At 62.5% G+C, this 57671-nt stretch carries 48 protein-coding genes (2 of these 48 only partly in view); 25 read left to right on the top strand and 23 right to left on the bottom strand.

What is annotated here, in order from left to right:
* Window positions 1–90 carry the start of a winged helix-turn-helix transcriptional regulator gene (locus AC4D6D_RS20000; protein ID WP_491327281.1) on the bottom strand. Its footprint begins 216 nt before the window's first position, so the window shows 90 of its 306 coding nt (coding positions 1–90); its start codon is at window positions 88–90; its stop codon lies off the left edge, out of view.
* Window positions 91–259: 169 nt separating this feature from the next.
* Between AC4D6D_RS20000 and AC4D6D_RS19995 the strand changes: the two genes are divergently transcribed.
* From AC4D6D_RS19995 to AC4D6D_RS19940, 12 genes are all read left to right on the top strand, one after another.
* Window positions 260–2581, top strand: a complete 2322-nt coding sequence (locus AC4D6D_RS19995; RefSeq protein WP_491327280.1) for a TonB-dependent receptor — start codon at window positions 260–262, stop codon at window positions 2579–2581.
* Between the two features lie 99 nt (window positions 2582–2680).
* On the top strand, window positions 2681–3682 hold the full coding sequence (locus tag AC4D6D_RS19990; protein WP_491327279.1) for a sugar phosphate isomerase/epimerase family protein: 1002 nt from the start codon (window positions 2681–2683) through the stop codon (window positions 3680–3682).
* A complete protein-coding gene (locus tag AC4D6D_RS19985; protein WP_491327278.1) occupies window positions 3679–4065 on the top strand; it encodes a C-glycoside deglycosidase beta subunit domain-containing protein in 387 nt (128 codons plus the stop codon). Before AC4D6D_RS19990 ends, AC4D6D_RS19985 begins: the two co-directional genes overlap by 4 nt.
* Window positions 4066–4215: 150 nt before the next feature.
* Entirely contained in the window at window positions 4216–4542 is a 327-nt protein-coding gene (locus AC4D6D_RS19980) for a hypothetical protein (RefSeq protein ID WP_491327277.1), read from the top strand.
* A gap of 57 nt (window positions 4543–4599) precedes the next feature.
* The gene (locus tag AC4D6D_RS19975; RefSeq protein WP_491327276.1) at window positions 4600–5802 is read left to right on the top strand and encodes an MFS transporter; all 1203 of its coding nucleotides are present in this window, start codon (window positions 4600–4602) and stop codon (window positions 5800–5802) included.
* On the top strand, window positions 5799–7430 hold the full coding sequence (locus AC4D6D_RS19970) for a GMC family oxidoreductase (RefSeq protein WP_491327275.1): 1632 nt from the start codon (window positions 5799–5801) through the stop codon (window positions 7428–7430). Before AC4D6D_RS19975 ends, AC4D6D_RS19970 begins: the two co-directional genes overlap by 4 nt.
* A 96-nt stretch (window positions 7431–7526) precedes the next feature.
* Window positions 7527–8435 (top strand): LysR family transcriptional regulator, encoded by a 909-nt coding sequence (locus tag AC4D6D_RS19965; RefSeq protein WP_491327274.1) that lies wholly within the window; start codon window positions 7527–7529, stop codon window positions 8433–8435.
* A gap of 95 nt (window positions 8436–8530) precedes the next feature.
* Window positions 8531–9646, top strand: coding sequence for an FAD-dependent oxidoreductase (locus AC4D6D_RS19960; protein ID WP_491327273.1), 1116 nt, complete (start codon window positions 8531–8533; stop codon window positions 9644–9646).
* 18 nt (window positions 9647–9664) lie between these two features.
* Window positions 9665–10567: a VOC family protein gene (locus AC4D6D_RS19955; protein WP_491327272.1), complete on the top strand. Its 903-nt coding sequence runs from the start codon at window positions 9665–9667 to the stop codon at window positions 10565–10567.
* Between the two features lie 3 nt (window positions 10568–10570).
* Entirely contained in the window at window positions 10571–11728 is a 1158-nt protein-coding gene (locus tag AC4D6D_RS19950; RefSeq protein WP_491328718.1) for an alpha/beta hydrolase family protein, read from the top strand.
* A gap of 103 nt (window positions 11729–11831) precedes the next feature.
* Window positions 11832–12623: a cyclase family protein gene (locus tag AC4D6D_RS19945; protein WP_334185825.1), complete on the top strand. Its 792-nt coding sequence runs from the start codon at window positions 11832–11834 to the stop codon at window positions 12621–12623.
* 4 nt (window positions 12624–12627) lie between these two features.
* Complete coding sequence (locus AC4D6D_RS19940; RefSeq protein ID WP_491328749.1) at window positions 12628–13593, top strand: fumarylacetoacetate hydrolase family protein; 966 nt, start codon at window positions 12628–12630, stop codon at window positions 13591–13593.
* Between the two features lie 422 nt (window positions 13594–14015).
* Here AC4D6D_RS19940 and AC4D6D_RS19935 read toward each other — a convergent pair whose 3' ends face one another.
* The 3 genes from AC4D6D_RS19935 to AC4D6D_RS19925 all read right to left on the bottom strand — a co-directional run bounded on the left by AC4D6D_RS19935 (window position 14016) and on the right by AC4D6D_RS19925 (window position 18845).
* Window positions 14016–16442 carry a PAS domain-containing protein gene (locus AC4D6D_RS19935; RefSeq protein ID WP_491328748.1) on the bottom strand — a complete coding sequence of 809 codons (2427 nt, stop codon included), beginning with the start codon at window positions 16440–16442 and terminating at the stop codon, window positions 14016–14018.
* A gap of 226 nt (window positions 16443–16668) precedes the next feature.
* The gene (locus AC4D6D_RS19930; protein WP_491327331.1) at window positions 16669–17925 is read right to left on the bottom strand and encodes an IS701 family transposase; all 1257 of its coding nucleotides are present in this window, start codon (window positions 17923–17925) and stop codon (window positions 16669–16671) included.
* 185 nt (window positions 17926–18110) lie between these two features.
* Window positions 18111–18845, bottom strand: coding sequence for an AraC family transcriptional regulator (locus AC4D6D_RS19925; protein ID WP_491328747.1), 735 nt, complete (start codon window positions 18843–18845; stop codon window positions 18111–18113).
* Window positions 18846–19079: 234 nt separating this feature from the next.
* On the opposite strand from AC4D6D_RS19925, the gene AC4D6D_RS19920 reads away from it, so the two are divergent.
* The gene (locus tag AC4D6D_RS19920; protein WP_491328746.1) at window positions 19080–21344 is read left to right on the top strand and encodes a TonB-dependent siderophore receptor; all 2265 of its coding nucleotides are present in this window, start codon (window positions 19080–19082) and stop codon (window positions 21342–21344) included.
* 300 nt (window positions 21345–21644) lie between these two features.
* Here AC4D6D_RS19920 and AC4D6D_RS19915 read toward each other — a convergent pair whose 3' ends face one another.
* The 3 genes from AC4D6D_RS19915 to AC4D6D_RS19905 are packed head-to-tail and all read right to left on the bottom strand — an operon-like array spanning window position 21645 to window position 23319.
* A complete protein-coding gene (locus tag AC4D6D_RS19915; protein WP_491328745.1) occupies window positions 21645–22229 on the bottom strand; it encodes an OsmC family protein in 585 nt (194 codons plus the stop codon).
* Window positions 22230–22258: 29 nt separating this feature from the next.
* The gene (locus AC4D6D_RS19910; protein WP_491328744.1) at window positions 22259–23164 is read right to left on the bottom strand and encodes a hypothetical protein; all 906 of its coding nucleotides are present in this window, start codon (window positions 23162–23164) and stop codon (window positions 22259–22261) included.
* 32 nt (window positions 23165–23196) lie between these two features.
* On the bottom strand, window positions 23197–23319 hold the full coding sequence (locus AC4D6D_RS19905) for a hypothetical protein (protein ID WP_491328743.1): 123 nt from the start codon (window positions 23317–23319) through the stop codon (window positions 23197–23199).
* A 169-nt stretch (window positions 23320–23488) separates the two neighbouring features.
* Between AC4D6D_RS19905 and AC4D6D_RS19900 the strand changes: the two genes are divergently transcribed.
* The gene (locus AC4D6D_RS19900) at window positions 23489–25111 is read left to right on the top strand and encodes a bifunctional AfsR/SARP family transcriptional regulator/alpha/beta hydrolase (protein ID WP_491328742.1); all 1623 of its coding nucleotides are present in this window, start codon (window positions 23489–23491) and stop codon (window positions 25109–25111) included.
* A 51-nt stretch (window positions 25112–25162) separates the two neighbouring features.
* Here the strand turns inward: AC4D6D_RS19900 and AC4D6D_RS19895 are convergent, their stop codons facing one another.
* From AC4D6D_RS19895 to AC4D6D_RS19865, 7 genes are all read right to left on the bottom strand, one after another.
* Entirely contained in the window at window positions 25163–26296 is a 1134-nt protein-coding gene (locus AC4D6D_RS19895) for a PepSY-associated TM helix domain-containing protein (RefSeq protein WP_491328779.1), read from the bottom strand.
* 71 nt (window positions 26297–26367) lie between these two features.
* A complete protein-coding gene (locus AC4D6D_RS19890; RefSeq protein ID WP_491328741.1) occupies window positions 26368–28737 on the bottom strand; it encodes a TonB-dependent siderophore receptor in 2370 nt (789 codons plus the stop codon).
* A gap of 75 nt (window positions 28738–28812) precedes the next feature.
* A complete protein-coding gene (locus AC4D6D_RS19885; protein WP_491328740.1) occupies window positions 28813–29745 on the bottom strand; it encodes a FecR family protein in 933 nt (310 codons plus the stop codon).
* A gap of 19 nt (window positions 29746–29764) precedes the next feature.
* Entirely contained in the window at window positions 29765–30274 is a 510-nt protein-coding gene (locus AC4D6D_RS19880; RefSeq protein WP_491328739.1) for a sigma-70 family RNA polymerase sigma factor, read from the bottom strand.
* Between the two features lie 199 nt (window positions 30275–30473).
* Window positions 30474–31286, bottom strand: coding sequence for a hypothetical protein (locus AC4D6D_RS19875; protein ID WP_491328738.1), 813 nt, complete (start codon window positions 31284–31286; stop codon window positions 30474–30476).
* Between the two features lie 56 nt (window positions 31287–31342).
* Complete coding sequence (locus tag AC4D6D_RS19870) at window positions 31343–33628, bottom strand: TonB-dependent receptor (RefSeq protein ID WP_491328737.1); 2286 nt, start codon at window positions 33626–33628, stop codon at window positions 31343–31345.
* Between the two features lie 127 nt (window positions 33629–33755).
* Window positions 33756–35000, bottom strand: coding sequence for a TetR family transcriptional regulator (locus tag AC4D6D_RS19865; protein WP_491328736.1), 1245 nt, complete (start codon window positions 34998–35000; stop codon window positions 33756–33758).
* Between the two features lie 337 nt (window positions 35001–35337).
* Here AC4D6D_RS19865 and AC4D6D_RS19860 point away from each other — a divergent pair, with 337 nt between their 5' ends.
* The 6 genes from AC4D6D_RS19860 (at window position 35338) to alsS (ending at window position 44100) form a co-directional block, all read left to right on the top strand.
* Window positions 35338–35907 (top strand): RNA polymerase sigma factor, encoded by a 570-nt coding sequence (locus AC4D6D_RS19860; protein WP_491328735.1) that lies wholly within the window; start codon window positions 35338–35340, stop codon window positions 35905–35907.
* A 100-nt stretch (window positions 35908–36007) separates the two neighbouring features.
* Entirely contained in the window at window positions 36008–36931 is a 924-nt protein-coding gene (locus AC4D6D_RS19855; RefSeq protein WP_491328734.1) for a FecR family protein, read from the top strand.
* Between the two features lie 139 nt (window positions 36932–37070).
* Window positions 37071–39578: a TonB-dependent receptor gene (locus AC4D6D_RS19850; RefSeq protein ID WP_491328733.1), complete on the top strand. Its 2508-nt coding sequence runs from the start codon at window positions 37071–37073 to the stop codon at window positions 39576–39578.
* A gap of 56 nt (window positions 39579–39634) precedes the next feature.
* Window positions 39635–41203 (top strand): alkaline phosphatase D family protein, encoded by a 1569-nt coding sequence (locus tag AC4D6D_RS19845; RefSeq protein WP_491328732.1) that lies wholly within the window; start codon window positions 39635–39637, stop codon window positions 41201–41203.
* A 408-nt stretch (window positions 41204–41611) separates the two neighbouring features.
* Window positions 41612–42421: an acetolactate decarboxylase gene (gene budA, locus AC4D6D_RS19840; RefSeq protein ID WP_491328731.1), complete on the top strand. Its 810-nt coding sequence runs from the start codon at window positions 41612–41614 to the stop codon at window positions 42419–42421.
* A 5-nt stretch (window positions 42422–42426) separates the two neighbouring features.
* Window positions 42427–44100 (top strand): acetolactate synthase AlsS, encoded by a 1674-nt coding sequence (gene alsS, locus AC4D6D_RS19835; protein ID WP_491328730.1) that lies wholly within the window; start codon window positions 42427–42429, stop codon window positions 44098–44100.
* A 216-nt stretch (window positions 44101–44316) separates the two neighbouring features.
* Here the strand turns inward: alsS and AC4D6D_RS19830 are convergent, their stop codons facing one another.
* The 4 genes from AC4D6D_RS19830 to AC4D6D_RS19815 form a co-directional block, all read right to left on the bottom strand.
* Window positions 44317–45762, bottom strand: coding sequence for a CehA/McbA family metallohydrolase domain-containing protein (locus AC4D6D_RS19830; protein WP_491328729.1), 1446 nt, complete (start codon window positions 45760–45762; stop codon window positions 44317–44319).
* A gap of 75 nt (window positions 45763–45837) precedes the next feature.
* Window positions 45838–48738 carry a TonB-dependent receptor gene (locus tag AC4D6D_RS19825; protein ID WP_491328728.1) on the bottom strand — a complete coding sequence of 967 codons (2901 nt, stop codon included), beginning with the start codon at window positions 48736–48738 and terminating at the stop codon, window positions 45838–45840.
* Between the two features lie 219 nt (window positions 48739–48957).
* Window positions 48958–49887 carry a FecR family protein gene (locus tag AC4D6D_RS19820; RefSeq protein ID WP_491328727.1) on the bottom strand — a complete coding sequence of 310 codons (930 nt, stop codon included), beginning with the start codon at window positions 49885–49887 and terminating at the stop codon, window positions 48958–48960.
* Window position 49888: 1 nt separating this feature from the next.
* On the bottom strand, window positions 49889–50311 hold the full coding sequence (locus AC4D6D_RS19815) for an RNA polymerase sigma factor (RefSeq protein ID WP_491328726.1): 423 nt from the start codon (window positions 50309–50311) through the stop codon (window positions 49889–49891).
* A gap of 496 nt (window positions 50312–50807) precedes the next feature.
* On the opposite strand from AC4D6D_RS19815, the gene rsgA reads away from it, so the two are divergent.
* The gene (gene rsgA, locus AC4D6D_RS19810; protein ID WP_491328725.1) at window positions 50808–51854 is read left to right on the top strand and encodes a ribosome small subunit-dependent GTPase A; all 1047 of its coding nucleotides are present in this window, start codon (window positions 50808–50810) and stop codon (window positions 51852–51854) included.
* On the top strand, window positions 51847–52002 hold the full coding sequence (locus AC4D6D_RS19805) for a hypothetical protein (protein ID WP_491328724.1): 156 nt from the start codon (window positions 51847–51849) through the stop codon (window positions 52000–52002). Before rsgA ends, AC4D6D_RS19805 begins: the two co-directional genes overlap by 8 nt.
* Window positions 52003–52228: 226 nt before the next feature.
* Here AC4D6D_RS19805 and AC4D6D_RS19800 read toward each other — a convergent pair whose 3' ends face one another.
* Entirely contained in the window at window positions 52229–52426 is a 198-nt protein-coding gene (locus AC4D6D_RS19800) for a hypothetical protein (protein ID WP_491328723.1), read from the bottom strand.
* Window positions 52427–52710: 284 nt separating this feature from the next.
* Here AC4D6D_RS19800 and AC4D6D_RS19795 point away from each other — a divergent pair, with 284 nt between their 5' ends.
* The 3 genes from AC4D6D_RS19795 (at window position 52711) to AC4D6D_RS19785 (ending at window position 54400) form a co-directional block, all read left to right on the top strand.
* Entirely contained in the window at window positions 52711–53061 is a 351-nt protein-coding gene (locus tag AC4D6D_RS19795) for a hypothetical protein (protein WP_491328722.1), read from the top strand.
* A 353-nt stretch (window positions 53062–53414) separates the two neighbouring features.
* Window positions 53415–53765 (top strand): HdeA/HdeB family chaperone, encoded by a 351-nt coding sequence (locus AC4D6D_RS19790; protein WP_491328721.1) that lies wholly within the window; start codon window positions 53415–53417, stop codon window positions 53763–53765.
* Between the two features lie 59 nt (window positions 53766–53824).
* Window positions 53825–54400, top strand: coding sequence for an HdeD family acid-resistance protein (locus AC4D6D_RS19785; RefSeq protein WP_491328720.1), 576 nt, complete (start codon window positions 53825–53827; stop codon window positions 54398–54400).
* 33 nt (window positions 54401–54433) lie between these two features.
* Here the strand turns inward: AC4D6D_RS19785 and AC4D6D_RS19780 are convergent, their stop codons facing one another.
* The 4 genes from AC4D6D_RS19780 to AC4D6D_RS19765 form a co-directional block, all read right to left on the bottom strand.
* The gene (locus AC4D6D_RS19780) at window positions 54434–55393 is read right to left on the bottom strand and encodes a fumarylacetoacetate hydrolase family protein (RefSeq protein ID WP_491328719.1); all 960 of its coding nucleotides are present in this window, start codon (window positions 55391–55393) and stop codon (window positions 54434–54436) included.
* Window positions 55394–55397: 4 nt separating this feature from the next.
* On the bottom strand, window positions 55398–56189 hold the full coding sequence (locus AC4D6D_RS19775) for a cyclase family protein (protein WP_334185825.1): 792 nt from the start codon (window positions 56187–56189) through the stop codon (window positions 55398–55400).
* Window positions 56190–56292: 103 nt separating this feature from the next.
* Window positions 56293–57450, bottom strand: coding sequence for an alpha/beta hydrolase family protein (locus tag AC4D6D_RS19770; RefSeq protein ID WP_491328718.1), 1158 nt, complete (start codon window positions 57448–57450; stop codon window positions 56293–56295).
* Window positions 57451–57453: 3 nt separating this feature from the next.
* Window positions 57454–57671 carry the 3' end of a VOC family protein gene (locus AC4D6D_RS19765; protein ID WP_491327272.1) on the bottom strand. It continues 685 nt past the right edge of the window, so only the last 218 of its 903 coding nucleotides appear in the window; its start codon lies beyond the right edge, outside the window; the stop codon is at window positions 57454–57456.

The raw sequence follows: 57671 nt of genomic DNA, 5'->3' as shown, positions 1-57671 counted from the left end.
TTCACCGGAGCGGCGCCGCAACGCGTTGAAACGCACCGGGCCGTCCTGAAGATGATAGGGGATTACTGCTTTCCACTTGCGCTGCGCCAACGGCTACCCCGGTGGACTCACAGTGAGCTCCACCATTAAGCCTCGCTATCAATCACTATCGCAAATGGTTTTTGATAGATACTATAGATTTGCAATATGCTCCTCTCCCGACCACTGAAGAATCAACGCCATTCAAAATGGCAGATCAAATTGTGATGGGAGGGAATACGTGAAAAAAGCCGTGATGGTGATCCTGATGGGTTCTGCTGCGATGACGGTATCGCCTGCTCAGGCTCAGCAGTCTGGTGCTGGCGAAGAGCAGTCCGGTGACATCGTCGTTACAGCGCAGCGCCGCTCCGAGCGTCTGCAAGATGTTCCCGTCAGCGTTCAGGCGATCACTGCCGATACCTTGCAGGCCGCAGGGGTGAACGACCAGCGCCAGCTCGCTCTCATCGCACCCAGCCTTCAGGTGCAACAGGACAACAATTACGCCGTGCGCGGCGTGGGTACGCAGAGCTTCGCCAACACCATCGAATCGAGCGTCGCCACCGCGATCGACGACGTGACGCTGGGCAACCGCGTGCTGAACGGCAACCCGTTCCTTGACCTGGCGCAGGTCGAAGTGCTGAATGGGCCTCAGGGGTTGCTGTTCGGCAAGAACGCGTCGGCGGGCCTCGTCAATATCACCACCAAGCGCCCCGAACTGGGCGTCTACGGTGCCAGCTTCGATGCAGAGGGCGTATCGCGTGCCCGCCCGGGTTCGGACGGCAACGGCGTCGTCGCACGCGCTACGATCAACGTTCCGCTGGGTGCAAACACCGCGCTGCGCGTCAACGGAATCTATCGCTATGACCAACCGGTCGTGCGGAACATCCGCGAGAATGCCTATGGCCGTTTCGACGAGAACTTCCGCCAGTACGGCGCGCGCGCCAAGCTCCTGATCGAGCCGACCGACCAGTTTTCGATCTATCTGCTGGGTGAATACTTCCAGCAGCGCGGCGTCGGCACGATTTTCGACAGTTCGTTCCGTTCGCTCGCGCCCAATAGCATCAGCGAACCCTATCTTTCGAATGCCGGGATCACCGCCGGTCCGCGCAACCTCGACATGCTGACCGATGCGCCGCAGTTCCGTGACCTGAACACCGGCGGCGCCCAGGCGAACCTGTCCTACGAGTTCGACAACGGCTGGTCGCTCAGCAACGTCTTCGCCTGGAAGACCTACTCGCTCGATCAGCAGGTGGACGGCGACACCGTATCCGCCGACGGCGCGAACGTGAATGCCCAGAAGGCCAAGTACAACCAGTATAGCAACGAACTGCGCCTCGCGCTTCCTGCGGGTAACCCGCTGTCGGGCCAGGTCGGTCTCTACTATTTCAAGTCGACACTGGATCAGCAGAGCCAGATCGCAGGCAGCAACCTGGTCCCCTCGTTCCTGTTGCCTTCTTATCCGTTCTGCGTCGGCGCCGCGGTATCGCAGCCATCGCCTCCGGGCTGCTCGACCAGCAACAGCTACTTCCTGGGCCAGGACAAGGACTATCGTCTCGACAACGAGAGCTACGCCGCTTTCGGCCAGTTCACTTATGCCGTCACCGACGACCTGAAGCTGATCGCCGGCGCGCGTGTCACACGTGACAAGGTGGCGATCGATCTGGCCCAGAACTTCGACGATTACTTCGTGGTGCTGGGCGTTCCGCGCTCCACTTACGATCAGAGCTACAGCGCGACCAAGTTCAGCTATCGCCTGGGCGCACAGTACAATTTCAACCGCGACGTCATGGTCTATGCCACTTACGGCCGCGGCTGGAAGGGACCGGGCATGAACGATACGGGCGCCAGCCTCGACGCCGTGCTGCGCGTGTTGCCAGAGCGTGCCGACACCGCCGAAGTGGGCATCAAGTCCACCCTGTTCGATCGCCTGCTGACCTTCAATGCCTCGCTGTTCCACACCAAGTTCAGCAACCTTCAGGCACAGACCTTCGACACCGAACTGCGCGCCTTCGTGATCGGCAATGCCGGCAAGGCGACCAGCAAAGGCGCTGAGGCCAGTTTGACCCTGCGGCCGTTCAAGGGCTTCTCCCTTGGCGCAAACGCGTCCTATGTGGATGCAAAGTATGACAGCTTCATCGGTGCTCAGTGCTATCCGAACCAGCCGAACTGCGGCACCAACGGCACCTTCGACGCATCGGGCAACCGCCTGACCTTTGCGCCGAAGTTCACCTCGACGATCTCGGCTTCCTATGAGGCACCGGTCAGCGATGCGTCTTCGCTGCTGTTCGATGTGGGATACTATCACCGCAGCAGCTTGGAATCGATCGTCAGCGCGCCTCCGGGTTCGAAAATCGACGGGATCGACATTCTCAACGCCAGCATCGGCCTGCGCTCCGGACCGTTTACCGCTGCGCTGTTCTGCAAGAACTGCACGAACAAGGTCTATGCACTTCAGACCGCGATCGAGGCGGGCGACAGCAATGCCGGCAACCTGACCATCTACCAGCGCATGGGTCTCGACTCGGTCCGGGCGATCGGCCTGCGCTTCGGCTTCACTTACTGAGGCATACTTGGCGTGTGAACTTTCCCGTCATGGAAAGCGCGGCACGCCAAGCATGCTATTTCCTAATCACAATGCCGCTTGGCTTTCGCGAGGGATTTAATGTCCAGTACTATCAAACGTGGCGTTAGCCTCTATTCCTTCCAGGAAGAACTGTTCCTGGGCCGCATGTCGGTGGAGGACTGTGTTGCCTTCGCGGCTTCGATCGGCGCGAACGGCATCGAAATCCTGCCGGAACAGAATATTCCTTCGTTCCCGGAAGTAAGCGATTCCGAAGTCGGCGCCCTTCGCGACATGGTTGCCCGCCATGGCTGCGAGTTCACGTGCTACGACATGTTTCTCGACACCAAGCTGCGCCGCGATCGTCTAATGTCGGACGAAGAACAGATCGCCTCGATCCGTCGCGACCTGAAACTGTGCAATCGCCTGGGTATCCGCAACATGCGCGTGCTCATTTTCGTGCGTCCCGACATCCTCGAAAAATGCGTGCCTTATGCCGAGGAATTGGACGTGCACATGGGCGTGGAAGTCCACGCACCCTGGCATATGGATCACGCCTGGATTCTACGCACGATCGAGGTAGCCGATCGCCTGGGCACGAAGCATCTCGGCCTGTTGCCCGACATGGGCATCTTCATGAAGCACTACCCGCCGGCATTTCGCGCCCGTTTCGAGCGGGAAGGGGCGCGTCCGGAAGTGGCGCAGTTCATCGTCGATCAGCACGAACAGAAGATCATGTGCGAATACACGATCTACGAAGTCGCGGTAAAGATGAAGGGCAACCCGGCAGAAATCCGCATGGCCGAGACCTTGCGCCACGCGCCATATTCCAACCCGAAACGGGTGCGCGATTACATCCCTTACTTCCACCACATCCAGGCAAAGTTCTATGAGATGACGCCGGATGGGCACGATCCCTCACTCGCCTACGACGAAGTGATCCCGGAACTGGTCGCCGGTGGCTGGAACGGGTATCTGTCCAGCGAGTACGAAGGCAACCGCTGGGTCCAGGACGTCGAGGAAGTCGACAGCCGCGAGCAGGTTCGCCGCCAGCATATGATGTTCCAGCGACTGCTGTCGCAGGCCGGTCAGGAGACCGCATGATGTTCGACAAATATCTCATCAACGCGCAGAGCATTCGCAACACCGGTCCCGCCGATTTGCCTGATGGCTTCGCATTCGAAGCCAAGCTCGGCTATTATCGCGGCCTTGGTTTATCCATGATCGAAGAACTCGCGGTGTCGGTGGATGGCAAGGAGCTTGCCCGCGAAGCCGTGCGCTTCGACGAAGGCAATGGCCCGCTGACGCTCGACGAAATGGAAACCGCTTTCGACCGGCGCTGGGCCTTCGGCACCGAGGCAACGATTCTGGTCGCGCTGCCGGGCGGCCTCAAGGGAGAGCACGAGGTTGCGCTGCGCCAGAAGCTGCGCGTCTCCTACCTGCCATTCCCGTCCTTCAACAACGACCGGAAGACGGTGGCCCTGTGAAGCCGACTGCCTCGATCACCGGGATCACTCTTACCCTCATCTTTTCCGCAAGTGCTGCTTCCGGTGATTGAGGCACCCGCTTTCCGCGACCTAAATCACAACGGCAGGCTCGACCCTTACGAGGATAGGCGACTGCCGGAAGCGGCGCGGGTGGCTGACCTGATCGGCCGCATGACGCTGGAAGAAAAGGTCGGCACGCTGCTGCACGGCACGTTGCCGGCCATCGGCAATCCGTTCGGCGCGTACGACAAGGGCTATGACCTACCATCGCCGAACGCCCCTATCCCGATTCCGGCACGATGCTTCGCAAGGATGCCGAGCGGGCGGACAGTATCGATTTCGTGGCCGTGGCAACGCCGGACTTCCATCACCTGCGCGCCGTGCAGGCAGCCCTCAAACATCCAGAAGCGGGCGCCCCAGAGGGCAGCCGTTCATTGCCAAACATATCATCACGGTGACAGACAAGGCTTTCGATAATTTTGCCGATAGCGGCAGCGATCGTGCAATCAATGCACGTCTCATGGGGATAGGTTAATGTCGAAGTCAGCGACAGCAGGCGTGGGAACGCCGGCGAAGGGTATCACCCTCATATACGCACAGATCCTGCCGGTCATGGCGATCGTGTCACTGTTCCCCGCGATACCCAAACTCTTTGCGCAGTTCGGGCATATTCCAGCAGCCGGGTTCCTGATCCCGGCGATCGTGACCGTTCCATCGCTGTGCGCAGCCCTGTTCGCTCCGATCGCGGGCATCATCGCCGATCGATATGGCCGTCGCCTCAGCTTCATCGGCGGCATGGTGCTCTATGTCGCGGCGGGCGTGGTGCCGTTGTTCGCCAGCGATCTGGTGGTCATCATGGTCAGCCGGGCCTTCCTGGGCATCGCCGAGGCATTCGCGATCACGATTTCAAGCGCCCTGATCGGAGACTATTTCGGCGAGAAGCGTCACCGCTGGGTGGCATGGGTCGGCGTTGCCACCTCGATCGCCGGAACCGGCCTGATCGCCGTGGGCGGCGCCCTGGCCGACGTCAGCTGGCGGGGGCCCTTCGGCATCTATCTGGCCGCGATCCCCGGCCTCGTCATGGCCATCCTCTTCATCGACGAGCCGCTTAAAAGCGCCGGCCGAGGAACGCAGGCCGCCCCCCGGCGTTTGGGCTTTCCCTGGCGCGAGGCGGCCATCATCGGCGCCGTCACGCTGACAGCCTCCGTGCTCTACTATGTGGAGCCGCTCAATATCTCGCGCGTGCTCGATCAGCGCGGTGCGGGTTCCGCCACCCAGATCGGGCTGATCCAGGCCGCGACGAGCCTGACGTACATCGCCGGCGCATTCCTGTACCGCCGGTTGCATGACCGCGGCATCGGCCAGCTTCTCGGTCTGGCGGCACTGCTGATCGGCGCGGGTCAGTTGGTGATCGGTCTGGGACAGAGCTGGCAGCTCGTCTCGATCGGCGCCGCCATCCAGCAGCTCGGTGGCGGTATGGTCATTCCGACGCTACTCGCGTGGGGCCAGGCCATTCTTCCGCTCGAACAGCGTGGGCGCGGCATGGGTATCTGGGCCACTGCGTTCTTCTCCGGCACCTTCTTGTGCAGTCCGATTGTCAGCCTTGTCAGCGACCTTTCGGGCGGCCTTGTGCCGGCAATGGTCGTCATGGGCTATGTGACGCTGGCCGCAGCGCTGCTCGCATTCTTCATTCTCCCAAGCGGCCGTGCCGCAGATAAGGTTTTCGCTTCGTCATGACTTCCCGTCAGTTCGACTACATCATCGTCGGTGCCGGCTCTTCGGGCTGCGTCCTGGCGGATCGCCTCAGCGCGGATGGCAAGAGCACCGTCCTCCTGATCGAAGCCGGGGGCGACAACGAGACCGAACTGGTCAACATGCCCCGCGCCTTCATGAAGATGTTCGGCAACCCCACCCATTTCTGGCACTTTCCTATCAAGGAACAGGCAGGCCGACCGGCAGGCGAAGTCTGGCCCTATGGCCGCGGTCTGGGCGGATCCAGCTCCACCAACGGCACCTGGTATCTGCGAGGAATGCCCGCAGATTACGACGGCTGGGCACAGGCGGGCAATTCCGAATGGAAATGGAGCGAGATTTCGCGCTGCTTCGGCGAGATGGAGAGCTATCGCGGCGCCGGTGCGAACTCCACGCGAGGGCGCGATGGACCGCTGCAGGTCACGCAGCTGCCCTATCGTTCGCCGGCGATCGCCGCGACGATCGAGGCCGGCGTCGAGATGGGTTTGCCCCGCCTCGCCGACATCAACACGCCGGGCACCACCGGTATCGGCTATACGCAGGCGACCGTGAACCGCCGTGGACGGCGCGCATCGAGCTATCAGGCGTTCCTCAAACCCGCGATGCGCCGCGCCAATCTGACGGTGATGACCGACACGCTGGTCGAAAGCGTGGTCCTCGATGGTTCACGAGCAAATGGCGTGCGCATACGCACCGCCACCGGGCCCCAGACGATTGCCGCCGCACGGGAGGTCATCCTGTCCGCAGGCGCGTTGCAGAGCCCCAAGCTGCTGCAACTGTCCGGCATAGGCCCGGCATCGGTGCTGAAGGCAGCAGGCGTTCCCGTGCGGCATGATCTGGCAGCGGTGGGGCGCAATCTTGCCGACCATGCGATGTTCTCAATGTCGTTCCGCCTCAACGGCGACAAGGGCGTGAACCACCAGTTCTCGGGCTGGCGCATCATGAAGCATGTGCTCCAGTACTACCTCACCCGGAAGGGCCTGATGGCCTATACGTCGCCCGAAGTCACCGCGTTGCTGTCCAGCACGGGCCGCACTGACTGGCCGGACATCCAGTTCGGCGTGGGGCCATTCTCCATGCGATCGCATGAGGAAATGAAGGCCGATCCTGGGCGAGGCGCGCTGGAGGACAGGCCGGGGATCACGGTCAATGCGATCGCCCTGCGCCCCAAGAGCCGTGGTTCGGTGTCCATCCGCTCGGCCGAAGTCGGCGACATGATCGACGTCGATGCGAACTGGTGGGGCGATCCGGCCGACAAGGCGTTCCTGACCGAGATGGTTCGCCTCGTCCGCCGCTACATGCGGCAGCCGGCACTATCCAGGTTTGTGGGCGAGGAGGTCGTGCCCGGTACCGCGGTTGAGTCCGACGAAGAAATCGGCAAGGCCCTCGAATGGCTGACCAGCCCGGGCGTGCACGCCACCGGCACCTGTCGCATGGGCGATGCTGGTGACAGCGTGGTCGACGGACGCCTGCGGGTCCATGGCATCGATGGCCTGCGCGTGGTCGATTGTTCGGTGATGCCGGTTCCTCCGGCAGGCAATACGAACGGGCCGGCCATGGTCATCGGCTGGCGTGCGGCTGAATTGATCCTGGAGGATCGCGATCGAGGTTGAGGCGAACTGTGGGCCGGAGTGAAGCGCGCGCCGGTCCACAGACTTGCATCCATGAAACGGTTCGATATGCTGAAATCCTAGTCAGGAGATGGATGCATGCGGTTTCGAGGGCTCGATCTTAATCTTCTCAGCGCCCTCGACGTGCTCATACAGGAGCGCAGCGTCTCGGCAGCCGCGCGCAAACTCAATCTCAGCCAGCCTGCAATGAGCGCGGCACTGGCACGGCTGCGGGAATTCTTCGGCGACGACATCCTTGTCGTTCAGGGCAAGCGCATGTTTCCCACCGCGTTCGCCGAAGGGATGATCCCGCAGGTCCGCCAAGTGTTGCGCGGCGTGGAATCGATGCTGGCGAACCGCAGCCAGTTCGACCCCGCCACCGCAAGGCGCACTTTCCGGCTGATCGCGTCGGACTATGTCATCGCCTCCCTCATCGTCCCCCTGGTCGAACGCCTTTCGGCGCAGTCTCCCGGGATCATGTTGGACCTTGCCGCACCATCCGAACAAGGCGGCATCGAAATCGCCGAGGGGCGCGTCGATCTCCTGATCTCGCCCGATTACTACATCACAGGCGAGCATCCCAGCGAACTGCTGTTCGAGGAAACGCATGTGGTCGTGGGCTGGGAGGGCAATCCGCTAATGCAGGCGCCGCTGACCCTGGATGGCTTTCTTCAGGCGGGGCATGTCGGGGTACGGATCGGTGCCCAGCGGATGCCCGCCTTCGCAGATCGGCAGATGTCGGTGATGGGAATGTCCCGGCGGATCGAAGTGGAAACGCACTCCTTCCTGACCATCCCATTGTTGCTGACCGGAACCCGTCGACTTGCGTTGATGCAGGCACGTCTCGCGCGAAGGATGTGCCGCAGCTATCCCCTGGCGATGTGCGACCTCCCGTTCGAATTCCCGTTGATGCGTGAGATGATGCAGAACCATGCCACACGGCACGCCGACGAGGGTCTGCGCTGGCTGAAGGGCTTGCTGCGCGAACAAACGTTCACCAATCCATAATCACGCACGATAGATTGCGATAGAAACAATAGATTTCTAATATTCGTAGCTGCCCGGTACACCTACATCAGAACGAATGTTGGGTGGAGGCACTTTTGGAAAGCTACGGGATCTTGGTGGTCGGCGGCGGGATCGGCGGTCTTTCCGCAGCAATCGCGCTCAGCCGTGCGGGCCATGCGGTAACGGTGATCGAGCGCGACCCGGAGTGGTCTGTCTACGGTGTCGGCATCATCCAGCAGGCCAATGTCGTGCGGGCAATGGACCAGCTTGGTGTCCTCGACGCGTTTCTGGAAGCCGCCTGCGGCTTCGACGCAGTGGAAATCTATATTCCCGACGGCACGCGGGTGGCGCGTATTCCCGCCCCCAGTCTGGTGCCGGGCAAGCCGGCAAACGTCGGCATCGGCCGACGCGCCCTGCAAAAGGTCCTGGGCGACTGCGCGAAGGCGCTGGGTGCCGAGATCCGGCTTGGCGTAACCGCCACGAGCCTGGATGACTACGGGCAAGGCGTCGCTGTGGATTTCTCGGACGGCAGCACCCAGCGGTTCGATCTCGTCGTCGGCGCCGATGGAGTCTACTCGCAGACGCGCGAGGCGATCCTGCCCGATGCCGCAGCTCCCGAGTTTACCGGTCAGGGGGTATGGCGCTACAACTTCCCGCGCCCGGCCGATCTCGACGCCCTGCACGTCTACAACGGCCCGATCGGCGTCGGCCTGGTACCGATGAGCGCAGAGCAGATGTACCTCTTCGCCACCAGCCCCGAGCCGGGTAACCCGCATTATCCGCGCGAGGGACTCGCCGCCGCGATGCGCTCGAAGCTGGCGAACACCGCGCCTCAGATCCAGGCCTTGGCCGCGCAGATCACCGACGATGCCGGTGTTGTCTATCGCCCGCTGGAGGGGCTGATGGTCGAGGGGCCCTGGCATGCGGGCCGGGTCGTGCTGCTGGGCGATGCCGTCCACGCGACGACGCCGCATCTGGGGCAAGGCGCCGGCATGGCGATCGAGGACGCGCTGGTGCTGGCCGAGGAACTCGGTCGCCATGACGATCCCGAGGCCGCCTTCACCGCCTACCGCGACCGCCGTTTCGAACGCTGCCGCTATATCGTCGAGAAGTCGCTGGAGATCTGCCGCGGCCAGATCGGCAAGGGGCCGCCGGTCGATAACCACAAAGCTACAGCCGAGATGTTTGCCGTCGTCTCGCAGCCCATTTGATTACGCAAGGACTGACCCATGACCCGAGTAACCGAAATCCGCTATGTTGGATATGGTGTCGAGGACTTCGACGCCGAACGCGCCTTTTATATCGACGACTGGGGCCTGACCGAAGTGGCAGCAGAAGACGGCATGGCATGGTTCAAGACGCAGGGCCACGATGAACATCACGTCGTGCGCCTGCACAAGGCCGATGCCAGCTACGTCGAAGTGATGGCGTTCGCAGCAGATACCCGTGCCGACGTCGATGCTCTGCACGACAAGGTCGTCGCAGCAGGCTGCAAGATGATTCACGGCCCCCGTGATCTCACCGCACCGGGCGGCGGCTATGGCTTCCGCTTCTTCTCACCCGATGGTCTGCCTTTTGAAATCTCCGCCGATGTCGAGCGTTCGACCAAGCGATCGATGGAGCGCTGGGAAGGCATGCCGGTCAAGATCAGCCATATCGTCATGCACTCGCCGGATCACCAGGCGCTGGTGAAGTTCTTCACCGATGTGCTGGGCTTCAAGGTCAGCGACTGGCTGGGCGACTTCATGTGCTTCCTGCGCTGCAACGAAGCGCACCACCGCGTCGCCATCCTGCCCGGGCCGCCGTGCCTCAACCATGTCGCCTACGACATGCTGACGGTGGACGACATGTTCCGCGGTGCGCATCGTCTGAAGCAGCACGGCACCGATATCCGCTGGGGTCCGGGCCGCCACACGGCAGGCAACAACACCTTCAGCTACTTTGTTACGCCGGGCGGCTTCGCCGTCGAGTACAGCTCGGAACTGGAAGAAGTCGACTTCGAGAACCACCTCGACAAGGTCCACGTTCCCGGGCCGTTTGTCATGGACCAGTGGGGTATCGGGGTGGGCGGTCCGCAGACCATGCCGCATCCCAAGCCCGACGCGCGGCTGTTCCAGGCGGCGGAGGTCTGATCGGTGGCCCTCTTCGAATATTTCCCGAACTACATCTGGAACCTGTCGGTCGCGATCGCGATGGAATCGGGCGCGCAGCTCGGCGAGATCATCGACATGTGCCAACCGATCCGCGATGCGGCGGCAAACGGCGCCGATGCCGGAACCCCGCAGTTCATGAAGGCCTGGGCGGCGATGGGCGACAAGCTGCTCGATCTCGCCGCCGAGGACGAGGCGAAGGGCCGGGCGTTCTCCGCCTCCAACAAGCTGGAGCGCGCCTCGCTCTATCTCATCACCGCCGAGCGTATGCAGGGCCACGGGCACCCTGGCCGCACGGAGACGTATGCAAGGGCGCGCAAGGCTTTCGACCGCTCGACCGAACTGGGCAAGCTCAACCGCGAGCGCGTGGAAATCCCGCTGGAGACCGGCACGATGCCCGCGCTGTTCACCCGCGCGCCCGGCGAAGGGCCAAAGCCGGTCGTGGTGTTCTGCAACGGTCTCGATAGCTGCAAGGAACTGCTCTACTGGACCCGCCTGCCCGAAGAACTGGCGCGGCGCGGCATTTCCACGCTCTGCGTCGACCAGCCCGGTTCGGGCGAAGCGCTGCGCCTGCAAGGCCTGCCTGTCGATCCGCATTCCGAAAACTGGGCGAGCAAGGCGGTCGACTGGCTGGAGCAGCAGCCGGATGTCGATCCAGTACGGATCGGCATGACCGGAATCTCGCTCGGCGGTCACTTCGCGCCGCGCGCCGTTGCCTACGAGCCGCGCTTTGCCAGCGGCGCGGTCTGGGGCGCCAACCACAACTGGCGCGAAGTGCAGGACAAGCGCATGGCGCGCGAGGGCGAGAATCCTGTGCCGCACTACTGGGCGCACGTCCACTGGGCGTTCGGAGCAGAGGGGCAGGAGGACTTCCTGGCGAAATCCGAAGCGATGAACCTCAATGGCCACATGGATGCTATCCGCGTGCCGTTCCTCGTCACCCACGGCGCCAACGATCGCCAGATCAGCGTGGGCTACGCCGACGATCTCTATGACCAGCTGGTCAATTCGCCGCGCCGGGAGAAAGTGATCTTCACGCCCCGCGAAGGCGGCGTCGAGCACGTCGGCGCGGACAACATGGCCTATGGCCGCGATCTGATCAGCGACTGGTTCGCCGAGACCCTTGGTAGCAGAACAGCCTGAGCGGATCATAGCTTCCGGCGGCGGAATGCCGCCGGCAAAAACGGCGCGCCGCCCCACCCTCTCCTCCGGGGCGGCGCGTCAACAAAATAAAGGAAGGATGCCCATGACCCGCCGTTTCGTCGATCTGTCGATCACGCTCTGCAACGACGTGGTCAGTGACCCGCCGTTCCTGAAACCCGAAATTACCTACCAGACCCACATGGACACGGCGGGCGAACTGGACATGTTCTTCCCCGGCGTCACCGCCGCGGATACGCCCGACGGCGCCGGTTTCGCGGCGTCGGAATGGGTCAGGCTGACCACCCACAGCGGCACGCACCTCGATGCGCCCTATCACTTCCACCCGACCATGAACGGCAAGGACGGCAAGCCCGAGCGCTCGATCACCATCGACGAGGTGCCGCTCGAATGGTGCTTCCAGCCTGGCGTGAAGTTGGATTTCCGGCACTTCCCTGACGGCTACGTGGTCACTGCCAAGGACGTCGAGGCCGAACTGGCGCGGATCGGGCACGATCTGCAGCCGCTCGACATCGTGCTGGTCAACACCGCAGCGGGCAAGGCGCTGGGCCGCCCCGACTTCGTCAACGTGGGCTGCGGCATGGGATACGAAGCGACGATGTACCTGACCGAGCGCGGTGTGCGCGTAACCGGCACCGATGCCTGGAGCTGGGATGCACCGTTCAGCCACACCGCCCAGAAGGTGAAGGAAACCGGCGACACCTCGCTGATCTGGGAAGGCCACAAGGCGGGGCGCGACATCGGTTATTGCCACCTCGAAAAGCTGCACAATCTGGAAGTGCTGCCCGGCCACGGCTTCACGGTCTCCTGCTTCCCGCACAAGATCAAGGGCGCGTCTGCAGGCTGGACCCGCGCCGTCGCGATCTTCGAGGACTGAGCGAATGCGGCTTGCAACCATAGCGAACGGGTCGCCCGACGGGCAGCTGGTGGTCGTCTCTGCCGATGGCGCGCGGGCGCTCGCAGCGGATATCCCGAACCTGCTGGCCGCCATCACCGACTGGCGCGCGGCCGAGCCGGTGCTGTTTGCGTTGGCCAAACGGGTGAACGCAGGCCACGGCGAAGCCTTCGATCCCGCACTGCTGCGCGCACCGCTGCCGCGTTCCTGGCAATGGCTCGATGGCTCGGCCTTCGGCACGCACGGCGAACTGATGCAGATCGCCTTCAACCTGCCGCCGATCGAGACCGACCGCCCTTTGATGTACCAGGGTATGTCGGATCGGTTCTATGGCCCGGGCGATCCCGTACCGTTCGCCAACGAGGCGGATGGCATCGACTTCGAAGGCGAATTCGGCGTCATCGTCGACAGGGTTCCGATGGGCATCACCCCCGAGCAGGCGCTGGGCCACATCAAACTGGTTGTGCAGATCAACGACTGGTCGCTGCGCGCCATCGCACCCGTCGAGATGAAGACGGGCTTTGGCTGGGTTCAGGCCAAACCGCCCTGTTCAATGGCGCCCTTTGCGGTCACACCCACAGCGCTGGGCGAGGCCTGGCGAGACGGACGCGTCTGCATGGACCTCACCGTCGAATGGAATGGCAGGCCCTTCGGACGAGCCAACGGCGCCGCGATGGACTTCGGGTTCCACGATCTCATTGCCCACGCCGCGCGTACGAGGGAGCTCGTGGCCGGCACCATCATCGGCTCCGGCACCGTCTCCAACGCAAATTACGCCGAAGTCGGCTCCAGCTGCATCTCCGAAGTGCGCGCCATCGAGATCATCCGCGACGGCAAGCCAAAGACACCCTTCATGGCCTTTGGCGACACGATCCGCATGGAAGCCTCCACGGTCGATGGCTGGGCTCCATGTGGAATTATCGAGCAGGTCGTGAAACTTAAGGGAGATTGATTACAGTACGAATGGACTACCGCTGAGTTCGAGCTCGGTGTAAATTGATCCGATGACCAGATAAAAGCTCAGAATGACTTGATATAGCGATGTAAATTACAAATAAGACAGATGCCCACGATATCCGACATCTAGGGGGCAGCGGCGGAATGCCGGAAACTTCCCAGCGCCCCCGGATCTATGGAACCCCGGAATTGCTGATCGTCAGGTTCTGGGAAGATTATAGCGCTGACGAAACGACCAAGAGAGCGTACATAGCAAACGGAATGTCGGCTAACTGTATCGCGGTAGTGTCAGTTTTCCTGAGCTCTGCGGAGGATAGCGCTCTCGTAAAACAACTCTCGCAAGCCTCAAAACTGCGGCCATATCGTTCGGTTATAACGCACCCCCACCTCGCACCATTGCGGCCCCGAATGCGGCGATCATCCGCAGCTATTACCGTCAGATTCAATCATCGATTGCACTTGGCGAGCAAATTTATCCATCGTGAAGGGCTTGGTTAACATCGCCATTCCCCGTTCAAGAAATCCTGTCGGCAGCGCCGCATTTTCGGCGTAACCCGTCATGAAAAGGATTTTGAGATCGGGCCTGTCAACGCGCGCGGCGTCCGCAATCTGGCGGCCGTTCAATCCCGGCAATCCGATATCCGTCACAAGGAGGTCCACCCTCTCGGCCGATTGAAGGATTCTCAGCCCCTCGGGGCCGTCCGTCGCTTCGAGAGCGCGGTACCCAAGGTCTCCAAGTACTTCTTTTATGAGGCCGCGTACCACCGGTTCGTCCTCCACGACAAGAACCACTTCGCCTGAAGCCACTGCCGCATTCGGTTCCTGAGCGGCTACCACCGGTTGAGCCGGATCTTCGCTCATGCAGCGCGGCAGATAAATGCTGATCCTGGAGCCCCGGCCAAGTTCGGAGACTATTTCGACCCGGCCTTCCGATTGCCGAGCGAAACCGTAGATCATCGACAGCCCCAGACCGGTGCCCTCCCCTAACGGCTTCGTCGTGTAGAACGGCTCGAACGCACGTTCGATCGTTGCCTTGTCCATTCCGACGCCGGTATCCTCGACATTGATGCACACGTAGTCGCCGGGCGCTAGTTCGCCTCGGCCCGCAGCCTCGGCTTTATCAAAACGGCAATTGCGGGTTTCGATCGTAAGGCGTCCGCCATCAGGCATCGCATCACGCGCATTGATCACCAGGTTGAGTATCGCGCTTTCCAGTTGATTGGGATCGCAGCGCGTGCGCCACAGATCGCTTTCGAAATCGATGGCGACTGCGATGTCTTCGCCCAATGTGCGGCCGAGCAGATCTTCCATCGAACCGATCAGCGGATTGATTGACACGGGACGCGGGTCGAGCGGCTGGCGGCGCGAGAAAGCCAACAGACGATGCGTGAGTGCGGCCGCCCGATCCGCTGAACTCTTCGCGCCTTCGAGCCAGCGCAAAACGTCTCGTGTGTGCCCCTGCTCCAGCCTCTTCTGCATGATTTCAAGGGATCCGTTTATGCCCTGCAGGAGGTTGTTGAAGTCGTGAGCGATGCCGCCGGTCAGCTGCCCTACCGCTTCCATTTTCTGAGCCTGTCGCAAAGCGTCTTCGGCCGCCGCCAAAGCCTCATCGGCGAACTTCTGTTCGGTTACGTCGCGCCCGTAGGCGTAAACCAGCCCGTCTTCCATTGCAGTATGCCAGGAGACCCAGCGCGATCCTCCATCAACGGTGCGGAACCGGTTTTCGAACCCGACCAGATCCCCTTCGCTCAGCGCAGTCGCGAGTGCCTCGTTACTGGGAGCCAGATCGTCAGCGACGATGAAATCCGCAAAGGGTTTTCCGACCACGTCTTGCGCATGGAAGCCGAATATCCGGGTCCAGGATGGGCTGACCGCGCGGAAGACCCCATCGGCATCGACAACCACGACCAGGTCGCGGCTGTGAAGCCAGATCCGATCGGCCCGCCGCCGCTCTGCATCGAGCGCTGCGATGTTTGCGAGTGCTCCGCTTACCTGCCCAGCGATAAGACGAGCAAAGTCGGCCAAGCCCTCCTCGTCGCGGCGATAAGGATTTAGGGCAAGAACAAGTGATCCGAAGGCCGGCTGATCGCCGGGGCCGGGGATCGGGACGACGAGCGCTTCACGCGGGGCGATCTCCCAGGCGCCGACGGGCCAGGGAACATCACCTGGCAGCGCCACGCGTCGGGGCTGACCGGACGGTGCGCTGATGCCGTCATCCCAGTCGTGTCCCGCGATACCGGCCGCGTCAGGCGTGCACGCCACGTATCGGGTGCCCTGCGCCTCGTCGAACGCGAACAGAACAAAGGGAAAATCGTGCCGGTTACTCGCAAAGGCATCGCAGACGGCGGCTCGCACTTCGGCGTCGTCCATGGCGCCGACAAGATTGGCACCCAGACGCCTTAGTGTCTCAAGGCGGCGCTCGCCGATGACGCGCTCGGTTTCTTCGCTGACAATGCACAGCAGACCCTCCACATTCCCACCGACACCATAAAGCGGGCTGTAGGAAAAGCTGTGATAGGTCTCTTCGGGATGGCCGCTGCGTTCGAGCAAAAGAAGCAGGGCGCTGTTCCAGGTCGCTTCACCCGTCCGAACCTTCTCGACCTGATCTGCGACGTCATCGTAGACTTCCGCCCAGACCTCTCTGAAGGGTTTCGCCAACATGTCTGGATGCTTGATGCCCAGCGTCGGGATGTAGGCGTCGTTGTAGAAGAACAGCAGGTCGTCTCCCCAGCCCAGCCACATCTCGAACCGCGATGTCAGTAACATGCGCAAGGGAATCTTGAGCGCCTCCGGCCAATCGCACGGGTCGCCCAGAGCGGTGGTGCTCCAATCGTACTCTCGCATCCGGCGAGCCATCTCCGACTGGCCAGGAAAGAAGTCTTCCAGAGACCCGCTTGACAACAATTCCACTTCCCTCGCGCGGCATGCCATGACGCAAACGCGCAGAGTAATTTTTGGTTGCCGCGCCCAAGGCCGTCTCTAGCACTACTTTGGCAGAAGTTTGCTGGAATGCCTGATGAGGTTGCATCCGCAGTGAGGGCATTGCTCCGGCGGTGAGCGAGACAGGCGGTCAAGGATGGCCTGGCGCACTGCCGGCAAGGTGGGTTGGGGAGGCGGGCCAAGGACTCTTTTTTTTCCGCCCCGCCTGAGCGAGCCTTCGAGACTGCAGAAAGGCGTAGGCCATCATCGACATCAAGGCATGGCGGTGAAGTCCAGTCCAGGATCGTCCTTCGAAGTGATCCAACCCCAATTCTTCCTTGAGTTGCTGATGCGCTTGTTCGCAGATCCAGCGCGCTTTGATCGCGCCTGCGAGAGCCTTGATCGGAGTGTCGCGGGGCAGATTGGAGAGATAGTATTTTCGCTCGCCATTCGAGCGATGCTCACCCACCAGCCAGGCTTCCTCACCTGGCATGTGCTGGGCCCCGGCAGAGCCGATCCGCTGAGGCGCACCATCGGCAATGCGCACGCGCATGGCCGCAAAGCGGGCCGTCAGTCGTCCCTTGGTTCCCTTGCGCCAACTGACCTGCCACCACTTCGCAGTTTCGAGCATCGCGTGCGCGGCCATGGATTTGACGTCCGGCACATGCCGTACCCGAGGGCGACCGCGGCCTGCGACCGGGAAGATCAGTTGCACGTTGGTCGGATAGACCTTCTGGTGCCTGGGGATGCCGACAGCCCAGCAGAGGCCGCGTGTACTCAGCGCCTGCCGGAACGGAGCCGACAGCCCATAACCGGCATCAGCCAGCACACAGCCGAAGCGCACGCCGGCAGCGATGATGCGATCGATCTCCTCGATCGCGATCTCGGGCTTGGTGCGATATTCCTGCAAAGGAGCAGGCACGCCCGACTTGTCCATGCGAGCGGTATCGCTTGTCCAGCTTTCCGGCAGGAACAGTCGCAAGCTCAGCATGAGCGGAACTTCGCTCGAAGCCAGCGTCACCGACACCAGCGTCTGACAGTTGGCATTCTTCCCGAGCGCCGTGGCATACTGCGGCGCGACGCCAACCGAGGCCTTGCCCTTCTTTGGCAAGGCAGTGTCGTCGATGATCAGCCAGGCTCTATCGCCACCAACCAATTCATCCGCCTGGCTCCACAAGGTCGCTTCCAACGGGGCGCTGTCCCACAGACCGGCCCCGATGAAATGATGAAGCCGGTCATAAGGGATCGCATAAGAGCGGGCTGCCATGGGCTGGATGCTTTTGCGATCACCGGGTCCGATCAGACCAGCAATATAGGCTGGGCACATTCGACGCCGCGTCTTGTTCCCCAAGGCTTCCAGATAAGGCGCCAGCCAACGCTCAAGATCCGCCTGCCAGTCTTCGTCCATCGCCAGCCTCCGTCAAAGCTGGCTCCCCATGAATCACGCAATCAGCGACATGGGAATCCCAAAAATCATACTTCTGCCAAAGTAGTGCTAGTTCGCGTGGACAAAAGCCTTGAGCCATAGCCGGGATAGGCTCAATTGTAGCTGATTGCAGGGAAACCTGGGCGTTAAACAAGGAGATTAGATGATTAACTGAATGCCTCGAAGACACGATTGTAAGCGCGCCCAAGGCTCGCAACGCCGCTATAGCCGAGTTGAAAAGCGGCTTGCTGCAGAGTCAGTCCTTGAGACAGCAGCCCGTCGACATGATGCATGCGCAGTTGCTGATGCCACTTGCCCGGCGAGAGTCCGGTTTCCTCGCGAAAAGCGCGGGTAAAACTTCTGCGGCTCATGCCCACGTCTGCCGCCCAGGCATCGAGGTCGAGTGGACTCGCCGGATCCATATAGAGGCGATCGCACAAGGCGCGCAGGCGCGGGGACAGCGCCATGACCGGAGCGGTTGCGCCGATATCCGCGGCCTGCCCGATTTCATCAAGGATAAGCTGCGCCATCAGCGCATGCCGCTCCGCATGAGCCGATGTCTCTTCGTTCAGCAGGCACTCCACCAATGCATGAAGCAGAGGTGAAACCGCGATGACGCGCACGTTATCCGGCTGCGACGCGACCGAGGGGGCGACGTAAAAGGCATTATAGGCTGCCGGCCCGCGGCAGGTCACATCATGCACGACGCCAGCCGGAATCCACACGCCCCGCCCGGGCGGCAGGAAGATGCTCCGGCCCGGCGTCTGAACTACCGAGAAGCCTTCGATTCGATAGGAAAACTGCCCGCGATCATGGGTATGCGGCGGGTCGTAATAGCCATTCGACTGGCGCCCCCGAAACGCGACGACGGCACCGTCACGGCACAAGTCTGCACTGGTCACCTCCACGGGAGGCAACTGATCGGTTCGGGATTTCGCTCGGTTCATGGCAATCTGCAGACGTCGGAAGGGAGGAGGAGAACGGGTGGAAGATTCCGATCGGGCCAAAGAAGTGCCGATCGGGCCAAATCGCCACTCGCATTATTGCGAATGCCTCGCAAGACAAATAAGCGCGCCCTACCCCTGCGGTGCGACGTGATGGGGCGGCAACAGCACAATTTCCAAACAGGAGGAACCATGTTCACAACGATGCGGCGAGCCATCGCCCCTGGCACCGCGTGGATCGCGCTGGCCGTTTCGGGAATGGCCGCAACCGGCGCCCACGCTCAGACGGGCAGCCAGACCGGCCACCAGACCGACGGCACCGCAGAGAGCCGCATCGACGAAATCCTCGTCACCGGGCAGAGCGACGGATACCAGACCGGCGAGACCAACACCGCTACCAAGCTGCCGCTATCGCTGCGCGAAACGCCGCAGTCGGTCACCGTCATCACCCGCCAGCGGATCGAGGACTTCAATCTCATCACCGTGCAGGACGTGCTGGAGCAGACGCCCGGTGTCTCCGTCCAGTCCTATGACAGCAATCGCACCCGCTTCCAGGCCCGTGGCTTCACCATCACGAACTTCCAGCTCGACGGCGTGCCATCCAACTTCAACGTCGGCGCCAGCGGCAACAGCGTCATGCCCGATACCTCTATATTCGAGCGCATCGAGGTCGTGCGCGGCGCCGCCGGGCTTGTCACCGGGACGGGCGATCCTTCGGCCACGATCAACCTCGTGCGCAAGCGGCCGACCAACGACCTCAAGGCGAACGTCAGCCTCAACTATGGTTCGTGGGATTACGTCCGTGCAGAGGCCGATGTCGGCGGCCCGGTGATTGCCAGCGGCCGGATTCGCGCCCGTGCGGTCGCCGCCTACACGAGCAAGGACAGCTACGTCGATTTCCAGCACGATACCTCACCCAGCCTCTACGGCGTCGTCGAGGCGGACATTACCGAAACCACCCGCCTGCGCGCCGGTGTCGACTATCTCAAGACCGACAGCCGGGGCGGCTCGTGGAGCGGGGTACCGCTGTTCTTCAGCGACGGCACCCGCACCGACCTGCCCCGCTCCTACAGCGCCGCCGCGCGCTGGAACAACTGGCAGCGCGAAAACACCAATGCCTTCGCCGTTCTCGAACAGGAGATCGGCCGCTGGGTCGCCCGCACCGCCTACAACCACCGCTGGACCGATACCGAAAGCCTGCTGTTCGCCGGTTCCAACAGCACTTTCTTCCCGGATCGCGAGACCGGCCTCGGCCTCAACGTCGTCAACACTTACGGCATCTCACATACCCGCGAGGATTCCTTCGACGGTTACGCGACCGGTCCCTTGCGCCTGCTCGGGCGCGACCATGAACTGGTCTTCGGCGTCAACCACTACAACCGCGAACTGGAAACCGGCGCGACCACGCTGACGCCTGCCTACGGTCTTTCGACCTTCCGGGTGGGCACGACGACCTACACGGCGTTTCCCAGCATCTTCACCTGGGACGGCGACGTTTCGCGTCCCTCCACCACCGATCGCGGCTTCGCATCGAGCACCGACCGCACCCGCCAGACCAGCATCTACGGCGCCCTGCGCCTCAATCCCTTCGACGGGCTGAAAGTCATCCTCGGCGGCCGCTATACCGATGCCGACACGACGACGCGCACCTACAACACCACGACCGATCCGGGCGCGCTGACCCGCACAGCGAAAAGCGGAGACAACAAGTTTTCGCCCTATGCCGGTGTCGTCTGGGACCTGACCTCGCAGATCTCAGCCTTCGCCAGCTATGCGCAGGTCTTCACCGTGCAGAGCCAGCGAGACGTCAACAACGACCAGCTCGCACCGCTGACGGGCAGCAACTACGAATTCGGCCTGAAGGGCGAGTTCTTCGACAAGAAGCTCTATGCCGCACTCAGCGGTTTTCACATGAAGCAGGACAATGTTGCCGAACTCCTGACCGGTGCGACGCCGCTGCCGGACGGCAGCACACCCTACCGGGCAGTCAGCGGGGTCAAGACCTGGGGTGCGGAACTGGAAATCGCCGGTTCGATCACGCCCGACTGGCGGGTCGCCGGCGGCTACACTTACGTGCACAGCGAGAACGCCGACGGCAGCCGCTTCTCGCCCGATACGCCACAGCATCTGGCCAAGCTGAACACCACCTACAAGCTGGGCGCGCTCACGCTGGGCGGCGGCGGAACCTGGCAGAGCCGGATCTACCGCGCCATGCCGATCCCCACCGGCGCGTTCCAGGCGAACGGACAGCCGGTAACGGCAACGGGGAATGTCTCGCAGAGCAGCTACTTCCTGCTCGACCTGCTGCTGCGCTACGATCTCTCGCCCAATGTCAGCGTGGGCGTGAACGCGACCAACGTGCTCGACAAGACCTATTACCGCAACGTCGGCTTCTTCAATTCGGGCTGGTACGGCCAGCCGCGCCGGGTTCTGGGCAATCTGCGCTGGCATTTCTGAGCGATGCCGTAATCGCTACAAAATGGCTTGAAGATTGACTGCTCTTCGAGTTTCCCGCGAACGGGTATGCCAGCCTGCTTATGCGCGATCGGCAACAACGCGACCTCTTGCCAGTCGCCCCATGCAGAAGTGGGCCGGCACCTGGACCGGCCCCACTGGGACATCATGCCGACACGGCGAGAAGACATGGCAAGAGCGAACACGTTGCGAAGCAATGCCTGCGTGTTTGCCATGTCCTCCGTTTTGCCGGAAACGGCCGTATCCATTAAGACTTCACGGAAAGGACATGGAATAGCGTCACTAAACACCACCCCCGCAATCGCCAGTCAGCACTTCGATGCGGCCGTTCATGAAAATCGGTTGGGCCAGATTGAAGAAGTTCGGCGAGGTCTTCATCACCGCCTCATGGATGTCGCGGAACTGTTCGATGCTGCCGTTGCCGCCGATGCGCACGGTATAGTCGAGCTGGCGATAGCCGGCCGGAACGCTGTCATCGAGCCCCAGGAATCCCCGCAGGTCGAGCTGCCCGGCGGTCTCGATCTCCAGCCGGTCCAGCGCGATGCCGCGCACCGCGGCCTGAGCGACGTAGCCCACGGTCATGCAGGCGTTGAGGGCCGACATCAGCAGTTCCTGTGGATTCGGCGCGCTGTTCGTGCCCAGAAGCTCTTCGGGCTCGTCAGCGACAATCTTGAAGCGCCTTTCGATCCTTTCGCCGGCCAGTTCATAGGCTTCGATCACGGACTCGCTGCGCGTCCGTCCCGACCAGTGCGTGGTGACACGGAAGCCGACGCGAGCGGTGCCCGGGTCGGACTGAATGGCGGCGACGACGTCGGAAAGGGTCGCAAGATCGATCCCGTTGACGACATGCGGCACTGAATGTTCCATGGTGATTTCCTTTCTTCGCTATTGAATAGTCAGGCGTAGGCGGGGGCGATGGCGTCCAGCCGGGCAACGAATTCGGTCGAAAGCCGGGTCAGCGTCTGGCGGAAGCGGGGATGGGCCATGCCCGAACCCAGAAAAGTCCAGCGCGATGCCTGATGCTGCTGCTTAACCAGCCGCTCTCTCGTGTCCGGCGCCAGCGATCCGGTCCGGCTCTCCAGCACGGCGACGTTCATCGCCGCTTGCTGGGCCAGCCCGCCGTCCAGAAAGTCGACGATATCGAGATAGCCGCGAAATCCGGCCTCGATCTCTGTAGCATCGAGACCTTCGGCCAGTGCCTCCACCATCAGGGTATCTAGCCGCGCGTGCTGCGCTTCCTCCATCCAGTGGTGGCGCAGCAGGCTCTTGAACCGCGCTTCGATCTGGCGATCGCCGCGCACGGATTCGAGGTAATGGGCCTGCGTCATCCACTCGATATGCAGAATGGCTAGGGCGACCGAGAGCGGGGCCTGCGCCATGACGGCGCGCCCGATGGCCTCGGCCGGCCCGATCACCGGGCAAGATTCACCGAAGCCGCGCGAGAAGGTATCGGCGAAGCGGCGGAAGAGGTGGATATGCTTGGCCTCCTCGCCTGCGAATTGCAGAAGCGCGCGCACGCGCAGGTCGTCGCCGTTCAGCAGCGGCCGGGCGTGATCGAGCACGAAGGGCAGGATGAACTCCTCGACCAGCCCGAACAGGGCCAGGTATTCGTGCGCCCTGATCTGGTTGAGGAGCAGGCGCTCGCGGTCCGGAAGCCCGGAGTCACCCGTTCGCGCCAGGGTTTCCGGCAGGAACGGGCGGGTGAAATCCAGCTCGGCATCGCCTGGCAGCACGTCGTCGAGCTGCCAGGCGGCCTTCTGCGACGATGCGAGCACGTCGCCATAGGAAAAGGTTGCGTACATGGGCGGTTTCTCCGCTGAGGACGATCTAGCCGTCAGGCCAGCGCGAAGGCGCCGGCAAGGGGGCCGACGGCGGTGCTGACGGCGAGGCTGGAGGTCAGCGCTGCCAGCAGGCCGAGTGCGGCGCAGCGGGCGAATGCTTGAAGGGCAGTGTTCATGGAATGGGCCTTTCGCTTTGATCCCTGGCCCCCGATTGGGCCGGTAGGAATGTTGTGCGGCGGCCTCGTGAGAGTCGGCGTGGGAAGCGGCGTGGAAATTGGCGTTTGAAGCTCGATCTGCTAATTTACCACGCGCGGATGGCTGCTGGGGGGCAGCAAGGAAGGGTAGATGAAGGTGCGGATTGCCCTTGATCTTGTCGGTCCCATGGCGCTGCGCCGCCAGGGCGAAGGCGTTTCACTTCCTTCTTCCCGCAAGACGCGGGCGCTTCTCGCCTATCTGGCCGCCACCGACCGCCCGGCAAGGCGGGAGCACTTGTGCGGTCTGTTGTGGGACCTGCCTGACGATCCCCGGGGCGCGCTGCGCTGGAGCCTTTCCAAGATCCGCCCCCTCGTGGATGACGCGGATCGCGTCCGGCTGATAGCCGAGGGGGAGACCGTCTCGCTCGATTCTTCGGACATCTGCGTGGACTGGCGAAAACTGCGCGAGGTCGCCGGCGGCGATGTGCGCAAGGTCAATTCCGAAATCCTCGAAGCGGCCGTCGCGCCGGAGGGAGAGTTTCTGGAAGGCGCGGAGATGCGGGCCTGCGACACTTTCCAGGGCTGGCTGATGGCGATGCGGGAGGATACGCGGCGCTGGCAACTGACCATCCTGCGCGAACTGGTCGGCCGCTTTGCGGAACAGCAGGAGAGGCGCGAGCAGGCCCTTGCACTGGCGCGGCGTTGGTCGGCGCTCGATCCCTACGACGCGATCGCCCGCACCACGATGATCGACCTTTTGCGGTCAAGCGGGCGGGTGCAGGAGGCAGAGCAACAGCGCGGCGCGGCCATTCGCGCACTCGATGCGGCTGAATTGCGTGTTCCCGGCCAGCTTCGCACGAAGATCGGACCGTCCGGCGGCAGCGCCCCGGCAGACGCCAAGGTTGAGCTGGAGCCGCCACTGTACCAGCAAGTGCGCTTCTGCACGGCCCGGGACGGAACCGGGCTGGCCTATTCGAGCGTCGGCAGCGGTCCACCGCTTGTGAAGACCGCGAACTGGCTCAACCATCTCGAACACGATTTCGACAGCCCCGTCTGGCAGCACTGGATACGCAATCTGACGCAGTACCGCACCCTGTTCCGCTATGACGAGCGGGGCAATGGGCTGTCGGACTGGAACGTCCGCGACATCGGGTTCGAGGCTTTCGTCGACGATCTTTCCAGCGTCGTGGATGCGGCCGGGCTGGAGACCTTCGATCTGTTCGGCGTATCGCAGGGATGCAGCGTGGCGATCGCCTATGCAGTGCGCAATCCGGACAGGGTCCGTAAGCTGGTCCTCTACGGCGGCTATGCTCTGGGATGGGAACTGCGCGACACCCCCGACGAGGTCACGATGCGCCGGGCGATGGTCACGCTGACCGGCACGGGCTGGGGCAGGAACAATCCGGCATTCCGCCAGATGTTCACCTCGCTCTTCTTTCCCGACATGCCGCCTCAAGCGGCCGATTGGTTCAACGAACTCCAGAAGGTTTCGGCATCGCCCGAGAATGCCGTGAGGCTTCAGGAAGCCTTTGGGAAGATCGACGTGCGGGACATGGTGCCTCGGGTCGTAACGCCTACCCTGGTGCTTCATTCGGACAAGGATGCGGTTATTCCGTTCTCGTCGGGAAGAGGCCTGGCTGCGACTATTCCTCATTCGCAGTTCGTGCAGCTCGACAGCCTCAATCACCTGGTGCTCGAGGACGAGCCGGCCTGGCTGCGAGCCGCGAGCGCGATCCGGACTTTCCTGGAAGCCGAAATCCAATCCGGAAAGTGAGGTGCCGATCGATGGAACCGCCTTCGCGATCGAGCGGCACAGACAGACTGGCTACCCCATCAGGACGGACGGTGCCATAAGAAGAGCGCCGACAAGGAATGCGCAGCCGACCAGCCCCCACCAGGAAATCCCTCTCGCAGCGACACCCCAAGCGCCGCGCAATCGCGATGCGTAAATAATAATACCCGTCACAGCTAATCCGGTGAGCAGGCACCCGCAGAAGAACCAGGCGATCTTGCTTGCAAGGCCGCCCCATGTGCCGAAATGCAGCGGATCGGCCATCTCGGAGATGCGCTGGTGGGCAGACAGGGCTTTCCCTTCAATCCTCGCCACTACTCGGGATGTGTCTGGATCGACCCAGACGGCATTGGCTTTCTCCGTGGTCAGCCAGGATTGCGCGTCTCCCTGAAAGCCGACCGCGCCGACACCGGGGAACGGATACTGAACGCGGCGAATATCGAGATCCGGGAAGCTTCCACTCGCCCGTTCCGCCAGGCGATCCAGCGCTTCGCCGACAGGCTGTGCCTGCGGACGGTCGGTCTGCGACGCCGGGTCGAGGGGAAACAGCACCGGCGCAGATGCCCCCAGCAGTTCTACGAGATACCAGATGCTCGTCACGATCACGAGGGACAGGAACCACAGGCTCCACAAACCCGCCAAACGGTGCAGATCACCGCTGGCGGTGCGCCAGTCTCGCCAGCGGGGCCGACGCAGAAAGCCGCGCCAGAACTTCTTGTAGGTGACCAGGCCGCTTACAAGGGAAGCCAGCAGCACGAAGGCGAAACTGGTGACGAGGGGCAAGCCGATAGCAATCGGCAGCATCAGTCGGCGATGGAAATCGCGCAGAAACCTCTGGGCGCCGCCGAATCCGGCAACGCGGTTGACCGTGCCGGTCGCCGGATCGACGAGGACGCGGCGCCTGTGCCCGTCCGGGGCTTTCATGACGACGACCGTGGCGAACCAGGGATCCGGCCCGCGTTCGATCAGATCGATGTGGCCGCCGGGAACGGCGGCCAGGGCATTGCCGGCGATCGTTCCCCAGCTTGCCTGAGACTGCCGCCCCGGCGAGGCCCGCATGGCCGGATCGACAAGCCAGTCTATCTCGTTGCCGATGACGGCCAGCGTGCCCGACAGCAGGATCACCGTCAGGAACACCGAAAGCTTGAGGCCCAGCCAGGCATGAATGCGCCACCAGCGCGAACGCGGTTTCGGCGCCTTCTTTCCGGCGATGACAACGGAGGGCGGGTTCACGGCGATCAGAAACGGTAGCCGACCGTTCCCGTGAAAGTCTGCGGATCCCCGTAGCGACAGGCGTTGACACCACTGGAAAGGCAGGAGGTGTACTTCTTGTCGAACAGGTTTCGCGCGTTGAACGCGAAGCGCCACGGACCGGGAGACCACTCGACGATCGCATCGACCAGCGCATAGGCCGCGTTGTCGAACGAGGCACCGACGATATTGCTGTGCCCGACGTAGCGTACCCCGGCCCCGGTCTTCACGTTCGTCAGACCCAGTGCGCCGAGCCGATAGTCCGCAAAGGCCGAAAAGGTCTGGCGGGGTACGAAAGTGGGCCGCTGGCCCTGCTCTCCGGGATTGTTGGACCGCGTGATCTCGGCGTCGAACCAGGCATAGGCCAGCAGCAGGTTCAGATCCTGCAAGACCTCCGCCTGTGCTTCCGTCTCGAAGCCGCGCACGCGTATTTCGCCGGTCTGAACGCTGAAGCCAGAAGCCTCGGGCCGTGTGTCCGGGGTCAGTACGTTGGTTTGCGTCAATTGATAGGCAGCGGCGCTGAGCAAGAGCTTGGACCCCGGCTTCTGGTAGCGGATGCCGGCCTCGATCTGCTCTCCCCGACTGGGCACGAACCGGCCGCCTTCGAAGGTCGTGCCTATCTGCGGCGCGAACGACCGGGCGTAACTCGCATAAGGCGCAAGGCCATTTTCGCCGGCGTGGACCAGGCCCGTACGCCAGGTGAACGCGTCGTCGTTTTGCTCGGAATCAACCCCGGTTGCGCGCAATCTGGTCCGGTTGCGGCTCCAGTCCTGACGGCCACCCAGAACCACGATCCATTCGCCCAGACGCATCTGGTCCTGGAAGTAGCCGCCGATCTGGCGGCCGCGCACGTCCGCGCCGCGATTGCGGCTCTGCCGCATGTCGACGACCGGCACGGCGCCGTAAACCGGCTCGTAGATATTGATCGGCGTGACCGAGCCGTTCTGGAAGCGGTCGTTGCGGTAGGTCGGCAGATAGACATCCAGACCGGCCATCAATTCGTGCCGCACGGGGCCGGTGTCGAGATCCAGGGCGATGCGGTTGTCGGTCGACAGCGCCGTGGTCTTCTCGCGCCGATAGCTGACCGTACGGGCGAGATTGCCCGCTGTCGTCACGGCGCCTACCTGAAGATAGTCCCAGGCCAGCTTGCCTTCATAGTACCGCAGCGCGCTTTCGAAGCGCAGACTGTTGGAGAAGCGGTGGCTGAAACGGTATCCGGCGGTCCACTGGTCGGCATCGTAGCGGTCGAAATCGGGCTCCCCGACGAACCGGTCGCGGGCAATCGCACCGAGCGGAAGGCCTTGTCCCGTCACCAGCTGAACGCTCAGCGGCGCGGCGAAGTTCATGCGGATTTCCTGGTAGCTGCCAAGCAGCGTCAGTTCGGTGCCCTCGCCGATACGCCAGGTCAGAGCCGGTGCGATGAAGCGCTTGTCGTCCTTGATGTAATCGATGTCGGTATGGGAATCGCGGATCAGACCGGTCAGGCGAATGGCAATGCGGTCGTTCAGGGGCCCGGTGAAATCGGCAGCCAGCTCCTTGCGCTCGAAGCTGCCGTACTGGCCGCGCACTTCTCCGAAGCGCGTGAAGGAGGGGCGCTTGCTCACCGCATTGATGATACCTCCGGGACCGAGCTGGCCGTAGAGTACCGAGTTCGCGCCGCGCATCACTTCAAGCCGCTCCAAAGCGTAAGGCTCTATGCCACCTCCATAGGTCGATGCCTGGGGCTTCAGGCCGTCCAGCAAGATGCTGCCGTCGGCCGTATTTACCGGAAATCCGCGAAGATAGACGTTGTCCGCCGAACGCGCGAAGCTGGCTGGCTGTGTCGCCAGGCCGGGGGTGTAGCCGAGGCTCTCACTGATCGTCTTGGTGTTCATCGTCTCGATGAAGCTGGCATCGACCACGGAAACCGACTGCGGCGTCTCCAGCAGCACGGCCTCGGACTTTCCGACGGACACGGCATTGTTGATGCGCGCGGTAACAATAATCGAATCCTGGCCAGGTTCGCGCGACGTTTCCTGGGAAATCCGCGATACCAGACGGTAGCCGCCTTGACCGTCCGACTGCGCAGAAAGGCCGCTACCGGTTAACAGCAACTCAAGCGCCTGCCCGATCGGGAATCGCCCCTTTATCCCTTTCGTGCCCTTCCCGCGCACGAGATCGGCATCGACGGATATCATCGTGCCCGCCTGCCGTCCCAACCGCGCCAAAGCAGCACCGAGCGGCCCCGAAGGCACATCGAAGCTAATGGCGACGGGCGCTTCCTGCGCCGCTGCCGTGGGCAAGGCGGAAAGGGAAAAACTGGATAGGAGGACGATCGACGCAGCGCTGCGCACAAGGCTGGACCTGAGAATAGACATGAAACTTCCGCCAATGAATTGCTTTCACTGAACGGGACGGATGAGTTCGCCGAATGGCTCAATCCTCATGAAAAATTATCGCGGTTCGATCACCAGCGTATCATCGGGCTGATGCCTGATCGTGAGGCCGGCAGCGTCGGCCACACCGGAAAGTGCGCGATCGGGTTCGCTCAGGGGATAGCTCCCAGTCACGTTCCGTCCGCGTAGTTGCCCCGGATCGAAGCGGACAGGATGCTTTCGATAACGGGCGATTTCCGAGAGGACCTCGTCAACGGGACGGTCATCCACTTCCAGCCAGCCATTGGTCCAAAGCGATGCTCGGGCAGGATCGATCCGGCCGAGTCCGATGACACGGGCCGGGGTGATGCGCGCCTGTCCGCCGGGGCCGAGCGTTCGACAAGCGTCCGGCAGAGCCGATGGACAAATTCGCACATGGGATGCGGTTACCACAACGCGGGTGCCTGCATCATCGCGGCGCACGGAATAGGCCGTGCCCAGCGCTGTCGCTGTTCCATCGACGGTTCGGATAACGAAGGGACGATCCGGTGCCTTGGCGACAGACACGAACACCTGTCCACGGACCAGTTCCACGATGCGTTTGGAGCGCGTCAATTCGACTGTCACCACCGCGTCCGTATCGATCACAAGGTCCGATCCGTCTTCCAGTGCCACGGTTTTCACCTGGCCCTTCGCGGTTTGGTAGCGTACCGTATCGTCCCCGCTTCCCGTAAAGTGCGCCGCGCTCCACCCCACGACAACCAGCATCGCCGCAAGTCCAGCGACAGCGGCCGACCTTCGGCGCTTCAGACGATCCCGCGAGACCTGCCGTAAAGCGACGTGTTCCAGATCGCCTGCTTCATCCAGTGACTGATCGAAAGCCCGTATCGCACTCCATGCCGCCCGGTGCGACGGATGCGCGCTTTCCCAGGCACGGAAGTCGGCCCGATCTGCATCACTCACCTCTTCGGAATCGAAAAGCGCAGCCCAGCGCGCGGCAGTTTCAATCACTACGGGACTTGGCTTGTGTTCAGTCGGCATAGGCCAGGATTACGCAGGCTGAATAAGCCGCAGCGATGTGACGCTTGACGGTGCTGATCGAAATTCCGAGTCGTTCCGCGATATCCGACTGACCAAGCCCTTCGATTCTGCGTAGCAGGAAAGTCTCCCGCGCTTGTACCGGCAAGCGTTCGAGGACACGCAGCACCATGTCGAGAAACTGTGCAGCTTCAACGATGCGTTCCGGTGTGATCTCCTCGCCGTTCGCGCCATGGAGCGCCTGCGCATCGAGGATCGCGCGTTCCACATCCCGGCGGCGGACATCGTCGACAAGCAGCCTTCGCGCGATGGTCGCAAGGAAGGTGCGAGGAGTCTCGATCCTGGATTCCGTCGATTTCTCGATCAGGCGGCAGAAGGTATCCTGCGCCAGATCCGCGGCACGATGCGGACACTCCGTTCGACGGCGCAACCAGGCACGCAGCCAGTCAACGTGTTGGTCGTAAAGCGACCCCACATCGATCGCTGCGTGTGCACGCGGCATTAGCCCCCCTTGCTGTCGCCGCCCAAAATACGCGAGAACAGCTGGCTAACTAAGGCAAATGCAAAGCATTCGCAATATCCATCGCGCTGCTGGCTGGGACGATTGGACTCCCTTATTTACCCGGCTATGGGCCAGGGATGATGGTGCAGCCTCGTAATCTCGGTCATGGCGTTGATGGTCCGCATGGACGGTGTCCCGATCAATGGTCGGCGCCAAGTTCGGCGATGACACGATTGCGCGTAATGGACAGCTGCGCAACGAGGTCGGTCAGCAGATAGGCATCACGGCGGCGCGTCCATGGCTGGGCGGACTCGGGATCGTACTGCACCGGCAGCGGCACCTCGCGCGCGACAGATGCGTCCATGCCATTATCGCGAGAGACGATCACGCAGCGCTTGACGTGGTCGCGGTGACCGACAACGGCGACCTTGCCCAATGCCTGCGCGGAACCGGCACGGGCGACAACGGCCTTGGCGACGCCATCGGTGCTCAGGTAAATCGTCTTGCCATCCGGCCCCGTGATGGGATGGATCGACACCACGCCCTGCATGCCATGCTTCTGCGTCAGGACCTGGGCGATCTCCCACTGCGCATAGACGCGCACGGCGCGGGCGCGCGCGATGGCATAAACGGCATCGGCCAGCAGAGCATTGATCGGTCCCGGTTCGGACGCCTCCCCGCTCTCGGAAAGCCCGGTATCAGGATCGACCTTGCCGGTCGGCGAACGATAGCCGAAGCTATAGGCGACGACGCTGTCGGCTTCGCGCAACGGGAATGTCGGATATCCCCAGCGAAATCCCGCTTCGGTGAGATGTGCGGCCAGTTGTCGGGCAACGGCCTGATCACCCAGCTCGCCATCCAGCGTCTTTACCATCAGCCGCTCCAGGGCCTCGGCGTCGCTCTCGGCGCTTGTAATGCCCAGAGCAGCGCCCAAAGCGGAAGGCGCAAAGGCGGCCTGAGCAGCCAGAATGCCGGTGGGCGCCCCGACGAGTAACGCACGGCGTGTGGTCATAATAATCTCCGGTCACGGATGGGCCGGATCGGTAGCCCGACCCGGCCATCTTGCTTTCAGAAGCTGACGTTGATGAAGCCGCCGACCGTACGGCGCGCATTGGGCGAGGTATAGTGCAGCAGGCCGAGCACGCCGTACTGCTGCCAGCCGGTCGAGAAGTACTTGTCGAACAGGTTGCGTGCGTAGACGCCGACCTCGATCGGGCGATTGGGCAGCGTGACACTGAGGCGACCGTTCACGAGACCATAGCCCGGAACGTGGGAATAGGCGGGCTGGCCCACGACGGTCCAGTACTCGCTGCGATAGGCATAGTCGGCATGGGCCTTGAAGCCGAGGCCCGAGTCGAATTCGTGATCGTAATCGATCGACGCCGTACCCGACCATTCAGGCGCGTTCGTCAGTCGCGAACCGGTATAGTTGGTCGTGGCGTTGTAGACGTAATCGGTGAACTTGGCGTCGGTGTAGGTTACTGCTCCAGACAACTGCAGGCCGCGCATCGGCTGGACCACCAGGTTGCCTTCGATACCCTGGGTGCGCAGGCCGCCGGCATTGCCGATCACCGTGGCGTTTATCGTTCCGCCCGCACCATCTGGGATCTGCGTCAGGATCGTCGCCTGGAAGTCCTTGAAGTCCGACCGGAACGCGTCGAGGTTAAACCGCAGGCGGCGACCGAACCCTTCGGATTTGATGCCCGCTTCCCAGGCCTTCACCGTTTCATCCTGATAAGGCGCGTATTTGTTGCCGACGAACGCAATGCCTGCGGGCTTGTAGCCGGTGGAATAGGTCGCGTAGAGCATGACGTTGTCGGTGACCTGATAGGTCGGCGCGATGCGGAACGAGAAATTGTCACCCTTCACCTGGCCGAAATCGTAGGCCGGTGCTGCGCTCGAAGCGGTGAAGGCAGGGGTATATCCTGCGATCGGTTCAGGGTTGATGGTGACGTAGTCGATGCTCTGGGAATTGTTGTCGTGCGTGTAGCGGCCGCCCAGCGTGAGGGCGAGGCGCGGGGTGAAGTTGAATTTGAGCTGGCCGAAGGCGGCCATCGTTTCGTTCACCGAATCGAATAGCGAGGCATTGCCGTCCTTTCCAATCGCGCCGGTCAGCGCGATCAGCGTGGGCAGCGGCGTGCCTGCGCTGTCGTAAAGCGGCTGCCCGCCGGTGGACCACTGCAACTGCGTCTGCCGCGCATGCAGGCGGTTGTAGAAGGCACCGACCAGATATTCCACGAAGCCGCCGGTGGGCGATGCCAGGTGGATTTCCTGGCTGAACTTGTCGGTGTCGAGCTGACCCAGATTGAAGGGGATGTACGCATAGCGATCGTAAGGCGCCAGGCTGGCCGGCGTCGAGTTGTCGTAGCGGGTCACGCGATAGGCGGTGATCGAGGTCAGGTCATGATCGCCGAGCTTGGCGTTGGCCTTCAGCGACGTACCCCATTCCTCGGTCGTGATCTGGCCGAAGGACGAGTCCGCCGTGTCCGCGCTCCGTGGCCCCGGATAGACGCCCAGTTCGTTGAGGATGGCGGTGAGTTCCGCCGACTGACCGGAAACGGGCGTGCGCACGCTGCTGTCCCAGTGATAGGCATAGTCGCCCGAAAGGGTCAGGTTGAAACTATCCGAAGGTTCCAGATAGAGCCGCGCGCGACCGCCGTACTCGTGCTGCGACCCGACCTTTCGGTTCAACGTCACGTTGCGGCCGAAACCGTCGAAGGCCTGGTCGAAACCGGACACGCGCAAGGCTGCGATCGGGCCGAGCGGCACGTTGGCGGTGGCATTGAGGATACGCTCGTCATGCTCGCCAAAGCTGGCGCTGGCGCGCAGGGACCACTCATCGAGCTTGGGCTTCGTGGTGCTCACCGCGATGACGCCCGACGTGGCGTTCTTGCCGAACAGCGTTCCTTGCGGCCCCATCAGCACATCAACCCGGTCGATGTCGACGAGGCCGGTCAGGCCATTGGCGCGCTGGCCGTCCATCACCACGTCATCGACGACTACACTGACCGACTTGGCGTTCGAAAAGTCGAACGAGGTGCTGCCGACTCCCCGGATCTGGAACGCGGCGCCTTGAGTGGGATCGTACTGCACGCCCGGCATCGTGTATTGCAGGTCGGTGACCGAGGTGTAGCCGATCTTGGCCAGTGTCTCGCCGTCGATCGATTGGATCGCCAGCGGAACCTTTTGACTGCTCTCGGCGCGACGCTCTGCGGTGACAGTGATCTCGGGAAGCGCATCGTCCGCAACGGCGATCTCCTCGGCCTGCGCGGCAAATGCCCAGCAGGGCGCAACGGCTCCGGTCAAAATGGTCGAAAGAAGGTGGATCGTACGCTTGCGATGGAAAGCAGACATGGGAGGGCTCCGTCCTGTTGACCGGGGGTCTTCAGGCGGAGCTCCTAGAGCGCCTCAGTGACTCTTTTGAGACATTTGTACTGTATATTTACCCTATCAAAATGCATGTTCAATACAGATGTACTGTCTATATCAGGGTTGCAATCAGCTCTTTCATATCCGGCCAATCGGTATGTTCCGCCATTGTGCGCAGGCCGTTGCCGATCGAAGCCATGACCATCGCCTGCACACGTGCGCGATCAGAACTCTCCGCAATGCCAAGCCACTGGGCATACAAAGCATGGACGTTCTCCGCGCGGCGGCGGCGCATATCGATGGCGAAAGGGTGAAACGCTGGGTCGGTCAGGGCCGAAAGCGCGCATTCGTGAGTCAGCCGAATGATGTCGCCATTACCCGAGCGCGCGCCAGCGGCATGAATCTGGCTGCGCATTCGACGATAGACGGCCTCCACCCCTGCGAACAGAATATCGCGATGGGTCGGGAAATGATGGGCCACGCTGGAGGTTGCGACGCCCAATGCCTGGGCGACCGTACGGTGAGACAACGCGCCCACACCCTGCTCCACAACGATGTCGGCGATCCTCTCGGCAATGACGCCCTTGGACCCGGACGGAACGGGAGATACTTCATCGAAGGCCGCGGCCGCCGGTATCGCCAAACGTTCGACCAGCGCCATATGCCATTGAGTAGCGGTTGGATCAGCATCTACGCGGCCGCTTCGCAGCAAGCCGCGTATAGTCGAATGGCGCAGCAAGCGATAATCCGCCTCGTCTGCCAGAAGGATGGAAAAGACCTGTTCATCGAGACAATAGCGAGCAATGAGGCGCGCCAGCCTCTCCCCCTGAGCCGAACGAGACAGCAAATCGCGCCACAGTCCTTCCCCCTCTTCGAACAAGGCCGAAATCGCGGGAAGCGACTGCGGTTCATGTCCGGCCGCCAATGCCAGTTCGCACATGACGATCGCTGAAGTACGTCTTACTCCTGCCCCCTGATCCAGCCATTCGCAGATGAGGTCTGGCAGGATACCACTCACCACAGGGTCGTGATCGCCGACCCGCTCGCTCCATTCCGCACGTGCCGTGGCAGCCAGTTCGATCTCGCGATCCAGCACGGCAGCAATCAATGCTGCACGATCACCGATGCGATAACTGATCGAACCCACTGAAGTAGCAGCGGCTTCCGCGACATTGCGTAAGCTCATTCCTCCGATGCCCCTCATAGCGATCACGCTACGGGCCGCGTCGACAATGCGCTGCGTTTCCAATTGTTTTGCAAGTATCTTGGATAGGTTTTCAATGGCCATGCCGCATGGCATATCGCCATCTGCACTCCAGTCCACTGCCCTTTCGAACCGAAATGTCGGCGGTGTCATGCCAGCGAGGGTTGTCAATTACCGGTCCCAGCGTGAGCCCACGTTCCCGCAGCCGCATCGAAGGGCTTATTCTGGGCGCGAGCTGCCTCTAAACCCGTCCCCGTCACTTCCGAAGGTTCAGACATGAAATGCGGCAGCTTCCCGTATTCTTCCGTCACGCTTCCCTTATGGCGCTGCCTCCTAATCACCGACCGTCGATGAAGTTCAGATCCTCTACTGCAACAATTTTCGTCATGCCTTTCCAGAGATGGGGTTCCCCAAAACAGGTTGGATCGTCATCGTTTTGAAATGACGGAACCATAGGAGCGGCCCCTTCGCCCCCCTGCTTGGTTGCTTCGTGCCTGTCATTCGCCCGATTGATGCCTGGTTTGTCGAGGAAGTGCTTCCCCACGAGGCCCGGCTTCGCTCCTTTGCCAGAAAGCTAACCGGCTCGGCCGACGAAGCCGAGGACTTGTTGCAGGAAGCCTTTGCACGCCTCTTCTCGGTGCAGGGTTGGGCTGCGATCGAGAACCCGCCCGCCTATCTCGCCCGCAGCTTGCGCCATATCGCGATCGAGCGGATGCGCCGCCGCCGCGTGGTCGACATGCGGCAGCTCATCGAAGCCGAGCATCTGCCGCTTGTCGACGAGCAGCCCGATCAGCACCGCGTGGCCGCTGGGCGGGAGAGCCTTCGGAAAGTGTCGGATTTCCTCGCACACCTGCCGGAGCGGACCCGCACCGTTTTCGTGCGCCGCCGGATCGAAGGCGAATCCTCGAAGGCCATAGCGGCGGACCTGGGGATCAGTATCTCTACATTCGAGAAACGTCTGGCCCGCGCTATCGAACTGCTGATTCGGGCGCGCCTGCTGGACGAAGACATCTTGCCGCTCGATTCGGATGGAGATCGCGAACTGTCCGGCCAAGGATAAGCAACGCGAAAAAACTGCATCCGGCATGGCGGTTTTTCCGCGCTCGCTCGTCTTATGATCCGGCTTTTGGTGTGACGCGTCGGGTATGACTATCTTCAACATGAAACGAAACTCTCGCGCGGAGGCGACGAAACAGGCGGCTGTCTGGTTGGCGCGCCATGAGGCGGGCACCATCGACGAGGCCGATTTCGAGGTCTGGCGTAGTGCCGATCCGGCCCATGCCGTCGCCTTCGTGCGCGCGCTCGCTGCCTGGAATGCCGCGGGCAGACCGCTTGAGCATGCGGAGCCGTCGCTTTTCACACGTCGCAAAGCGCTGTTTTCGGCGGCGGCTTTCGGCATGGCCGGTCTGGCCACTGCCGGCGGTTTCGCGACCCAGGCCTATGCCTGGGAAAGCGCCAGTTCGAAGATCGGCCAAACCCGCCGCATCATTCTACCGGACGGCAGCCGTGCCATGCTGAACACCGACAGCGTCCTGCAATGGCGCTTTTCCCGTGACGAGCGATCCCTATGGATCGAGCGCGGCGAAGTCGCCCTGGAACTGGAACGCGGCATACCGGCCCAGGTCAACGGGCTGGGCCGGGTCGCCACTCTAACCTCCGGGCGATTCAACGTTCGGCTCGAAATCGGCTCAATGGACGTCACCGTGCTTCGCGGGCGCGCCATTGCGGGGCCGCGCGAACCCGGGAGCTCCGCCGACAGGGGAATAACCGCCACATCCACCGAAGGGCTGCTCCTGTCGGCTGCCCTGCCCTCCGTGCGCGCGGCCAGCACCGAGCAACTGGCCGCCGCGGTCGCCTGGCAGCAGGGCGAGATTCTTTTCGACAACGAGCCGCTCCAAAGCGCGGTACGGGAGTACAATCGCTATCTCGACCACAAGATCGTGATCGCCGATCCCGTCATCACCGACACCCTTGTCGGTGGGCGCTTCACGACGCGAGACCCCGAAGCCTTTCTGTTTGCGCTCGATCGCGGCCTTGGAATCCGCGTGACGCCGCGTGACGGAACTTTCGTACTGACCCGCTGAGAACCGGTACGCCCCGCTGCAAAACGCAGATCCACCGGGCGCGTTAAAAAATTTTAAGCAGCCATGGAGGTTTTTGCGGGCCGGTTCGTCTTGGAGGACAGAGGCGCCGCAGGGCGCCCTCCACAAGGGGTCTCATTTCATGTCTGCACGGTTTCGCCGCGCGCCGCTTTTCGCGGCGTTGCTTGCCACGTCTGCTGTCTGCACCACATCGGTCCTGTTCACCGCGCCCGCCCTCGCCGCACCGGCGCGTTCCTTCACGATCCCCGCCCAGCCGCTGGCCAGCGCGCTGACGCAACTGGCGCGGCAGGGCGACGTGCAGATCTTCTTTCCTCAGGGGCCGATCGCCAGCCTGCGTTCCCGGCCGCTGAACGGAGCCATGCCGCTGGACGCCGCAGTGCGTGCCCTGATCGCCAATTCGCCGCTCGAACTGCGCAGCAACGACGGCAAGACGATCGTGCTGGGTCAGAAGCTGGCAGCCCGGGAGGGGGAGGGAAAGGATAGCGCCGTCGCCGCCGGGGACTACGCAAGCGGCATTGCCGAGATCACCGTGACCGCCCAGCGCCGCGAGCAATCCGCCCAGGACGTGCCGGTCGCGCTGACCGTCATCGGTGCCGAAGAAGCGCAGAACCGCAATATCCAGACCGTCACAGACCTGGAAAACAGCGTGCCGAGCCTCGAAGTCGACCAGCAGTTCGGCGGGGGACAACCCCAGTTCCGCCTGCGCGGCGTGGGCGGCACCGACTACGCGGCCAACAATACCAATACCGTTGGCGTCTATGTCGACGAAGTGGCACTGCCCTATGGCGTCATGACGCAGGGTACGCTGTTCGACATCGAACGGATCGAGGTCTTGCGCGGACCGCAGGGAACACTCTACGGCCGCAACACGACGGGCGGCGCAATCAGCGTCATCACCGGCACGCCGTCGCATGATTTCCATGCCGGTTTCGACGTCTCCTACGGCCGCTTCGATGCCTTCGAGATGAACGGCTTCGTGACCGGCGGCCTCAGCGAGACGCTGAGCGCGCGCGTGGCCGTCACTTCAAGCCAGGGCGGTGCCTGGCAGTACAATCGCGATACCGGCGAAAAGCTGGGCGACAAGGACACCAAGGCCATTCGCGCCAAGCTGCGCTGGGAGCCTAGTGCCGCGACGACGATCGACTTCGCCGGTGACTACATGCGCGACCAGTCGGATGGGCGCGGGCTTCAGTTGCTTCAGGCCTTTACCGACGGCAGCGGGCGAAAGTATCCGGCCGATACGGACCACCGGGCGACCGGCTGGGGCATTTCCACCCAGTTCGCGCAACTCATCGGTGCCGACAGCGACGCCAAGCCTTATCGCGACAACACGAGCTACGGAGCGCAGGCCCGTCTGACCAGCGACCTGGGCTTCGGCACCCTGACGGCGATCGGTGCCCACCGCCACTTCACCCGCAAGGAATTCAACGACTGGGACGCCACCAGTTCGAACGAAGCCGGCACCTACTTCTTCAATGACATCGACGTCGACAGCGGCGAAGTGCGCCTGGCCTCGAAGCAGGACCAGCCGTTCCGCTGGCTGGTCGGCGGCTATCATTCGGCCGAGAACGTCGGCGGTGGCTTCCTGTCCGATTTCACGCAATATGCCGGTGCCGGGAGTATCTTCAAGACGACTTACGACCAGAAGGTGAATACGTCGGCCGTCTTCGGAAACGCCGAGTACGACCTTGCTCCCTCACTGACGCTGTCCGGCGGCCTGCGCTTCGAACACGAGACGCGCGACCTGGAGAACTTCAAGACCGAGATCGTCTATCCCAGCTATACCCTGCGCGCATCGTCCGACCGTCATCTCGAAATGAACGAGTGGTCGGGCCGGGCCGCGCTGGACTGGCGCTTTGCCCCAACGGCGCACGCTTATGCCAGCGTGTCACGCGGCGTGAAGTCGGGCGGCTTCACCACCTACAATTCCAGCATCCCCTCGCAGAGCGATCCCTACAATCCCGAGAAGATCACCGCCTACGAACTCGGCCTGAAATCGGAGCTGTTCGACAACCACCTGCGGGTCAACTTGTCGGGCTTCTATTACGACTACCGGGACTACCAGCTCCAGGGCGTGATCTATACCGGTAACACTCGCGTCGGCCGCATCCTCAACGCGCCGCGCGCCCATCTCTACGGCGGCGAACTCGAAGTCACCGTGGTACCGGTGGAAGGCTTCCAGATCACGCAGTCCTTCGCCTACAAGATGGGCCGGTTCGACGAATACATGGCCCCGGTATCCGCCACCCAGGACCCGGCTACGGGCGAATATAGCCAGATCCAGTACCAGGATTACGACGGGGTTCGACTGAACCTGCCCAAGATCGACTACAAGGGATCGGCATCCTGGCAGGTTCCGATCGCGGACTGGTCGGTCACGCCCGAGGTAAACTGGAACTATCGATCGAGCCGCTGGAGCGAATCCGATGTCTCGACCATCCCCGCCTATTGGCTGGCTAACGCCAACTTCACCATAGCCCCGCCGGACAAGGCGTTCCGCGTGACCTTCTGGGTACACAACCTGTTCGACAACTATGTGCAGGAAACGCGCAACCGCTTCATTTCCGCGCGCACGGTTTCGACCAACCCCGTCCGGACCTTCGGCGTCCGCCTGAACTACACCTATTGATCGACGTCCGGCGCGTGTGCCCGCACGCGCCGGTTCGCTGCCAGCAAGAGAACGCCATGCCCCTCCTGAGCACCGGCATCAGCCGCAGACGCCTCGTTACCGCCGCTGCCGTCGGCTTTCCCGCGATCCTCACCTGCGGCCGCGCCTTTGCCGCCCAGGACCCGTTTACGCAGGGTATCGCCAGCGGCGACCCACTTGCGGACGGCTTCGTAATCTGGACGCGCATCGCGCCGGATATCTTCGCCGAGGACGGCATGGGCGGCGCGCCGGACGACCTTCCGGTACGCTGGGAAGTCGCGCGCGACGAAGGCTTCCGCCACATCGTGAAAGTCGGCGAGGCCCTGGCCCGGCGCGCATTCGGTTCTACACTTCATGTCGAGGTTTCCGGTCTCGATCCCGACCGTCCCTATTGGTATCGCTTCATCGCACAGGGCGTGAACAGCCCGACCGGCCGCGCCTGGACCGCGCCGCGCCCCGACGCCGCCGTGGACCGCGTACGCTTTACCGCGGCCTCTTGCTCGCACTGGGAATGGGGTTACTTCTCCGCCTATCGCCACATGGCGCAGGAAGAGGACAGCCGCTTCACCCTGTTTCTGGGCGACTACATCTATGAAAGCCCCGGCCAGCCGCTGGTCGGCGGCCGTGTGCGCAGCTATGGCGACCTGCCCGAGGCGGACAGCCTGGCCAACTATCGCAGACGCTACGCCCTGCATCACAGCGACCCCGACCTCCAGGCGCTCCACGCCGCCGCCCCCGCCATCGCCATCTGGGACGATCACGAAGTCCAGGATGACTATTCCGGCATCTGGTCCAAGCAACTGGACCAGCTTCCCCCGGCCCGGTTCCGGCAGCGACGCCAGGCCGCCTATCAGGCTTTCGTGGAGAACCTGCCGGTGCGGCTTTCCCGGGTCATGCGCCCGGAGGGATACCGCATCAATAACCGTTTGCTCTGGGGCAGGCTGGCACAGTTCGATGCTCTCGACGGACGCCAGTTCCGCTCGCCGCCCGCCTGCATCGAGCAGGGTTCGGGCAAGGGTCACATGACCGCGATCGATTGCCCGGACCTGGAAGACCCCTCGCGCACCTTCCTGGGCTTCGAGCAGGAGCGCTGGCTTTACGAGGGCTGGAACCGCAGCACGGCCGAATGGAACGTGCTCGTCCAGAACCTGCTGATCGCGCCAATGGTGTTCGACACGCCGAAGGGACCGGTGATCTGGACCGACACCTGGAACGGTTTCGGTGCGGCCCGGCGGCGACTGATCGATACGATGGTTTCCAGCGGCATCCGCAATCCCGTTACCCTGGCGGGGGATTACCATTCGTTCTGGGCGAACAACCTCTATCGCGATTTCGACAAGCCGGGCCAAAAGCCGGTTGCGGCGGAATTCGTGGTGTCATCCATAACCTCGTCCGGCCCTCCGGAGAGCTTCTACAAGAATGCGATGCCCGCCAACCCGCAGATCCGCTATTTCGATTCAACCCATCGGGGCTACATGGCATTCGACCTGGGAAGCGATCGGCTGGATGTTCGAATGATGGCCATCAGCGATCGGACCGATCGTGACGCCACGGCGCGCATTTTGCATTCGGCATCGGTCGAGGCGGGAGTGCCGGGCTTGACGTGACGCATTGCGAATCTTGGCAGTCATTAGGTGTCGGCCGGCAAACACTGCCTGCTCGCTGGGAGCCGACGTAAAGCTCCTCATCTCGGCTTCCCCAGAGCTGGCCTCCCTATTTACCGGTGATCCCGCGCTGCGACGTCATCGCGGGGCAGAGGCATCATCGCCGGGGCGGCCGAACTTCTGGTTTTGTGCCCGCTTCCAGCAGGAAGAACCGCCCTATGCGGGATTGCAGGCGTAGCTATCCCGTGCCGACCAGCGATCGCTCCTTTGAATTCGAAATACTGCCCCGCTGACGGCGACGCTCCAAGATCAACACAACCTAAAGTATGGTTCAAAAACAACAAACCGCCACCCAAATTCTCAAAAACAACATAGCAAAAATATTGCTGCCTTGTATTTTTGAGGTAACAAATGAAAAAATCATTTTTAACCGCGATTGACATGATGTCATCCGGAGCAATTATTGACAAAAAAGCAAAAGATATAAGTGGAGCCGCACTTTATCAGACATCCCTGATGTCTGCATTGGTCGACGGCGTGTATGAGGGGCAGGTGAGCTATGGCGAATTGCATCGCCATGGTGATTTCGGCCTGGGCACCTTCAATGATCTCGACGGTGAAATGGTCGGGTTCGACGGCGTTTTCTATCAACTTCGCGCCGACGGCTCTGCGCGCCGCGTATCCGATGACCAGAAGACCCCGTTCGCCGTCCTGACCTTCTTCAAGGCGGATAGCTGCCTGGCCCTGAGTGATCTGGACAAGACCGGCACCCTGGCGCGCCTGAAGGACGAAACACAGGACAATCTCTTCACCGCCATCCGCATTGATGGCCGCTTCAGGCGCGTGTCGACCCGTACCGTGCGAGAGCAGCATCGCCCTTTCCAGCCATTGCAGGATGCCACCAAGGGCCAGAAGGAAACGGTCCTGAGCGATGTCGAGGGCACCATCGCGGGCTTTCGCACGCCAGCCTATGCCGGCGTTCTCGGCGTGCCCGGCTTCCATCTTCATTTCCTGACGGCGGACCACAGCACCGGTGGCCATGTGCTCGATTTCGAGATCGAGGCTGCCACGGCGCAGCTCTGCACGATCCAGGACGTCCATATCGAACTTCCGGCGACCGATGCCTTCCTCAAGGCGGATCTGGATGGACCCGATATCGCACAGAAGATCGCCGCCGCCGAAGGCGATGCCCCCCTCCCTTCTTCCCTTAAAAACGGATAATTCCAATGACGGATACCCAGAATTCCCAGCTCCGTGGCGCCGACGTCGTGGTCGAGACCCTGGAGCAACGCGGCACCACGCACGTATTTGGAGTGCCGGGCGCCAAGATCGATGCGGTCTTCAACCGGCTTGTCGATTCAAGCATCGAAACGGTGGTCTGTCGCCATGAACAGAACGCTGCCTTCATTGCCGGCGGTATCGGCCGGATGACGGGCAAGGCCGGGGTTGCGATCGCCACATCGGGGCCCGGTGTGTCGAACCTCGCGACGGGGCTGGCCACCGCCAATTCCGAAGGTGACCCGATCCTGGCCCTGGGCGGCTCCGTCGCGGTTGCCGATCGATTGAAGGCCCGGCACCAGACGCTCGACGCCGTCGAGATGATGAAGCCGGTAACCAAATATTCGGCCGAGGTGGATTCTCCTGCCGCGACCGCCGAAGTCCTGTCCGCGGCTTTTCGCGCGGCCGAAAGCGATCGCCCCGGTGCGGCCTTTGTCGGCCTGCCGCTGGACATCATGGCAGGCACCGCTGCGTGCAAACCCATCCAGCTTCGCGGGATAACGGGTCAGGGCCCCGGTTCGGGTCCCGCTCTGGCCGAAGCTGCCCGGATACTGAATGCGGCGAAGAATCCCGTTGTGCTGCTAGGGCTGATGGCCAGCAAGCCCAATGCCGCCAAGGCCATACGCGCCCTGCTGGGCAGGACTATCCTTCCGGTTGTCGGCACCTTCCAGGCCGCCGGTGCGCTTTCGGAACAGGAATTCGCGGCGTTTGGCGGCCGTGTTGGACAGATCGACAACCAGCCTGCCGATCGGTTGCTGGAGTCGGCAGACGTCGTCCTGACCATCGGATATGACGCGGTGGAATATTGGCCGTCGATCTGGAACCGGGGTTCCGACCGGCCGATCATCCATATCGACGTGGTGCCGGCCAATATCGAGAATGACTATAACCCCGTCGTCGAGATCATCGGCAGCATCGAAGAGAGCCTGAGCCAGCTTACCGCCCGGCTTACGCGCCCCGGCCTGACCGACCAGTCCAGGGGATTGCTCGACCATATCGCGGCGGATCGGGCGCAACTGATCGCACAGGCGGCGTCGCAGGGCGGTGACCCGGTTCATCCGTTGCGGATCATTGCCGAACTGCAGAAGATGCTGACGCCGGACGTGACGCTCTGCTCGGACATGGGCTCGTTCAGTCTCTATCTCTGCCGCTATCTCACGAGCTTTCGTGCGCGCCAGGTGCTGATTTCGAACGGGCAGCAGACGCTTGGCGTGGCGCTCCCCTGGGCGATCGCGGCGAGCATCGTCCGCCCGGCGGAAAAGGTGCTGTCGGTGTCCGGCGACGGCGGCTTCCTGTTTTCCGGCATGGAACTGGAGACTGCGGTCCGGCTCAAGTCCAATCTCGTTCACATGGTCTGGATCGACGGCAGCTACAACATGGTCGCCGCACAGGAGGAGCTGAAATACGGCCGGCCTTCCGGGACCGATCTGGGGCCAGTCGACATCGTGAAATATGCCGAGGCTTTTGGTGCGTCGGGCATCCAGGTTGCCGGCCCTGACGAACTGGCGCCTGCGCTGCGCACGGCGTTCGACCGGCCGGGGCCTGTGCTCATTGGCGTGAACGTCGATTACAGCAAGAATGCCGACTTGTTCAAAACCGTGCATGAGGGCAGCATCATCTAGAGGCACGCCCTGAGGATTATGCGAGCAGGGACGGCTCATGGCCGCTCCTTGCTCGCACACATCCCGAAGATACAGAAATGGCCGAACCCTGGGCTGGATTGGGTAAAGCCCGATCGCAGCGTTCATACTGGAAGCGGGCATTCCGGGAGACGCCGATCACGAGCGCCGATCCGGATACGCGCCCGCGCCACGTTCGAGCGCTGAAAGTGGTGGGTGTCACCGGGCAGCGCCGGAAAGATAGATCGGGTTGGAATAGAACCAGAGATCACGCCAAGGATCTTCTCCAAGGACGTCAGGCTCGGGTTCGCCCAGCCGCGCGTTGGTGCCGCGAACCCGCAGATAGGTTATTCCTTCCACGATTTTCATCCGGTGCGATACGATCAAACTGTCGCCATCGGCCCGAAACTCGCGCGACGTGAAGCGCCTGACGATCCGAGTACTGCTGTTGCCGTCTCTCTCTGTGCCGGAAGCGCCGCCTGCGATCAGATCCACATGATCGACCTTGGCGACTTGCCCGACGGCATTTGAAGTGCGCGCGGGACGGAAACGAATAGTGATGGTGAGTTCATCACCGTCGCGCACCACCAGGGTTTCCCCCATGGCCACCACCCGTGACGGCCTCGGTCCAACTGCCGCCGTCACGTCCAGTCGATCGACCACATTGCCGGTGGTTACGAAGACGCGCCCTTTACGCAGTCCATCGAGTATGTCTGAGGCATTCGGCTCGGCGAAAACCCAGGTCCTGGAATATTCCCCCGGCCAGAAATCCGCGCCGCCTTCCCGCCAATGCCCGTGCGAATCCGAGTTGGCGGTAATGGTCCAATGCACCCCCTTCCCCAGAAGGGCATCCCAGGCCCCACCCAGCCGGGCGACCATCTGATCGAAGCCCCCCATGGTCGGGAAGCCGCCGTACAGACCTCGGGAGCCATGCGCCTTGTCCGCGCCCGCTTCCGGTCTGGCGGCCTGATGTCCGGGTGCACCTTCCATGCCTATCACGACATTCGGAGCGGCGTCCTGCCAAGCCCGGTACTCGGCAGGCGTGTGGAGGCCCCATTTGCCATAGCCAGTCGCCGTGCGAGATGGATGATTGCCGATCAGCACCGGCGGGTGCGGAAGACCGGCCATGTATCGTAGCGCTTCTATCATCTCAGGCTTAATGTTGCGGGAGGGATCGGCCGGAAACGCCTCCCGCTTGCCGAAGCGGGATTCGATATCGCGCAGCGTTTCCCGCTCGGCGGCATCGGTCGGCAGGATCAGGCTGGCATGCTCTCCGCCCGGAACGTCGAATTCCATGCCGTAGAACAGGACCATTTCCGGCACCGCCTTGCGTGCCGCCACGACATCCGGCCAGGCACGGTCATGGTTGAGCGCGGAATGTCCGGGCCCGCCGTGATCCGTCGAGACCATCCAGTCGAGCCCGAAACGACGCGCCATCTGCACGTTCTGCAGGATCGTGTGGGAAGAATCCCCGCCGATCATGGGCTCCGGCCGGCGATCGGGATGCTCGGGATCCGCTTCATAGCGGGCACTGTAGATGCTGTGCACATGATGATCGCCGGCGAGCCAGCGCCTTTGGGACGCCTCTTCGGCACAGGCCGGCATGCCATGTACCATGGCGATAGCCGAGGCGAGAAACCATCCTGAACGCATCATCGATTGCATGGGCCTTCAATGAGAGTACGGGGGGACCGGACCGAAGCTTCGGCGCGGTCCCCGCAATTCGGGGTAGCAACAGGATCAGAACTTGGCGCGAACGCCGAAATTCACCGTCCGGCCGAACGTGTGGATCTCGCTGACTTCGCTCTTGCTCCCGGCGAAGGAGACCTGCCGTTCGTCGAGAACGTTCACGGCCTGCATGAACATCTCGATATTCGGTCGGATCTTGTAGCTGGCGCCAAGGTCGACGATGCCGAAACCCTTCTGGTAGTATGCCACCACATCCTGGGGGCTGGGCAGCGAGGTCACGTTGGCGCCGGAATCGGTCATGTAGTTGCTGCGATACGTATAGCTGAGGTTGATCTCGAACGGCCCCCTCTCGAAGAAGGGCGTGATCGAGTAGCTGACGTCCGAAACACCCTGGATTCCGGCCGACTGGACGCCGACGCCCGTGGTGTTCAGTTCCAGCTTGGAGGTCGCGAAAGTTGCTGTCGCGGTGACGCCGAGGCCGAACGGCAGCTTGTTGGTATAGCCGAACTCGACGCCCGAGATCGCCGCATCGCCCACGTTGGTCGGGGTCGCGACCAGAATGTCCACCGGCAGCGTGGAACCGTCGTTGACGGCGAAAGCCAGCCTGCGCGTCTCGAAGTCCGATGCGATGTAGTTGCTGATGTCCTTGTGGAAGGCGGCCACGGTGAAGGCGCCGAACTTGTCGAAGTACCACTCGAACGATGCGTCGAAATTCCACGAGGTGTAGGGGCGCAAGTTGGGGTTGCCGCCCGAGGCCTGCAGATTGAGCGTCGGATCGTCCAGTGCCGCCGCACCCTGGTTGTAGATGCTCGTCACGGTGACGCTGTTCGTGTTGATCGAATTGCGCAATTCCGAGAGCGACGGGCGCGTCATCGTGCGCGCCACGCCCAGGCGCAGTTGCACGTTGTCCGAGAACTTGAACATCGCATTGGCGCTGGGCAGGAACTCGCCATACGTGGCGCGCGTGGTCGTGGGCAGGACTTCGGTGGTCACGCCGCCCGAACCGTCCGGGACGGGCGCTATGGTGGTGCCGCGCACATCGGTTTCGGTCCGCACGTAACGCAGGCCGAAATTGCCGGAGACCGGTATATCACCGACGTCGGATTCGAAATCGATGCGACCGTAGAGGGCCTGAATCTTCTCGCCGATGCGATAGGAGTTCTGAAGGTCGGCGGCCGTCGGCTCCAGATCCGATGCGTCAGGGCTGACACCGTCATACTCGCTGCCAAGCGTGTAGGCTTGGTTGAACAGTGCCCAATCCACATTGGTCCAGGCCTGCCGGTTCACGATCGACTGGTCGAAAGCATTACCCGGCACCGGATATTGCAGGAAGGCGCCGGTACGCGTGAACCCGTCGCGCAGGGTCGCGCTGTTGCGATCGCGGCGCTGGTAGTCGCGGTAACGGTCCGATATCTGCCCGCCGAAACGCAGCTTAGACAGGCGGATGCCGCCGACATCGAAATTCATGTCGCGCGAGACGTTGAGGATGAAGCTCTTGTCCTCGTCGATCGAATTGATCGGGCGCACCGCGAAGCTCTCGAACGGCATGAGCGAGGGATCGGTCAGGTCGAGATCGGTATAGAGCGAGGTGACACGGCCCTTGTTCAGGACATCGCCGCTGAAATCGAACGTGAGATTGCCGCCCCGTCCGTTTGCCGTGCGGTACTGCACGCGCTGGATCGGCGTGTCGAGGTCGCTGCTGGCGCGGGCATAGCTGACGCGCGGTTCGATATGCCAGTCTCCGAGGTCCAGCTTGATCGTGGTGTTGAGCTGGAGGTTCTGGTGCGACTGGTCCATGTATTCGCTGTAGTTGCGAACCCGCGCGCCGCGGATCTTGCCCACGACAAGCTTGCCATCCTCGACCACCGCGGTGGACAGGTCGAGCCGCGAAAGCTGGCTCGGGATGTAATACGTCAGACGGCGTTCGGTCGTCTCGTTGTTGAACTGCGAGAACAGGCCGTCGACGTCGATCTCGAAATTCGAGGACGGGCGCCACTGCAAGCCGACGACGGCGCTGATGCGTTCGCGATCCTCGGTCTCCAGATAGGGCTGCGCATCGCCGGGGGCTCGCAGCGTTCCGAGGCCTTCCACTTCGGTATCCTGCCATCCCATGCGCAGGCGATCGAACTGGATCTTGCGACGCGAATAGGACAGGCCCGCCAGTACGCCGAAGGTCTTGTCCTCATTGCGCCAGCCGGCAGAGATCGTGCCGTTCGGATTGACCGTATCGGTACGCTCCTCATAGCCCGCATAGGCATTGGCGGCGACGAAGGATGTGCGGTCAAGCGGCTTGATGAGACGGATATCGACGGTCGAACCGATGCCGCTCTCGACCAGATCGGCCGTGGGTGACTTGGTGACGACGACGCTGTCGATCAGCGTGGCCGGCAGCACCTGAAGGCGGAACTGGCGGCCGGACTGGCCAGAGTTGCGGATGTTCTCATTGTAGGCGAGCGGCATGCCGTCGAACGTCACCGCCTGGAAGTTGGGCCCCAGTCCGCGCACGCTGATGAACTGGCCTTCGCCGGCTTCGCGCACGATGGTGACGCCGGGCACGCGCTGCAGCGCTTCGGCCACGTTGAACGCCGGCAGCTTGCCGATATCGGCGGCGACGACCGCATCGGCGATCGAGTCCGCGTTGCGCTTCACGCCGAGCGAGCGCTCGACACCGTCCGAAAACGGCGCGGTCACGACGATTTCACTGGCCCGGGCCGGCTCGCCGTTCGCGATTTCGGGCGTTTGTGCGGCCGCCGCCGCCAGAGGGCGGACGATGAGCGCACCGGAGTTGTCGCGCACGACGGTCAGCGACGTACCCGCGATCAGGCGGCGAACAGCCGTCTCGGCATCGAAGTCGCCGGAAACGGCAGGGGCGTTGAGACGCGCCACCGCGTCGCGGGTGAACAGGATATCCTCTCCGCTTTGCCGGGCAAGCTGCTCCAGCGCCCGATCCATCGGCTGAGCCGCAATCGCGATGTGCGCCTGGCGCGTTTGAGCATGTATAGAAGTCGCCAGAGATGCGCTTGAAAGAGCCAGCGCAAGCGCCGCCGATCGGCAAAGCTGCCGTTTGAAAGAAGTCATGTCCGATACCCCGTCCGGACGCCCATCGTGAGCGCCGCTTACTTCGTCGTCGCTCTGGACGGGGTTTTCCTCACCCCCGGATGAATATAATTTTCAGCGGTTAGCTGATATGCGGATCATGTCCGGCGCTACCGTGATCTCTACGGGCAAAAGAACGGCCAGCGAGCGCGCGAAAGCCTCGGGATCACCGACGCGGTAGACGCCGCTCAGGCGCAGGTTGGCTGCGCGAGGATCTGTGACGACCAGTGCGCGGCGGCTATAGCGGTTCATCTCCGCCACGGCCTGCGCCACGGTTTCGTCGCGAAATGCCAGTCGCCCGCTCTGCCATGCCAGCAGGTCCTCGATCTCGGGACGGTCGAGCTTGTCCCGCCGCCCCGGCCCCATGGCGATGCGACGTCCCGCCGCGAGTTCGACACGGGCATCGGCCGACTGCACCTGCACGCTGCCCTGGACCGCGGTGATCAGCACGACATCGTCGTCCCGGCGCAAGTCCAGCCTGCCGGATTGCGCGACTACGCTTCTGTCGCCCGCCTCGATGACGAAGGGCCGCACATCCCGTGCGATCTCGACGTCGATGCGGCCCGATGCCAGCGTCAACAAGCGCCGCGAGGCACTCGCCGTGAAGCGCACGCGGGTGTTCGTATCGAGCATGATGCGTGTATTGTCGTCCAGTACGAAGCGGCGCTGTTCGCCGACACCGGTTTCGAAAACCCCGGCGCGGGCCTGCTGCCAACCAAGACCTAGCCCGCAAGTCAGGACCAGACCTGCCCCGCCCGCCATGACCGCGCGCCGGGACACGCGCTCCGGCTGTCGCGAGGGAGCAGGCGGCGGATCGTCGCGAAGACCGCCAACCGCGTCCCAGATCGTGGACGCATTCTCGAATGCGCGAGCGTGTGACGGATCGGCTTTCAGCCACGCATGGAATGCCGCCTCATCCCGGGAGGATCGGTCGTCCGCGTGCAGTCGAGCCAGCCACTCCGCCGCCTGCCGGTTCATATTCTCCGGCTTGCTGCGGAAGATCACGTCACCAATTCTCCATCCAGTCGGCCAAATGCGCCATTGCCTTGGCAATGTGCTTTTCTACGGCGCTTTGGCTTATGCCGAGTTCCTCGGCAATCTCGCGATATTTACGGCCGTCCAGCCGATACATCAAGAAAATCTGCCGCGTGCGCGGGCTAAGCGCTTCGACCCCGACGCGCAACCGGTCGAGCCGCTCGCGAGCGATGAGCACCTCATCCTGCAGTGGATGGTTGTCTGCAACCGCAGCGACATCGGGATGCCAGACGAGAGTTTCCCCTGCCCGTTGTTCGCGGCGATAGGCATCGATACCTCGGTTCGTCGCAGCACGGGCAAGAAGAGCATCGGCATTCCGCGCGAGGGTCGAGCCGGTGGTGACGTTGACCCATGCATCGTGAAGCAGATCCTCCGCGTCGTCACGCCGCGTCATGCGTGCAACCTGATCCCGCAACCGCGCCCAACTGAACGCCGAGCCTGGAACGTACTTGGATGCATTCGAGAACCCCATCAGGGCCACTTAGAAAAGCCAAAATACGATTTGATGACGCATCCAAGTCCGTAACATGACGTCTCAGCGCAGGACGCAGCCCCCGATTGCAGGTGTTTGCGCGGCTTAGGCGTGGCAACAGGGTGCGGATTGCATCGACACGCTGATACGAGATACCGCTGCTTCGATGGATCTTGCCGGTGTGGCCCTTCCAGTCACTTGCAGACCATGTCGCCAGCTCCGCACACGATGACGATCCGGTCGCCAACCTTACGTTTCCCGGGTTCTTTTTGTACGGCATGGTGCGGCGGCAGATATGAGAGTAGGGGATGCCGCAAGGAGCCCCCTCGGTGTCGTGCGACTGCTCCCTTCGGTGTCCATGTCTGCTTGGGCAGAGTTCATCGAATTCCACGAAGCGAAAAGAGTTTGTACCCTAACGATGAAATCGCCCGGAATATCCTTGATTGACCTTGGTTGGAGAACTGCTTTCAGCAGCCAACTGACCGTGGAGGAGCGGGACGGCGAACTTTGCCCGGTGCGCGTGATGGCAGTTCATCGCGGTTGGGTTGAGATCGCAGGGAGCGGGTTGAGCGGCATGATCCCGTCAACATTGTCCTCGGCGGAGGGAGCAGAAGACCGCCCCACGGTCGGTGACTGGCTGATTGTTGACCGAGTCGGATTGACGCCGGTCCGAATCCTGGATCGGATCAACCTGTTCAAGCGGCAAGCGCCTGCGGACAAGCGCCGCCTGCAGTTGATCGCGGCAAACGTCGACACGCTGTTCATAGTCACCTCATGCAACCATGACTTCAACGTGGCGCGCCTCGAACGTTACCTTGTCATGGCCCGCGAGGTCGGCGTGACGCCGGTGGTGGTTCTTACCAAGATTGACCTTGCGGTCGATCCGGGACAATTCCTGAACATTGCCCGGGGGCTGCAACCGGGTTTGCAGGTCGAACCGATCAATGGGCTCGATACCAGCAGCGTTGCGCGATTGGCCCGGTACTGCGGCAAAGGGAGCACCGTCGCATTGCTCGGGTCTTCTGGTGTCGGCAAATCGACAATGATAAACAGCTTGCGCGGATCGGACGATATCGCAACCCAGCCCATCCGCGAAAACGACGGCAAAGGACGGCATACTACGACCGTTCGGCAACTGCACCGTCTCAATGGTCCAGTCGAAGGGGGCTGGCTGGTCGATACGCCCGGCATGCGCGAGTTCAACCTGCCGGAAGCCGCCGACGGAATCGCAGAGGTATTCGACGACATCACTGCGATGACGCTGAATTGCCGCTTCACGAACTGCGCCCATGGCTCGGAGCCTGGTTGCATGGTGCAGGCGGCAGTCCGCAGCGGAGCGCTCAGACCGGAACGGCTAGAGCGTTGGCGCAAGCTGGTTCTCGAGGATACCGGAAACGCAAAGACCACTGCCGGGCGGCGGCCTGCCCCGGCTAATACTCGCAGAAGGAACAAACCAAATGGCTGACCTCTATCTCAAAGCCCTCGAGTCCGAACGCAGGAGCCTGTGGGCTGCATGCCGCCTGAAGGGACTCGCGAAAGACACGCCTGAACGGCTCCGGATCACCGAACTTGATAAGCTGCTGGCCGAGCATAAGGCGAAAAAGGCGAACTAAGCGATCGTGCCTAGCCGGGAGATGCCTGATCCTTTGAGTAGGCGGCGTTCGTGCCTTCAAGGGCAGAAAGCAGGCGGCTAGCAAAGCCTAGCCGCCTGCTTTCTCTTGTGCCGGGGAAAAGCCATGGTTTCCCAGCCATCCTATTCGACGCGAAATTGGTCAGCATTCTCCAACAGTACTGGAGTTCTGGCACGGAAAGTTTGCACGCCTACCGGCATTCGTCGGGTTAGGGCCATGCCACCCGGGGCGGGCATTGCACAAGTTCGATATCATGCGCCTTTTTGAAGCGCACCAGTGCGACGTCACTTGAACTATCCAGCATGAACTGGTTGCGGGGAAGGTTCTGATCTTCGAGCACCGTCAGCGGGTCGTCGATATCCGCTCCTCGGTTCTCGAGGCGTTCGGCCGCGCTTTTTTCAATCAACCTCTCGTGAAAATCGGATAGACTCCGCAAACACCGAAGTCACAGCCTCGATGCTGCGAACAGAGCACCACAATCCGACTGCGATTGAGGGAAGGCGCCGCTTCACACAAACCATGGTTGGGATTGGATTGCGCGCTCCGTCCCGTACTGTCGCGGGGCCTGCGCATGACGGAGCAACCTGGTTTCCCGGAGACCTCGGTCCGGCTGCCCCTCGCGGCAGACCGGCCATGCGCGCGCCCTGGGTGCGCGGTGCCGTGCACAGCTTGATCGATCGGAGGTACAAAATGCACAAGACGATCCTTGCCCTGACTGCCACCCTCCTGCTTGGAGCCTGCTCGCACGGGCAGGCCGCCATATGTCCGCAGGCGAGCGACCTGTCACCCTCGCTGAACGATGCCTGGTTTGCCGATCTGTCGGTCCGATTGGCGGGGCCTGATCGCCAGAACACGATAATCGAGGCGATCCACACGCTGCACCGCACACATCCCGAATTCGGTTCGACGATCATCGCCGATGTGCTGATAGCGGCCGATTGTCCGGCCGCCACGAAAGCAACCCTGTCGGAAGGGGACGCAAAGGCCCGCATAGCAACGCTGCGCGCGCAAATCGATGAAGCATTGCCGCCTGAAAATTAAATAGATAAGACTATACTCAGGTATGGATGCGGCGCCCTTAATTAAATCTATATGAGGAAAGCGTCAGAGCAAATCCAAATTTGATTGCAAATCAAATGACCGATTATACTTTCCGCAAGATTGACGAACGTTTCATTCGAAAGTTGCGTCAATCCCGCCTCCATCGCACTGCGGCCTTGCTCGCCCGAGAAGGCCGCAGTGCAATAGAGACAATATAGAACCGCATCCCGATCCCAGCCTTCGGATCGCCAACCCTCGTTTGCCCAGCACCTGCACGGCAACGCCCGGCCCGGAGTACGGCGCCGGCGCGGCCATGCCGGTCGTACCCACCACCATGACACTTGGAGACTACCATGAAGCGAATGATGATTGCCGCCCTCGTCGCCACGAGCATCGCGGGTGCAACCGTGGCCTCGGCGGAAACCGTCACGGCTCACCACGGCGTGATCAAGACAACCCGTACCGAAATGCATGGCAAGCAGATCGAGAAAGTGACCTGCCGCGAATTCCTCGCGCTCCAGGAACAGTTTCAGCCGCAAGCCGTGTCTTACGCGATCGGTTACGACAAGGCGCGCAAGCCCGACGATGCCATCCTCGATGTCTCCGGCATCGCCCGCGCCGTGCCGGTGATCCAGAAGTCCTGTCGCACCACCCCCCAACTAACGCTGATCCAGCGCATTCGCGCCGACCTGCACAAGCTGTGATCGGCCGAGGCCGGGGTCCTGCCGGCCCTGGCCCGTTCGCTATCTGGTGGAGAACGACAATGCATGAACGCATCGGAATTGCAGACTTCAACGAACATGTCGCCGGGTCAGGGAGGGCGCCCCTTCGCCGCGCCGCGATTACCGCCTATGGTTTGCTGCTTGTGGTCTTGGGCGGCCTTGCCTGCATCTTCCCGCTCGCGGGCGGCCTCCTGGCGGGATATACGCTGGCATGGGCCATGGTTGCCGGCGGCATCGCAGCGATCGTTGCGGGCATCGGCCATGTTCGCGAGCATGGTTACTGGGCCGATCTGCTTATCGGCGTGTTGACCACGGTCTTTGGCCTTATGGTCTTCGCTTTTCCCCTGATCGGGGCCGTGACTTTGCTGTGGTCGCTCAGCCTCTGGTTCGCGATCGCCGGCGTGATCGAGATCGGTGCCGCCGGTCGCTTCAAGGCCGGCCGCTGGCTTCAGATTGGCAACGGTATCCTCGATCTTGGCATCTCGATACTGTTACTGATCGAGTTCGGACGGTTGAACTGGGAGGTCGTCTCCGCCCTGGTAGGTGTGAGCCTCATCGTTAGCGGCGTCACGGTGCTGTTCCGAACACTCAAGCCTCGCCCGCATGCCCCCCGCTGAGTGAACCAGAGACTATTGCAGGCTGGACCGCGATCAAGCCTGCGCGACACTCTGCTCGATCGCACCGAAGGGAGCGTAACCGGACGCCATACGTCCTTCCATCCGAACAAAGTCGCCGAATGCCATGAAGGGTGTCGTGGGCTTGCCGTCGCGGATGATCTCGATGGCGCGTCGCTCCGAGATGCAACTGGAGCCGACTTCGGCGTAATTTGCGTTGGAGACGGTGCCGGAGCCGATGATGGTGCCGGCCACGAGCTCCCTCGTACGCGCGGCGTGAGCGACCAGATCGTGGAACCCGAAGTCCATCGCGGCGCCGTTGGCTCGTCCGAAGGGCCTGCCATTCCATTCGACGGTGAGGTCCATGCAGACGCGTCCGTCTCGCCAGGCCTCGCCCAGCGCTGTGGGTGTGACCGCAAAGGGCGCCATTGAACAGGGCGGTTTGGCCTGAACCCAGCCAAAGCCCGTCTTCATCTCGACGGGTGCGATGGCGCGCAGCGACCAGTCGTTGATCTGCACAACCAGTTTGATGTGGTTTAGTGCCTGCTCGGGGGTGACGCCCATCGGAACCCTGTCGACGATGACGCCGAATTCCCCTTCGAAGTCGATGCCATCCGCCTCGTTGGCGAACGGTACGGGATCGCCCGGGCCATAGAACCGATCCGACATTCCCTGGTACATCAAAGGGCGGTCGGTCTCGATCGGGGGCAGGTTGAAGGCGATCTGCATGAGTTCGCCGTGCGTGCCGAAGGCCGAGCCGTCGAGCCATTGCCAGGAACGCGGCAGCGGTGCGCGCAGCAGTGCGGGATCGAAGGCTTCGCCGTGGCCTGCGTTCACCCGTTTGGCCAACGCAAACAGCACCGGCTCGGCCGCGCGCCAGTCGGTGATGGCGGCCAGCAGGTTCGGGATATCCGCTGCGAGCGCCCGCGCGCCATCGGCAGAGACGACCACCAGCTGTCCGTCGGGCGACCCGTTCGCTATGGTTGCAAGCCGCATTTGCTCAGTCCTCGAAGATCGCTACGGCGCGGGTCCAGCCTGCAGACGCGCCTTTGATCTTGTGCGGGAAGCAGGAGACCGTGAAGCCGTGGCCGGGCAGCACTTCCAGATTGTGCAGCTTTTCGAGGTGGCAATAACCGATGTCGCGACCCGCCTTGTGGCCTTCCCAGATCAGCGAGGTATCGCCCGTTTCCTTCACCTTCTGGGCGGTGTGGCTGAACGGTGCATCCCAGCTCCAGGCATCGGTGCCGGTTACGCGCACACCGCGCTCGGTCAGGTACATCGTCGCTTCGTATCCCATGCCGCAGCCCACGTTGACGAAGTCGGGGCGGCCCAGCGCCTTGCCCGCTGCGGTGTTGACCAGCACGATGTCGAGCGGCTGCAGATCGTGCCCGATCCGCGCCAGTTCGGCCTCGACGTCCTTGGCAGTGACCACGTAGCCGTCAGGGAAGTGCCGGAAATCCAACTTCACGCCAGGCTGGAAGCACCATTCGAGCGGCACCTCGTCGATGGTGATCGAGCGCTCGGGCTTGCCGTCCTTGCCGTTCATGGTCGGGTGGAAGTGATAGGGCGCATCGAGGTGCGTGCCGCTGTGGGTGGTCAGCCTGACCCATTCCGACGCCGCGAAACCGGCGCCGTCGGGCGTATCCGCGGCGGTGACGCCGGGGAAGAACATGTCCAGTTCGCCCGCCGTGTCCATGTGGGTCTGGTAGGTAATTTCGGGTTTCAGGAACGGCGGGTCACTGACCACGTCGTTGCAGAGCGTGATCGACAGATCGACGAAACGGCGGGTCATGGGCATCCTTCCTTTATTTTGTTGACGCGCCGCCCCGGAGGAGAGGGTGGGGCGGCGCGCCGTTTTTGCCGGCGGCATTCCGCCGCCGGAAGCTATGATCCGCTCAGGCTGTTCTGCTACCAAGGGTCTCGGCGAACCAGTCGCTGATCAGATCGCGGCCATAGGCCATGTTGTCCGCGCCGACGTGCTCGACGCCGCCTTCGCGGGGCGTGAAGATCACTTTCTCCCGGCGCGGCGAATTGACCAGCTGGTCATAGAGATCGTCGGCGTAGCCCACGCTGATCTGGCGATCGTTGGCGCCGTGGGTGACGAGGAACGGCACGCGGATAGCATCCATGTGGCCATTGAGGTTCATCGCTTCGGATTTCGCCAGGAAGTCCTCCTGCCCCTCTGCTCCGAACGCCCAGTGGACGTGCGCCCAGTAGTGCGGCACAGGATTCTCGCCCTCGCGCGCCATGCGCTTGTCCTGCACTTCGCGCCAGTTGTGGTTGGCGCCCCAGACCGCGCCGCTGGCAAAGCGCGGCTCGTAGGCAACGGCGCGCGGCGCGAAGTGACCGCCGAGCGAGATTCCGGTCATGCCGATCCGTACTGGATCGACATCCGGCTGCTGCTCCAGCCAGTCGACCGCCTTGCTCGCCCAGTTTTCGGAATGCGGATCGACAGGCAGGCCTTGCAGGCGCAGCGCTTCGCCCGAACCGGGCTGGTCGACGCAGAGCGTGGAAATGCCGCGCCGCGCCAGTTCTTCGGGCAGGCGGGTCCAGTAGAGCAGTTCCTTGCAGCTATCGAGACCGTTGCAGAACACCACGACCGGCTTTGGCCCTTCGCCGGGCGCGCGGGTGAACAGCGCGGGCATCGTGCCGGTCTCCAGCGGGATTTCCACGCGCTCGCGGTTGAGCTTGCCCAGTTCGGTCGAGCGGTCGAAAGCCTTGCGCGCCCTTGCATACGTCTCCGTGCGGCCAGGGTGCCCGTGGCCCTGCATACGCTCGGCGGTGATGAGATAGAGCGAGGCGCGCTCCAGCTTGTTGGAGGCGGAGAACGCCCGGCCCTTCGCCTCGTCCTCGGCGGCGAGATCGAGCAGCTTGTCGCCCATCGCCGCCCAGGCCTTCATGAACTGCGGGGTTCCGGCATCGGCGCCGTTTGCCGCCGCATCGCGGATCGGTTGGCACATGTCGATGATCTCGCCGAGCTGCGCGCCCGATTCCATCGCGATCGCGACCGACAGGTTCCAGATGTAGTTCGGGAAATATTCGAAGAGGGCCACCGATCAGACCTCCGCCGCCTGGAACAGCCGCGCGTCGGGCTTGGGATGCGGCATGGTCTGCGGACCGCCCACCCCGATACCCCACTGGTCCATGACAAACGGCCCGGGAACGTGGACCTTGTCGAGGTGGTTCTCGAAGTCGACTTCTTCCAGTTCCGAGCTGTACTCGACGGCGAAGCCGCCCGGCGTAACAAAGTAGCTGAAGGTGTTGTTGCCTGCCG

The organism is Novosphingobium sp. BF6 (assembly GCF_058273105.1).
Note: the sequence above shows the minus strand (reverse complement) of the source record. Positions and strands in the feature narration are given on the sequence as shown.

Excerpts from the sequence above, each read along its gene's own strand:
- AC4D6D_RS19990 (WP_491327279.1), top strand. The coding sequence starts at position 2,681 with ATGTCCAGTACTATCAAACGTGGCGTTAGCCTCTATTCCTTCCAGGAA.
- AC4D6D_RS19985 (WP_491327278.1), top strand. The coding sequence starts at position 3,679 with ATGATGTTCGACAAATATCTCATCAACGCGCAGAGCATTCGCAACACC.
- AC4D6D_RS19975 (WP_491327276.1), top strand. The coding sequence starts at position 4,600 with ATGTCGAAGTCAGCGACAGCAGGCGTGGGAACGCCGGCGAAGGGTATC.
- AC4D6D_RS19970 (WP_491327275.1), top strand. The coding sequence starts at position 5,799 with ATGACTTCCCGTCAGTTCGACTACATCATCGTCGGTGCCGGCTCTTCG.
- AC4D6D_RS19965 (WP_491327274.1), top strand. The coding sequence starts at position 7,527 with ATGCGGTTTCGAGGGCTCGATCTTAATCTTCTCAGCGCCCTCGACGTG.
- AC4D6D_RS19955 (WP_491327272.1), top strand. The coding sequence starts at position 9,665 with ATGACCCGAGTAACCGAAATCCGCTATGTTGGATATGGTGTCGAGGAC.
- AC4D6D_RS19945 (WP_334185825.1), top strand. The coding sequence starts at position 11,832 with ATGACCCGCCGTTTCGTCGATCTGTCGATCACGCTCTGCAACGACGTG.
- AC4D6D_RS19940 (WP_491328749.1), top strand. The coding sequence starts at position 12,628 with ATGCGGCTTGCAACCATAGCGAACGGGTCGCCCGACGGGCAGCTGGTG.
- AC4D6D_RS19935 (WP_491328748.1), bottom strand. The coding sequence starts at position 16,442 with ATGCGAGAGTACGATTGGAGCACCACCGCTCTGGGCGACCCGTGCGAT.
- AC4D6D_RS19930 (WP_491327331.1), bottom strand. The coding sequence starts at position 17,925 with ATGGACGAAGACTGGCAGGCGGATCTTGAGCGTTGGCTGGCGCCTTAT.
- AC4D6D_RS19920 (WP_491328746.1), top strand. The coding sequence starts at position 19,080 with ATGTTCACAACGATGCGGCGAGCCATCGCCCCTGGCACCGCGTGGATC.
- AC4D6D_RS19915 (WP_491328745.1), bottom strand. The coding sequence starts at position 22,229 with ATGGAACATTCAGTGCCGCATGTCGTCAACGGGATCGATCTTGCGACC.
- AC4D6D_RS19910 (WP_491328744.1), bottom strand. The coding sequence starts at position 23,164 with ATGTACGCAACCTTTTCCTATGGCGACGTGCTCGCATCGTCGCAGAAG.
- AC4D6D_RS19905 (WP_491328743.1), bottom strand. The coding sequence starts at position 23,319 with ATGAACACTGCCCTTCAAGCATTCGCCCGCTGCGCCGCACTCGGCCTG.
- AC4D6D_RS19900 (WP_491328742.1), top strand. The coding sequence starts at position 23,489 with ATGAAGGTGCGGATTGCCCTTGATCTTGTCGGTCCCATGGCGCTGCGC.
- AC4D6D_RS19890 (WP_491328741.1), bottom strand. The coding sequence starts at position 28,737 with ATGTCTATTCTCAGGTCCAGCCTTGTGCGCAGCGCTGCGTCGATCGTC.
- AC4D6D_RS19880 (WP_491328739.1), bottom strand. The coding sequence starts at position 30,274 with ATGCCGCGTGCACACGCAGCGATCGATGTGGGGTCGCTTTACGACCAA.
- AC4D6D_RS19875 (WP_491328738.1), bottom strand. The coding sequence starts at position 31,286 with ATGACCACACGCCGTGCGTTACTCGTCGGGGCGCCCACCGGCATTCTG.
- AC4D6D_RS19870 (WP_491328737.1), bottom strand. The coding sequence starts at position 33,628 with ATGTCTGCTTTCCATCGCAAGCGTACGATCCACCTTCTTTCGACCATT.
- AC4D6D_RS19865 (WP_491328736.1), bottom strand. The coding sequence starts at position 35,000 with ATGACACCGCCGACATTTCGGTTCGAAAGGGCAGTGGACTGGAGTGCA.
- AC4D6D_RS19855 (WP_491328734.1), top strand. The coding sequence starts at position 36,008 with ATGAAACGAAACTCTCGCGCGGAGGCGACGAAACAGGCGGCTGTCTGG.
- AC4D6D_RS19850 (WP_491328733.1), top strand. The coding sequence starts at position 37,071 with ATGTCTGCACGGTTTCGCCGCGCGCCGCTTTTCGCGGCGTTGCTTGCC.
- AC4D6D_RS19845 (WP_491328732.1), top strand. The coding sequence starts at position 39,635 with ATGCCCCTCCTGAGCACCGGCATCAGCCGCAGACGCCTCGTTACCGCC.
- budA (WP_491328731.1), top strand. The coding sequence starts at position 41,612 with ATGAAAAAATCATTTTTAACCGCGATTGACATGATGTCATCCGGAGCA.
- alsS (WP_491328730.1), top strand. The coding sequence starts at position 42,427 with ATGACGGATACCCAGAATTCCCAGCTCCGTGGCGCCGACGTCGTGGTC.
- AC4D6D_RS19830 (WP_491328729.1), bottom strand. The coding sequence starts at position 45,762 with ATGCAATCGATGATGCGTTCAGGATGGTTTCTCGCCTCGGCTATCGCC.
- AC4D6D_RS19825 (WP_491328728.1), bottom strand. The coding sequence starts at position 48,738 with ATGGATCGGGCGCTGGAGCAGCTTGCCCGGCAAAGCGGAGAGGATATC.
- AC4D6D_RS19815 (WP_491328726.1), bottom strand. The coding sequence starts at position 50,311 with ATGACGCGGCGTGACGACGCGGAGGATCTGCTTCACGATGCATGGGTC.
- rsgA (WP_491328725.1), top strand. The coding sequence starts at position 50,808 with ATGAAATCGCCCGGAATATCCTTGATTGACCTTGGTTGGAGAACTGCT.
- AC4D6D_RS19805 (WP_491328724.1), top strand. The coding sequence starts at position 51,847 with ATGGCTGACCTCTATCTCAAAGCCCTCGAGTCCGAACGCAGGAGCCTG.
- AC4D6D_RS19795 (WP_491328722.1), top strand. The coding sequence starts at position 52,711 with ATGCACAAGACGATCCTTGCCCTGACTGCCACCCTCCTGCTTGGAGCC.
- AC4D6D_RS19790 (WP_491328721.1), top strand. The coding sequence starts at position 53,415 with ATGAAGCGAATGATGATTGCCGCCCTCGTCGCCACGAGCATCGCGGGT.
- AC4D6D_RS19785 (WP_491328720.1), top strand. The coding sequence starts at position 53,825 with ATGCATGAACGCATCGGAATTGCAGACTTCAACGAACATGTCGCCGGG.
- AC4D6D_RS19780 (WP_491328719.1), bottom strand. The coding sequence starts at position 55,393 with ATGCGGCTTGCAACCATAGCGAACGGGTCGCCCGACGGACAGCTGGTG.
- AC4D6D_RS19775 (WP_334185825.1), bottom strand. The coding sequence starts at position 56,189 with ATGACCCGCCGTTTCGTCGATCTGTCGATCACGCTCTGCAACGACGTG.